The 57,671-nt window shown below is 60.2% G+C and carries 51 protein-coding genes (2 of these 51 only partly in view); 21 read left to right on the top strand and 30 right to left on the bottom strand.

Annotated elements, in window-relative coordinates; translation table 11 throughout:
* From ACFPWW_RS07220 to ACFPWW_RS07175, 10 genes are all read right to left on the bottom strand, one after another.
* A protein-coding gene (locus ACFPWW_RS07220; RefSeq protein WP_112756187.1) for a bifunctional folylpolyglutamate synthase/dihydrofolate synthase crosses the window boundary here: on the bottom strand, nt 1-1,302 show its 5' portion. 51 nt of this gene lie to the left of the window's left edge; the window shows 1,302 of its 1,353 coding nt (coding positions 1-1,302); the start codon lies at nt 1,300-1,302; the stop codon falls past the left edge of the window.
* 30 nt (nt 1,303-1,332) lie between these two features.
* Nucleotides 1,333-2,235: an acetyl-CoA carboxylase, carboxyltransferase subunit beta gene (accD, locus tag ACFPWW_RS07215; protein ID WP_112562610.1), complete on the bottom strand. Its 903-nt coding sequence runs from the start codon at nt 2,233-2,235 to the stop codon at nt 1,333-1,335.
* Between the two features lie 39 nt (nt 2,236-2,274).
* Nucleotides 2,275-3,114, bottom strand: a complete 840-nt coding sequence (gene trpA / locus ACFPWW_RS07210; RefSeq protein ID WP_112562608.1) for a tryptophan synthase subunit alpha — start codon at nt 3,112-3,114, stop codon at nt 2,275-2,277.
* A 5-nt stretch (nt 3,115-3,119) separates the two neighbouring features.
* Nucleotides 3,120-4,340 carry a tryptophan synthase subunit beta gene (trpB, locus tag ACFPWW_RS07205; protein WP_112562606.1) on the bottom strand — a complete coding sequence of 407 codons (1,221 nt, stop codon included), beginning with the start codon at nt 4,338-4,340 and terminating at the stop codon, nt 3,120-3,122.
* On the bottom strand, nt 4,337-5,011 hold the full coding sequence (locus ACFPWW_RS07200) for a phosphoribosylanthranilate isomerase (protein WP_112562604.1): 675 nt from the start codon (nt 5,009-5,011) through the stop codon (nt 4,337-4,339). Before ACFPWW_RS07200 ends, trpB begins: the two co-directional genes overlap by 4 nt.
* A 73-nt stretch (nt 5,012-5,084) precedes the next feature.
* Nucleotides 5,085-5,843 (bottom strand): M48 family metallopeptidase, encoded by a 759-nt coding sequence (locus tag ACFPWW_RS07195; protein ID WP_377311223.1) that lies wholly within the window; start codon nt 5,841-5,843, stop codon nt 5,085-5,087.
* Nucleotides 5,844-5,932: 89 nt separating this feature from the next.
* Nucleotides 5,933-6,367, bottom strand: a complete 435-nt coding sequence (locus ACFPWW_RS07190; protein WP_112562600.1) for a DUF2852 domain-containing protein — start codon at nt 6,365-6,367, stop codon at nt 5,933-5,935.
* 144 nt (nt 6,368-6,511) lie between these two features.
* Complete coding sequence (locus ACFPWW_RS07185; RefSeq protein ID WP_377311221.1) at nt 6,512-7,786, bottom strand: polyhydroxyalkanoate depolymerase; 1,275 nt, start codon at nt 7,784-7,786, stop codon at nt 6,512-6,514.
* 207 nt (nt 7,787-7,993) lie between these two features.
* Nucleotides 7,994-8,836 (bottom strand): fumarylacetoacetate hydrolase family protein, encoded by an 843-nt coding sequence (locus ACFPWW_RS07180; protein ID WP_112562596.1) that lies wholly within the window; start codon nt 8,834-8,836, stop codon nt 7,994-7,996.
* 155 nt (nt 8,837-8,991) lie between these two features.
* On the bottom strand, nt 8,992-9,945 hold the full coding sequence (locus ACFPWW_RS07175; RefSeq protein WP_377311219.1) for a glutathione S-transferase family protein: 954 nt from the start codon (nt 9,943-9,945) through the stop codon (nt 8,992-8,994).
* Between the two features lie 193 nt (nt 9,946-10,138).
* On the opposite strand from ACFPWW_RS07175, the gene ACFPWW_RS07170 reads away from it, so the two are divergent.
* The gene (locus ACFPWW_RS07170; protein WP_377311217.1) at nt 10,139-10,735 is read left to right on the top strand and encodes a nitroreductase family protein; all 597 of its coding nucleotides are present in this window, start codon (nt 10,139-10,141) and stop codon (nt 10,733-10,735) included.
* Nucleotides 10,736-10,797: 62 nt separating this feature from the next.
* Here ACFPWW_RS07170 and gyrB read toward each other — a convergent pair whose 3' ends face one another.
* The 5 genes from gyrB to ACFPWW_RS07145 form a co-directional block, all read right to left on the bottom strand.
* Nucleotides 10,798-13,233 carry a DNA topoisomerase (ATP-hydrolyzing) subunit B gene (gyrB, locus tag ACFPWW_RS07165; RefSeq protein WP_112562590.1) on the bottom strand — a complete coding sequence of 812 codons (2,436 nt, stop codon included), beginning with the start codon at nt 13,231-13,233 and terminating at the stop codon, nt 10,798-10,800.
* A gap of 133 nt (nt 13,234-13,366) precedes the next feature.
* A complete protein-coding gene (locus ACFPWW_RS07160) occupies nt 13,367-13,744 on the bottom strand; it encodes a helix-turn-helix domain-containing protein (protein ID WP_112562588.1) in 378 nt (125 codons plus the stop codon).
* Entirely contained in the window at nt 13,741-14,310 is a 570-nt protein-coding gene (locus tag ACFPWW_RS07155; protein WP_377311214.1) for a Smr/MutS family protein, read from the bottom strand. The genes ACFPWW_RS07160 and ACFPWW_RS07155 overlap by 4 nt, the downstream gene beginning before the upstream one ends.
* Nucleotides 14,310-15,425, bottom strand: coding sequence for a murein transglycosylase A (locus ACFPWW_RS07150; protein WP_377311244.1), 1,116 nt, complete (start codon nt 15,423-15,425; stop codon nt 14,310-14,312). The genes ACFPWW_RS07155 and ACFPWW_RS07150 overlap by 1 nt, the downstream gene beginning before the upstream one ends.
* Nucleotides 15,418-16,122 carry a Tim44/TimA family putative adaptor protein gene (locus ACFPWW_RS07145; RefSeq protein WP_112702769.1) on the bottom strand — a complete coding sequence of 235 codons (705 nt, stop codon included), beginning with the start codon at nt 16,120-16,122 and terminating at the stop codon, nt 15,418-15,420. The genes ACFPWW_RS07150 and ACFPWW_RS07145 overlap by 8 nt, the downstream gene beginning before the upstream one ends.
* A 126-nt stretch (nt 16,123-16,248) precedes the next feature.
* Here ACFPWW_RS07145 and ACFPWW_RS07140 point away from each other — a divergent pair, with 126 nt between their 5' ends.
* On the top strand, nt 16,249-16,764 hold the full coding sequence (locus ACFPWW_RS07140) for an FxsA family protein (RefSeq protein WP_112562580.1): 516 nt from the start codon (nt 16,249-16,251) through the stop codon (nt 16,762-16,764).
* Between the two features lie 98 nt (nt 16,765-16,862).
* A complete protein-coding gene (gene secB / locus ACFPWW_RS07135; protein WP_112562578.1) occupies nt 16,863-17,345 on the top strand; it encodes a protein-export chaperone SecB in 483 nt (160 codons plus the stop codon).
* A gap of 56 nt (nt 17,346-17,401) precedes the next feature.
* Here secB and dnaQ read toward each other — a convergent pair whose 3' ends face one another.
* From dnaQ to ACFPWW_RS07110, 5 genes are read right to left on the bottom strand one after another with little or no spacing between them, the layout of a single operon-like run.
* Entirely contained in the window at nt 17,402-18,118 is a 717-nt protein-coding gene (dnaQ, locus tag ACFPWW_RS07130) for a DNA polymerase III subunit epsilon (protein ID WP_377311210.1), read from the bottom strand.
* Nucleotides 18,111-18,722, bottom strand: a complete 612-nt coding sequence (gene coaE, locus ACFPWW_RS07125; protein WP_112702768.1) for a dephospho-CoA kinase — start codon at nt 18,720-18,722, stop codon at nt 18,111-18,113. Before coaE ends, dnaQ begins: the two co-directional genes overlap by 8 nt.
* Nucleotides 18,722-19,579: a shikimate dehydrogenase gene (locus tag ACFPWW_RS07120; RefSeq protein ID WP_377311243.1), complete on the bottom strand. Its 858-nt coding sequence runs from the start codon at nt 19,577-19,579 to the stop codon at nt 18,722-18,724. Before ACFPWW_RS07120 ends, coaE begins: the two co-directional genes overlap by 1 nt.
* Nucleotides 19,572-20,171, bottom strand: coding sequence for a Maf-like protein (locus ACFPWW_RS07115; protein ID WP_377311208.1), 600 nt, complete (start codon nt 20,169-20,171; stop codon nt 19,572-19,574). Before ACFPWW_RS07115 ends, ACFPWW_RS07120 begins: the two co-directional genes overlap by 8 nt.
* Before the next feature lie 35 nt (nt 20,172-20,206).
* Entirely contained in the window at nt 20,207-21,028 is an 822-nt protein-coding gene (locus ACFPWW_RS07110; protein WP_377311206.1) for a pyruvate, water dikinase regulatory protein, read from the bottom strand.
* 402 nt (nt 21,029-21,430) lie between these two features.
* On the opposite strand from ACFPWW_RS07110, the gene hemE reads away from it, so the two are divergent.
* From hemE to ACFPWW_RS07070, 8 genes are all read left to right on the top strand, one after another.
* Complete coding sequence (hemE, locus tag ACFPWW_RS07105; RefSeq protein ID WP_377311204.1) at nt 21,431-22,468, top strand: uroporphyrinogen decarboxylase; 1,038 nt, start codon at nt 21,431-21,433, stop codon at nt 22,466-22,468.
* The gene (gene hemJ, locus ACFPWW_RS07100; protein WP_112562564.1) at nt 22,468-23,004 is read left to right on the top strand and encodes a protoporphyrinogen oxidase HemJ; all 537 of its coding nucleotides are present in this window, start codon (nt 22,468-22,470) and stop codon (nt 23,002-23,004) included. Before hemE ends, hemJ begins: the two co-directional genes overlap by 1 nt.
* 197 nt (nt 23,005-23,201) lie before the next feature.
* Nucleotides 23,202-24,467 (top strand): transcription termination factor Rho, encoded by a 1,266-nt coding sequence (gene rho / locus ACFPWW_RS07095; RefSeq protein WP_029868909.1) that lies wholly within the window; start codon nt 23,202-23,204, stop codon nt 24,465-24,467.
* A 105-nt stretch (nt 24,468-24,572) separates the two neighbouring features.
* Entirely contained in the window at nt 24,573-25,895 is a 1,323-nt protein-coding gene (mnmE, locus tag ACFPWW_RS07090; protein ID WP_377311201.1) for a tRNA uridine-5-carboxymethylaminomethyl(34) synthesis GTPase MnmE, read from the top strand.
* 65 nt (nt 25,896-25,960) lie between these two features.
* Nucleotides 25,961-27,835 carry a tRNA uridine-5-carboxymethylaminomethyl(34) synthesis enzyme MnmG gene (gene mnmG, locus ACFPWW_RS07085; protein WP_377311199.1) on the top strand — a complete coding sequence of 625 codons (1,875 nt, stop codon included), beginning with the start codon at nt 25,961-25,963 and terminating at the stop codon, nt 27,833-27,835.
* Between the two features lie 28 nt (nt 27,836-27,863).
* Nucleotides 27,864-28,481 carry a 16S rRNA (guanine(527)-N(7))-methyltransferase RsmG gene (gene rsmG / locus ACFPWW_RS07080; protein WP_112756215.1) on the top strand — a complete coding sequence of 206 codons (618 nt, stop codon included), beginning with the start codon at nt 27,864-27,866 and terminating at the stop codon, nt 28,479-28,481.
* Nucleotides 28,482-28,500: 19 nt separating this feature from the next.
* Entirely contained in the window at nt 28,501-29,295 is a 795-nt protein-coding gene (locus ACFPWW_RS07075) for a ParA family protein (RefSeq protein ID WP_112562556.1), read from the top strand.
* Between the two features lie 33 nt (nt 29,296-29,328).
* Complete coding sequence (locus ACFPWW_RS07070; RefSeq protein ID WP_112755964.1) at nt 29,329-30,210, top strand: ParB/RepB/Spo0J family partition protein; 882 nt, start codon at nt 29,329-29,331, stop codon at nt 30,208-30,210.
* On the opposite strand, the gene holA is transcribed toward ACFPWW_RS07070, so the two are convergent.
* The 3 genes from holA to leuS are packed head-to-tail and all read right to left on the bottom strand — an operon-like array spanning nt 30,211 to nt 34,408.
* Entirely contained in the window at nt 30,211-31,254 is a 1,044-nt protein-coding gene (gene holA, locus ACFPWW_RS07065; protein ID WP_377311194.1) for a DNA polymerase III subunit delta, read from the bottom strand.
* A gap of 12 nt (nt 31,255-31,266) precedes the next feature.
* On the bottom strand, nt 31,267-31,788 hold the full coding sequence (gene lptE / locus ACFPWW_RS07060; RefSeq protein ID WP_377311191.1) for an LPS assembly lipoprotein LptE: 522 nt from the start codon (nt 31,786-31,788) through the stop codon (nt 31,267-31,269).
* A complete protein-coding gene (leuS, locus tag ACFPWW_RS07055; protein WP_377311189.1) occupies nt 31,778-34,408 on the bottom strand; it encodes a leucine--tRNA ligase in 2,631 nt (876 codons plus the stop codon). The genes lptE and leuS overlap by 11 nt, the downstream gene beginning before the upstream one ends.
* A 195-nt stretch (nt 34,409-34,603) precedes the next feature.
* On the opposite strand from leuS, the gene ACFPWW_RS07050 reads away from it, so the two are divergent.
* The gene (locus ACFPWW_RS07050; RefSeq protein WP_377311242.1) at nt 34,604-35,263 is read left to right on the top strand and encodes a YggS family pyridoxal phosphate-dependent enzyme; all 660 of its coding nucleotides are present in this window, start codon (nt 34,604-34,606) and stop codon (nt 35,261-35,263) included.
* 416 nt (nt 35,264-35,679) lie between these two features.
* Nucleotides 35,680-36,615, top strand: a complete 936-nt coding sequence (locus ACFPWW_RS07045; RefSeq protein ID WP_112562544.1) for a flagellin — start codon at nt 35,680-35,682, stop codon at nt 36,613-36,615.
* Between the two features lie 86 nt (nt 36,616-36,701).
* On the opposite strand, the gene ACFPWW_RS07040 is transcribed toward ACFPWW_RS07045, so the two are convergent.
* Nucleotides 36,702-37,403, bottom strand: a complete 702-nt coding sequence (locus ACFPWW_RS07040; RefSeq protein WP_112562542.1) for a DUF1013 domain-containing protein — start codon at nt 37,401-37,403, stop codon at nt 36,702-36,704.
* A gap of 234 nt (nt 37,404-37,637) precedes the next feature.
* On the opposite strand from ACFPWW_RS07040, the gene acs reads away from it, so the two are divergent.
* Complete coding sequence (gene acs, locus ACFPWW_RS07035; RefSeq protein WP_377311185.1) at nt 37,638-39,593, top strand: acetate--CoA ligase; 1,956 nt, start codon at nt 37,638-37,640, stop codon at nt 39,591-39,593.
* A 33-nt stretch (nt 39,594-39,626) separates the two neighbouring features.
* On the opposite strand, the gene ACFPWW_RS07030 is transcribed toward acs, so the two are convergent.
* Both ACFPWW_RS07030 and ACFPWW_RS07025 read right to left on the bottom strand, forming a co-directional pair.
* A complete protein-coding gene (locus ACFPWW_RS07030) occupies nt 39,627-39,914 on the bottom strand; it encodes a thermonuclease family protein (RefSeq protein WP_377311183.1) in 288 nt (95 codons plus the stop codon).
* Between the two features lie 149 nt (nt 39,915-40,063).
* A complete protein-coding gene (locus tag ACFPWW_RS07025; protein WP_112755972.1) occupies nt 40,064-40,288 on the bottom strand; it encodes a DUF1674 domain-containing protein in 225 nt (74 codons plus the stop codon).
* 110 nt (nt 40,289-40,398) lie between these two features.
* Here ACFPWW_RS07025 and htpX point away from each other — a divergent pair, with 110 nt between their 5' ends.
* The 4 genes from htpX to purH all read left to right on the top strand — a co-directional run bounded on the left by htpX (nt 40,399) and on the right by purH (nt 46,325).
* A complete protein-coding gene (gene htpX / locus ACFPWW_RS07020) occupies nt 40,399-41,361 on the top strand; it encodes a zinc metalloprotease HtpX (RefSeq protein ID WP_377311180.1) in 963 nt (320 codons plus the stop codon).
* On the top strand, nt 41,352-42,743 hold the full coding sequence (locus ACFPWW_RS07015) for an RsmB/NOP family class I SAM-dependent RNA methyltransferase (protein WP_377311178.1): 1,392 nt from the start codon (nt 41,352-41,354) through the stop codon (nt 42,741-42,743). Before htpX ends, ACFPWW_RS07015 begins: the two co-directional genes overlap by 10 nt.
* 102 nt (nt 42,744-42,845) lie before the next feature.
* Nucleotides 42,846-44,513, top strand: a complete 1,668-nt coding sequence (locus ACFPWW_RS07010) for a heparinase II/III family protein (protein ID WP_112702753.1) — start codon at nt 42,846-42,848, stop codon at nt 44,511-44,513.
* 195 nt (nt 44,514-44,708) lie between these two features.
* Entirely contained in the window at nt 44,709-46,325 is a 1,617-nt protein-coding gene (purH, locus tag ACFPWW_RS07005) for a bifunctional phosphoribosylaminoimidazolecarboxamide formyltransferase/IMP cyclohydrolase (protein ID WP_113500425.1), read from the top strand.
* A gap of 46 nt (nt 46,326-46,371) precedes the next feature.
* Here purH and ACFPWW_RS07000 read toward each other — a convergent pair whose 3' ends face one another.
* Both ACFPWW_RS07000 and ACFPWW_RS06995 read right to left on the bottom strand, forming a co-directional pair.
* A complete protein-coding gene (locus ACFPWW_RS07000) occupies nt 46,372-47,790 on the bottom strand; it encodes an MFS transporter (protein ID WP_377311175.1) in 1,419 nt (472 codons plus the stop codon).
* Entirely contained in the window at nt 47,787-52,565 is a 4,779-nt protein-coding gene (locus tag ACFPWW_RS06995; RefSeq protein WP_377311173.1) for an NAD-glutamate dehydrogenase, read from the bottom strand. The genes ACFPWW_RS07000 and ACFPWW_RS06995 overlap by 4 nt, the downstream gene beginning before the upstream one ends.
* Before the next feature lie 277 nt (nt 52,566-52,842).
* Between ACFPWW_RS06995 and pdxY the strand changes: the two genes are divergently transcribed.
* From pdxY to ACFPWW_RS06980, 3 genes are all read left to right on the top strand, one after another.
* A complete protein-coding gene (pdxY, locus tag ACFPWW_RS06990; protein ID WP_113413181.1) occupies nt 52,843-53,718 on the top strand; it encodes a pyridoxal kinase PdxY in 876 nt (291 codons plus the stop codon).
* 60 nt (nt 53,719-53,778) lie between these two features.
* On the top strand, nt 53,779-54,420 hold the full coding sequence (locus ACFPWW_RS06985; protein WP_112562521.1) for a carbonic anhydrase: 642 nt from the start codon (nt 53,779-53,781) through the stop codon (nt 54,418-54,420).
* 91 nt (nt 54,421-54,511) lie between these two features.
* Nucleotides 54,512-56,134 (top strand): sensor domain-containing diguanylate cyclase, encoded by a 1,623-nt coding sequence (locus ACFPWW_RS06980; protein WP_377311241.1) that lies wholly within the window; start codon nt 54,512-54,514, stop codon nt 56,132-56,134.
* Nucleotides 56,135-56,188: 54 nt separating this feature from the next.
* On the opposite strand, the gene ACFPWW_RS06975 is transcribed toward ACFPWW_RS06980, so the two are convergent.
* A complete protein-coding gene (locus ACFPWW_RS06975) occupies nt 56,189-57,010 on the bottom strand; it encodes a lytic murein transglycosylase (protein ID WP_377311170.1) in 822 nt (273 codons plus the stop codon).
* A 169-nt stretch (nt 57,011-57,179) separates the two neighbouring features.
* Nucleotides 57,180-57,671 carry the final stretch of an aspartate-semialdehyde dehydrogenase gene (locus ACFPWW_RS06970; RefSeq protein WP_112562517.1) on the bottom strand. It continues 543 nt past the right edge of the window, so only the last 492 of its 1,035 coding nucleotides appear in the window; its start codon lies off the right edge, out of view; it ends in the stop codon at nt 57,180-57,182.

Below are 57,671 nucleotides of genomic sequence, written 5' to 3'. Positions count from 1 at the left end.
TGAACCGCCAATAAGGATACGTGGCGGCGGCGCCTCCGGATCGACGGTGGAAGCGATCGCGTCCAGGGCCTCGACGACTGACGACATCGGTTCGGCCACGAGACCGGCATCGTAGGCGGCATGAGCCAGGATCACCGGATCGATTGCCGCCTCGCTGCCGAGGATCGGCACGCAATAGATCTTCTCCGCAAGATCCGCGAAGGCCTTGAAATAGCCGACCGGGTCCTTGGTGTTGATCATGCCGGATATCAGGAACAGCGGCCGGGACTGGCGCTCCTCGAAATTCGCCATGGCTTCGGCAATCACTTCGCCGGCACCCGGATTGTGGCCGCCATCGACCCAGATTTCCGACCGGGCCGGCGCGTGGTTCAGGAGCCTGCCTTTCGTGAGCTTCTGCAGACGGCCCGGCCATTCCACCGTTTCCATCGCCTTCTCCATCATCGGCTCGGTGACGGTGAAACCCGCAGCCTTGACGGCGCGAATGGCGGCGGCGGCATTGGCATATTGGTGGCGGCCGGGAAGGCGCGGCAAGGGCAGATCCGCCAGGCCGAATTCATCCTGATAGATCAGCCGGCCATATTCCTCATGGGCGATGAAATCCTGACCGAAAACGGCACTCGGGCAATGCAGCCGCTCGGCGGTCGACATCAGCACGTCGAGGGCCGCATCATATTCCTGGTGGCCGATGACGACGGAATGGCCACGCTTCATGATGCCGGCCTTTTCCGACGCGATCAGCTCCACCCGATCGCCGAGATAGGGCTGATGGTCGAGCGAAATCGGCATGATGACCGAAACGGCGGGGTCCTCGATGACGTTCGTCGCGTCGAAGCGACCACCGAGACCGACCTCGATGATTGCCGCGTCGGCCGGGTGTTCGGAAAAAAGAATGAAGGTGACGGCCGTCAGGATTTCGAAGACGGTAATCTTCTCGCCGTCATTGGCCGTGGCGACACGCCGGAGGGCGTCTGCGAAAACGGCATCGTCAACCAGGCGCCCCCGGCCGCCGGACACGCCCAGACGATAGCGTTCATGCCAGTTTACGAGGTGCGGAGACGTGTGGACGTGGGCACTGTAACCTCCTGCTTCCAGCAGCGCCCGGCAGAAGGCCGATGTCGAGCCTTTGCCGTTGGTGCCGGCGACATGAATGACGGGAGGAAGGTTGCGCTCGGGATTGCCGAGCGCTTGCAGAAGGCGCTTGATGCGGTCGAGTGACAGATCGTAGCCCTTGGGATGCAATCCCATGAGCTTTTCGATCTCCTGCGCCGCCTCACTCACCGCGATCTGGCCTCTGTCCGTCATCGGCCCGCCCTATCTTGTGAGGTCCGCCGCTCAGGCGCTCGCCGCCAGAGCAATGACCCCATTGGCATCGTTTGCGGCCGTAGCCGGCTTCTTGGTCAGGATCTTCAGGAGGCGCGCCAGCGTCTCGGGAATATCGTGACGTTTGACCACCATATCGACCACGCCGTGTTCCAGCAGGTATTCCGATGTCTGGAAGCCTTCGGGAAGCTTTTCGCGCAGCGTCTGCTCGATGACGCGCTTGCCGGCGAAGCCAATTTCGGCGCCCGGTTCGGCCAGATGGATATCACCCAGCATGGCATAGGACGCCGTAACACCGCCGGTGGTCGGGTTGGTCAGCACGACGATATAGGGCTGGCCTGCTTCCTTGAGCATATCGACGGCAACGGTGGTGCGCGGAAGCTGCATCAGCGACATGATGCCTTCCTGCATGCGGGCGCCGCCGGAAGCCGGGAACATGACGAGCGGGCACTTTTCCGCAATTGCGCGCTCGAAGGCTTTGACGATCGCCTCGCCGGCGGCCATGCCGAGCGAGCCGCCGATGAAATTGAACTCATGGACGACGGCGACGAGCTTCAGGCCCTGCACATTGCCAAGGCCGGCAAGGATCGTATCTTCCTGCTCGGTCTTGAGGCGGCTGTCGCGCAGACGGTCGATATATTTCTTGGAATCGCGGAACTTCAGCGGGTCCTGGGCGACCTTCGGCTGCGGCAGGGATTCGTATTCGCCATTGTCAAAGAGGTCGGCAAGGCGCGCCTTGGCCGGCATCTTCATGTGATAGCCGGAGGCGGGAATGACCCACTTGTTGCTCTCAAGGTCCTTGTGAAAGACCATCTCGCCCGTTTCCGGGCACTTGATCCAGAGGTTCTCCGGCACTTCGCGACGGCCCAGCATGGAATTGATCCGCGGGCGAACGTAGTTAGTGATCCAGTTCAACTCGAATACTCCTGATTGACTAGTGCCAATGTGGGGAAACTATTCGGCAGCAACAAGGCGCGCCGAACGCGTTCCTGTGGAAAGACCGCGAACCAGCGTCGCAACGGCCTGAACCGTATCGGCTGTCGCCTTTCCATCTGCCGTCAGGCTGGTTGCCACCTGATTGACGATTGCCGTGCCCACAACCACGCCATCGGCCGAGCCGCCGATGACCTTTGCATGTTCCGCCGTCTTGACGCCGAAACCGACGCAGACGGGCAGATCGGTATGATCCTTGATGCGCTTGACCGCACCCGAAATCAGCGACGGATCGGGCAGCGCCGAGCCGGTGATGCCGTTCATCGAGACATAGTAGACGAAGCCCGACGTGTTCTTCAGAACCGCCGGCAAGCGCTTTTCATCCGTCGTCGGCGTGGCCAGACGGATGAAATTGATGCCCTTCTTCAGCGCCGGGATGCAGAGTTCGTCATCCATTTCCGGCGGCAGGTCGACGATGATCAGCCCGTCGATGCCGGAGGCCAGCGCGTCGTCGAGAAATTTCTCGACACCGTAAATGTAGATCGGGTTGTAATAGCCCATCATGACGATCGGCGTCGTATCGTTGGTCTTGCGGAAGTCGGCAGCAAGCTGCAGCGTCTTTTTCAGAGTCTGGCCGCCCTTGAGCGCGCGCTGGCCGGCGAGCTGAATCGCCGGACCATCGGCCATCGGATCGGAAAAGGGCATGCCGAGCTCAATGACGTCGGAGCCTGCCTCCGGCAGCGCCTTCATGATGCCGAGCGAAGTTTCGTAGTCCGGGTCGCCGCCCATGAAATAGGTTACGAGCGCCGGGCGGCCTTCCGCCTTCAGATCGGCGAAGCGTTTATCCATACGTGCGGTCATTTTCTTTACTCACCCATTCCCAGGATCTTGCCGACGGTGAAGATATCCTTGTCGCCGCGGCCGGAGAGGTTCATCAGGATGATCTCGTCCTTGCCCATCTTGGGCGCGCGCTTGATGACTTCGGCAAGCGCATGCGAAGGCTCAAGCGCCGGGATGATGCCTTCGAGGCGCGTCAGCGTCTGGAAGGCTTCGAGCGCCTCATGATCCATGATCGGGACATATTCGGCGCGGCCGATATCGTTGAGCCACGAATGTTCGGGGCCGATGCCGGGATAGTCGAGGCCGGCCGAAATCGAATGGCCTTCCTTGATCTGCCCGTCATCGTCCTGCAGCAGGTAGGTGCGGTTGCCATGCAGCACGCCCGGCGAGCCGGCCGTGATCGAGGCGCAATGTTCATCGCCCTGCAGGCCCTTGCCGCCGGCTTCGACGCCGACGATCTTGACGTCCTTGTCGTCGAGGAAGGGATGGAAGATGCCGATCGCATTCGAACCGCCGCCGACGGCAGCGATGACGAGATCCGGCAGACGGCCTTCGGCTTCAAGGATCTGCTCTCTGGCTTCGGTGCCGATGACGGCCTGGAAGTCGCGGACCATTTCCGGATAGGGATGCGGGCCGGCGGCCGTACCGATCAGGTAGTAGGTGCTCTCGACATTGGTGACCCAGTCACGCAGCGCCTCGTTCATGGCATCCTTCAGCGTGCCGCTGCCGGCCGTAACGGGTTTCACCTCGGCACCCAGCAGCTTCATGCGGAAAACGTTCGGCGCCTGGCGTTCGACATCGGTGGCGCCCATGTAAACGACGCAGGGCAGGCCGAAGCGCGCAGCGACGGTGGCGGAAGCCACGCCATGCTGCCCGGCACCGGTTTCGGCGATGATGCGGGTCTTGCCCATGCGCTTGGCGAGCAGGATCTGGCCGATGCAATTGTTGATCTTGTGCGAGCCGGTATGGTTCAGCTCTTCGCGCTTGAAATAGATCTTGGCGCCGCCAAGATGCTGGGTCAGGCGCTCGGCGTAATAGAGCGGGCTCGGGCGGCCGATATAGTGGGCGCCGAGATGCTTGAGTTCCGCCTGGAATTCCGGATCGTTCTTCGCCTTGTTCCACTCATCCTGCAGGTCGAGGATCAGAGGCATCAGGGTTTCGGCCACGAAGCGGCCCCCGTAAATGCCGAAGCGGCCGTCTTCGTCCGGGCCGGCGCGGAAGGAATTCGGTTTAGGCGTCTCGTTCAATTTACACTCCCTGTGGTCGTTTCAGGCATACATGCCTGTTCAACCGCATCGAAAAACTCATCGATCATGTCCAGGCTCTTCACGCCCGGCGCACTCTCGACGCCCGAGGCGGTATCGACGCCCGGCGCCTTGGTCATCGCCAGCGCCTGCCCGACATTGGCCTTGTTGAGCCCGCCTGACAGCATGTAGTCCACATTGCCGTCAAGCCAGGTCAGCAGGCCCCAATCAAAGGAAACGCCGTTGCCGCCCGGCAGTTCGGATCCTTTCGGCGGCTTGGCATCGAAAAGAAAGCGATCGGCAATACCGATATAGGCTTCGACCCGTTTCAGGTCGTCGGCCGTGCGCACCGACAATGCCTTGATGACAGGGATGCCGTACATCGCCTTGATGGTCAGCACGCGCTCCGGGCTCTCGCTGCCGTGCAGCTGCAGCATGTCGGGGCGCAAGAGCGCGACGATTTCATCGAGGTCGTCATTGCTCGGGTCGACCACGACGGCCACGATCTTCGCCTTGCCGCGCGCCGGCTCGGCCAGCTTGCCGGCAATATCGGGCTCGACGTAACGCGGGCTTTTCTGGAAAAAATTGAAGCCGATATGCGTCGCTCCGCGCTTCAATGCGCGCTCGACAGTTTCAGGCGTCTTCAAACCACAGATCTTGATATCCGGTCTCATGGCAGCGAAGTGACACGAAACGGGAAAAGAGTCGAGCCAATTTGCAATACTGGCCGCATTTAACGCGGAACGCTCACTCGAAGTCTATGGCGTGCAATTGGCTGCCATGGCGCTTCAGCCACGACTTCGCCTCTTCCATATGCGGGCAGAGCCTCTTGCAGAGCGCCCAGAAGTGCGGACCGTGGTTCATTTCCTTCAGATGCGCCACTTCATGAGCGGCGAGATAATCGATCACCGAAGGCGGCGCCATGACGATGCGCCAGGAGAAGCTCAGGTTCCCCTCCGAGGAGCAGGAGCCCCAGCGGCTGCGGGTATCCTTCATCGAAATGGAGCGGATCGGCGCCTTGATGGAGCCCGCATGCAGGCGCGACAGCCTCTCAAGGTCGGCGCGCGCCTCTTTCTTCAGGAAGGTGGCGATGCGCCGGCCGATATGTTCCGGCATGCCGCTGACGCGAAGCACCGCTTTGCCGTCCACAACGACGGCCTCGGTCAGCCCGCGCAGGCTGCCGGTGTGCTCGATGCGATGCCTGACGCCGCGAAAGAGGATCTCTCCGCCGTCACGCAGGCCGGTATCGGTCGAGAATTTCGCAAGCTTGGTCAAAAGCCAGCCCTGATGCCGATCGAGGAAGGCATTGACCTCGCGGGCGGCAAGCCCTTTCGGCACCGTCATTTTCAAAGCGCGTCCGCCGGGCTCGATACGCAGCGTGATCCGCGTTGCCCGGTCATGCTGCTTGATCGTCAAGGGCATCGGACGGCCGGCAACATCCAGCGTCCGCTTTTCGGGCGGCGACGGTTTCTTCGTCGTGCGGCGGATCTTCGGAAGCGGAAACATGGGAGTTTTCTATACAATTCGACGCGAATCCGGGCAAAGAAAAACCGGCATCGGAAGCGATGCCGGCCGTAGATTTTCTGTGATCGCGTTTACGGCGTCTGGTACTCGGCGACCGGACCATTGTCGTCGCGTCTGCCGTTCTTGCGTTCGCGCATGAAGCGGTCGAATTCTTCCTGATCCTTGGCGCGACGAAGCTCGCGCAGGTAGGAATCGAATTCTTCCCGCATTTCATCGAGCTTGCGGCGCTCTTCCTCGATGCGATCGAGCTCGGCCTTGCGCCAATCGTCGAAGGCAACGTTGCCCGTCGAGAAATGCGAGCGGTGACGGCCATGCGAACGACGGCAGCCTGCAAAGAAGCCGTCCGTTGCCTGGTTGACGTCACGCTTGAAGCCACGCAGCCGCTCGCCGAAGATGATATAGGCAAGCATGGCCAGCCCCAGAGGCCAGAAAACCATGAAGCCGAGGATCATCAAGGCAACGGTAGCCGGAGTCCAATCCGGGCGAAGCAATGCTGACTGGTTCATCGTGCGGTATCCTCGCGTTCAGCACCCGACACGATGCCGAGTGCTGAAAAACCAGATGGTTACCGCTGAACCGGCCTTCAAGACGATTTCAGGTTAAATCGGACAAGGTCTTGAATCGATAGCATTAAATCAGCATTCTCTAACTCACGCCGATTTACCGCCCTTGATGACGCGCTGGACCGGCGGCTTCTTGGCGCGGGAATGCTGGCGCGTGAAGGAGACGATACGCGGCGCGATCTCCCGGCGGAAGCGCGAGCCGTTGAAGACGCCGTAGTGGCCGACATCCGGCTGCAGATAGTGCATGCGCATCTCGTCGGGAATATTCACGCAGACGGTCTGCGCGGCCTGCGTCTGGCCGACACCTGAAATGTCGTCGTTTTCGCCTTCGACCGTCAGCAATGCAATCTTGCGGATCGCGGAAGGGTCGACGCGCTTGCCGCGATGCATCAATTCGCCTTTCGGGAGCGCGTGTTTCATGAAGACCTGCTCGACGGTCTGGAGATAGAATTCCGCGGTCAGGTCCATGACGGCGAGATATTCGTCGTAGAAATCGCGGTGCTTTTCCGGCTCGCCGTCGTTTTTCACCAGATGCATGAAAAACTCCTTGTGAGCGATCAGGTGCCGGTCGAGGTTCATCGACATGAAGCCGGAAAGCTGCAGGAAGCCCGGGTAGACAGGGCGCATGAAGCCCGGCTGCGGCCAGGGCACGTTCATGATGACGTTATCGGCAAACCATTCGAGCGGCCGTTCCTTGGCGAGCTTGTTGACGGCCGTCGGATTGATGCGCGTATCGATCGGACCGCCCATCAGCGTCATGGACGACGGCGCAAGCGGATCCCGGGCCTCTTCCATAATGGCGGCAGCGGCCAGAACCGGGACCGAGGGCTGACAGACGGCCACGACATGTGTGTCATGACCGAGGAAGTGCAGCATCTCGATGACGTAGTCGATGTAGTCGGAAAGGTCGAAAGTCCCTTCCGTCATCGGCACCATGCGTGCATCCATCCAGTCGGTAATGTAGATATCGGCGCTCGGCAGCAATGCCTCGACGGTGCCGCGCAGCAGGGTCGCATAGTGGCCGGACATGGGCGCCACGATGAGGATGCGCGGGTCGCCGCTATGGCCGTCCGGAACATCGCGGGAGAAGTGCAGCAGGCTGCAGAAGGAGCGCGCCCAGACCACTTCCTCGCGAACCGCGACCTTCTTGCCGTCGACGACGGTTTCCTTGAGCCCGAATTCCGGCTTGCCGTAACGGCGCGTGGTGCGCTCGAACATTTCGAGGCTGGCCGAAATGGTGCGTCCCATCGGGGTCTGCGAGAAGGGGTTCAGCGGATTGGCATAGGCAAAACGCATAATATCGGCTGCAGCGCGGAAAGGAGCCAGGGCTGCATGGTTCAATTCATAAAGCTGGTAAAACATGGAGGGCGCCACCTTTCTCTATCCGGCAAAGACGACGCCAATTGAAGGGCGCCGGACTCTTTCCGTTAACGCTGGCACATCAACGTAGGCTAACAGGTTTTTGTTGCACAGCAACATAACATTACAGCCTGAAAGAATAATGCCGGAAAATTGATCTCCGGCATCATCTTGGCGCACAAAGTTTAAGCTTCTCGGCAAGAAAAGCCGTTAACGGTCCGCTACGAAGAGCTGCTTCTGGGTACCGAGGCCTTCAATGCCGAGCTCGACCACATCGCCATCCTTCAGATAGCGCGGCGGCTTCATGCCCATGCCGACGCCCGGAGGCGTGCCGGTCGAGATGACGTCACCCGGCTGCAGGGACATGAACTGGCTGAGGTAGGAAACAACGAAGGCAACGCCATAGACCATGGTCTTGGTGGAGCCGTTCTGCATCGTCTGGCCGTTGACCTTGAGCCACATGCCAAGGTTCTGCGGATCGGCGACCTCGTCTTTCGTGACCAGCCAGGGGCCGATCGGGCCGAACGTGTCGCAGGACTTGCCCTTGGTCCACTGGCCGGCACGCTCCGTCTGGAAGGCACGCTCGGAAACGTCGTTGGACACGCAGTAGCCGGCAACGTAGTCCAGCGCTTCAGCCTCGGTCACATATTTGGCGGTCTTGCCGATGACGACGCCGAGTTCGACTTCCCAATCGGTCTTTTCGGAGCCGCGCGGGATCTGAACATTGTCGTTCGGACCGACGATTGCCGAGGTTGCCTTCATGAAGATGACCGGCTCGGGCGGTACGGTCGCACCGGTCTCAGCCGCGTGGTCGGAATAGTTGAGGCCGATGCAGATGAATTTGCCGGTGCCGGCAACGCAGGCGCCGATACGGCCGGGCGCCAGTTCCGGCAGGCTCTTCGGATCGAGGGCGGCGATCTTTGCCAGACCTGCAGGCGTGATCGCCTCGCCGCCGATATCGGCGACATGGGCGGAAAGATCGCGGATCTTGCCATCGGCATCGAGCAGGGCCGGCTTTTCCCGGCCCGCGTCTCCAACGCGCATCAGCTTCATGAATATCCTCCTCAATGGAAAGCGGGTGCGCCACCTATGAACGAATTATTCATCGGTGTCATTATGCCTTTCCGCCGAAGCGGTACGCCGCGACCCGGAATTTCCGCTTTTTTCGGAATCGTGAAAACCGTCCATCGCTTCGACTTCACGCAGTTTCAGAAAATCTCGGCCAGCTGCGGGCCAACCGGGACGATCCGCGTCGGGTTGAGGCTCTCGATCGAATAGTAGCCGCGCTTGATGTGATCGAAATTCACAGTCTCGGCGATGCCGGGCCAATCCAGCATCCGACGGCAGAATGCCTTGAGATTGGCATAGTCGGACAGGCGCCGCAGATTGCATTTGAACAGGCCGTGATAGGCGACGTCGAAACGCACCAGCGTAACAAACAGGCGGATATCGGCTTCCGTCGGATGGTCGTCAAACAGGAATTTGCGCCCTTCAAGCAGCGGCTCGATCCAGTCGAGGCATGAAAAGACCTCCGCAAAGGCCTCTTCGTAGGCAATCTGCGTCGTCGCAAACCCGGTGCGATAGACACCGTTGTTGAGCGAGGGGTAGATGCGTTCGTTGAAGGCATCGATGTCACCCCTGTGAGCGGCCGGATAGAGATCGACGTCGCTGCCGGCGAGATCGCCAAAGCCGCTGTTCAGCATACGCAGGATATCGGAGGATTCGTTGTTGACGATCGTCGCACGCTTCCTGTCCCACAGGACGGGGACCGTTGCCCGCCCCGTGAACTGCGGGTCCGCCTTTGTGTAGATCTCGTGCATGTAGGTGGCGCCGTTCACCTCATCGGCGGTCGCGCCGGGATAATCGCCGAAACGCCATCCCTGTTTGCTCAGCGCCGGTTCCACAATCGAAACCGAGATGACCTCTTCGAGACCTTTGAGCTTGCGGCCGATCAGCGTGCGTGACGCCCAGGGACAGATATAGGCGACATAGAGATGATAGCGTCCTGGCTCCGCGGCAAAACCGCCCTCACCGCTCGGACCTGCGCTGCCATCGGGCGTCACCCAGTTTCGAAAGCTTGATATCTGGCGGACGAAACCACCCTTCTCATCCTTCGCCTGGACCGGCTGCCAGTCCTCGGCCCATTTCCCATTCACCAGCACGCTGTATCTCCTGATCGGTCGGATCCGGCCCTGCTTTACCGGGAGTCTGGCGCGCGCGTAAGGCCCGTTTCTGGAAACAGATTGTGCACCGGCTGCGACCAAACTGCGCTTGCCAAGCTGGCGAGCGCGGAAATATCACTTAAGTGACCTTCGCAATGGAACCCCCATCCATAGCCAACCTCCGGAAGCCAGCATGACGAAAAGCAATAGCCGCGAATCCGAATACCCGATCGATCCGATGTTCCTCGACCGCTGGTCGCCGCGCGCCTTCACCGGCGAGATTATCGAAGAAGCCCAGCTGCTTACGCTGCTCGATGCCGCACACTGGGCACCGTCCTCGGCAAACATGCAGCCGTGGCGGTTCCTCTACGCCTTGAAGGGTTCCGGGCATTGGGACGAATTCGTGAGCCTTCTCAACGAATCCAACCAGGAATGGGCAAAGAACGCCTCGGCACTGATCTTCGTCGTTTCGCGCAGCTTCAACGGAGCCCGCGAAGAAGGGCGGGCGAGCTACACGCACTCTTTCGATGCCGGCACGGCCTGGGGCCATCTCGCCATCCAGGCGCGCATTTCCGGCTTCTATGCCCATGGCATGGGCGGCATCAAGCATGATGAAATCAAGGAAAAGCTCAACGTGCCCGACGGCTATCGTGTCGAGGCCGGTATTGCCGTCGGCCGCATTGCCGACAAGAGCACGCTTTCCGAACGCAACCGGGGGCGTGAATTCCCGAGCCAGCGCAAGCCGCTTTCGGACGTCGTCTTCAACGGCCATTTCGTTGGCAAGGATTGACCATGCGCAAAAAGCCCCGCAAGCCTGACGGCTGCGGGGCCTTGTCGTGTCAGGGATATCGATCAGATATCGAGGTTTGCAACGCTCAGGGCGTTATCCTGGATGAATTCGCGCCGCGGCTCGACTTCGTCACCCATCAGGCGGGCAAAGAGGCCGTCGGCATCGGTCGCATCGCTGACCTTGACCTGCAGCAGCGAGCGGACGTTCGGGTCGAGCGTCGTTTCCCAAAGCTGTTCGGCGTTCATTTCGCCGAGACCCTTGTAGCGCTGCATGGTCAAGCCCTTGCGGCCGCTGGCAAAAATTGCATCGAGCAGGGCGCGCGGGCCGGAAATCTCGGCATCGCCATCGCGTCGGCTGAGCGTCGGCGGTGTCTGATAGATTTCCTTCAGGCGCGGCGTCAGCTGGTCGATCAGGCGGGCGTCCTGCGAACCGATCAGCGCCATATCGAGCACGATGACTTCCTTGACCCCGCGAACCATGCGCTCCAGACGAATGCCGCCTTCGCTGGTAAGGCTGCCCTGCCAACCGCGCTCGGTTTCCTCGGCGATAATATCGAGGCGCTTGGCGACTTCGCTCGCCAGTTCCTGGGCACGGGTCGCGTCGCTGACAAGTTCGGCGTTGAGCGCGCCGGCAATCGCCGCCTGTTCGACGACCGCGCGATTGTAGCGGGAATGAAGGTTGTCGAGCAGCGCTCGCAATCGCAGGGCATCGTGAATGACTTCATTCAGATCCTGCCCGACACGGACTTCGCCGCTCGCAAGCTTCAGAGCCGCATCTTCCAGACCCTGGCCGATCAGATAGTCTTCCAGCGCCTTTTCGTTCTTGACGTATTGCACCGACTTGCCGCGCGAAACCTTATAGAGCGGCGGCTGGGCGATATAGAGATGGCCGCGCTCGATCAGTTCCGGCATCTGGCGGAAGAAGAAGGTGAGCAGCAGAGTGCGGATGTGGGCGCCGTCGACGTCGGCGTCCGTCATGATGATGATCTTGTGATAGCGCAGCTTTTCGGCGTTGAACTCGTCCTTGCCGATGCCGGTGCCGAGCGCGGTGATCAGCGTGCCGATTTCCTGGCTCGACAGCATCTTGTCGAAGCGGGCGCGCTCGACGTTCAGGATCTTGCCGCGCAAGGGCAGGATCGCCTGGTTTTCACGCGAGCGCCCCTGCTTTGCCGAACCGCCTGCCGAGTCGCCCTCGACCAGGAAGACTTCGGATTTGGCGGGATCGCGCTCGGAGCAGTCGGCAAGCTTGCCAGGCAGCGAAGCGATATCGAGCGCGCCCTTGCGGCGCGTCAGTTCGCGGGCCTTGCGGGCCGCTTCGCGGGCAGCGGCGGCTTCCACGACCTTGCCGACGAGAACCTTGGCTTCGCCGGGATGTTCCTCGAGCCAGGTGCTGAGCGCTTCGTTGACCAGGCTTTCGACGACCGGGCGCACTTCCGAGGAAACGAGCTTGTCCTTGGTCTGCGAGGAGAACTTCGGATCCGGCACCTTGACCGAGAGCACGGCTGTCAGGCCTTCGCGGCAGTCGTCCCCCGTCAGCGTCACCTTTTCCTTCTTGGTGATGCCGGATGTATCAGCATAAGAGGTGATCTGGCGCGTCAGAGCCGCGCGGAAGCCGGCCATATGGGTGCCGCCGTCGCGCTGGGGGATGTTGTTGGTAAAGCAGAGCACGTTTTCGTGGTAACTGTCGTTCCACCACATGGCCACTTCGACGGTGATGCCGTCCTTCTCGCCACGGATCGCAACGGGTTTTTCGACGAGCGGCTTCTTGGCCCGATCGAGATAGGAGACGAAGGCTTCGAGGCCGCCGTCATAGACCATCTCTTCCTGTTTGATATCGGAGTGGCGCTTATCCGTCAGCAGAATACGAACGCCCGAATTGAGGAAAGCAAGCTCGCGCAGGCGGTGCTCCAGCGTGCCGTAGTCGAACTCCGTCATGGTAAAGGTTTCGGAACTCGGCATGAAGCTGACTTCCGTACCGGTTTCGGTGCCGGCTTCGCCCGTTACCTTCAGGGGCGCATCTGCAACACCATGGGTGAAGCTCATCTCATGCACCTTGCCCTGGCGGCGGATCTTCAGTTTCAGCCAGACCGAGAGCGCGTTGACGACGGAAACGCCGACCCCGTGCAGGCCGCCGGAAACCTTGTAGGAATTCTGGTCGAACTTACCGCCGGCATGGAGCTGGGTCATGATGACTTCGGCTGCCGACACGCCTTCGCCGCTATGGATATCGGTCGGGATGCCGCGGCCGTTGTCGGTCACGGTCACGGAGCCGTCAGGATTGAGCGTGACGGTGACGATGTCGGCGTGGCCGGCCAGCGCCTCGTCGATCGCGTTATCGACGACCTCGTAGACCATGTGATGAAGGCCCGAACCGTCGTCGGTATCGCCGATATACATGCCGGGGCGCTTGCGCACGGCATCGAGGCCCTTCAGGACCTTGATGGAGTCTGCGCCATATTCGGTGTTTACGCCGTTTTCCGTCGCGGGTGCATCGGTCATTCTGTCGAGATTTTCCCTGTTGTAGTCAGCAACGGCGCGCCTTACGAATCACCGGCCTTTTCAATGTCGAATATAGGTTTTTTGCAGCGACTTCCCAATGGCAAGACCCTAAAACAAGGCATAAATCAGGGGATTATGACGCTTTTCCGTCCCCTTTGCCGCCATTTTCAAGAAGCGCGGATAACCGGGCGATATCGCCGCTGTCAAGACTGCGGATTCGCTTGGCCAGACGATTGGCAAATTCGGTATATTCGGGCGGGAGACCCGCCGTGTCGATCACCACGCGCGGATCGGAAGAACCGGCAACGAGGAAGAGTTCTTCGGCCTCGTCCCAGATGATGTTGAAGTAGCCGGCGATGCGCTGCAGCAGATCGAAGCTCGGCACGCCGCGCTTTCCGTGCTCGAGCGCAGAGAGGTAGGCGGGCGAGACATTGAGGGCAGCAGCCATCTGCTTCTGGGTCACGCCCTTGCGGGCGCGCAGCTTGCGGACCGCTTCTGCAAACGGGGTCACGGCTTTTCCCCGCTGCGCCGGGCAAGGCGGATATAGAGCGCGCCCTCGCCGCCGTGATGCTGGGCCGCCGGCTCGTAGGACGAAATCAGAAAGCGAAATTCCGGCTTGGAAAACCAGAGCGGCACGGCCCGTTTCAAGGCGCCCTCGCTGCCCATCGAACTGCCCTTGCCGGTAATGACGAGGACGTGGCGCATGCCGCGCTCATGCGCGCGGATGAGGAAATCGAGCAGGAAGGAATGGGCTTCGCTCTGGACCATGCCGTGAAGATCGATGCGCGCTTCCAGTGCCAGTTTGCCCTTGGCGATCTTGCGCTTGACGGGCCGCTCCAGCGGATGGTGGATGCCCGAGGGCTGTCTTGCGGGCGGCTGCGCGGCTTGCTGCTGCGGAAGCGGCTGAGCCGTCTTCTGCATTTCCGCCTTTTCCTGATCGGCTTGCGCTTCGGCCTGCGCCAGGAAAGCATCGAGCGCAGTCAACTCGTCCGCCTTGCCGGGCATGGGCCTCGTACTGCGGGCCACCCTCCCCCAGAGGATCCTTTCGTCTGCGCTGAGCTTGCGGTCCTTCGCCATCACAGGAACCTTGCTGCCGCGGCATTGGGGATGAGAATTACGAAATCGGCATCGTTGCGCACTGTTCCCGCCAGCTCGCCCGCCGCATCGCCCGAACCGGTGAAAATGTCGCCGCGCGCGGGACCGACAATGGCGGAGCCCGTGTCGAGCGCCAGCATCAGCCGCCGGAAAGGCGTGCCGCCATCGAGATGGGTCAGGGTCTCGGAACGGATGAAGAAGGGAAAGCCGAAAGTATGGATCAGCCGGTCGACGGCGAGCGAACGGCCTGCGAGCAACGGCACCTTTGCAGCGGCGATCGGCCCGGAATCTGGATCGTCCACCGGTGCTTCCCGGAAGAATATATAGGATCGGTTATGCCAGAGGACTTCGTCGACCCGGTCCGGATGAGCGGCAAGCCAGGCGCGGATCGACTGCATGGAGATGTTGGTACGATCGATGTCGCCACGGTCGATCAGCAGCTTCCCGATTGCCGAAAAGGGATGGCCGGCTTTTGCCGCGTAGGTGATGCGCCCGATCCTGCCATCCGGGTAGCGTAGACGGGCAGCGCCCTGCACATGGACGAAGAAAAGATCGACTTTCGACTTCGCCCAGGCAATCTCCAGGCCACGGCCGTCAAGATAGCCCTGATCGATGTCGCGACGATCCGGATAGGCGTCGACCAGGCCGTCACGCAAGCGCCCGAACATGTAAGAGCCATCGAGATCCGGCGGACGAGTTTGATCGTCAAGGTCGACGAGATCCTCCGGGCGCCGGTAGACCGGAAAACGGAAGGTCTCATCCCGTCTTTCCGAAACTTCGATCTCAGGTTCGTAGAAGGCAGTGACAAAACCGCCGGCGCCATCGGCCGGGACAATCCGGAACGGCCGGCAGTGCTTCTCAAAAAAGGCGCGCGCCTGCCTCCCCGAAGCCGGGCGAAAGCTCGCTGCCTGCTCCAGCAATGGAAGGAGATCGGCCGAACTCAACCCCAGCGAACCGGTACGGTAAGGTTTGATTTCAGTGATGTGCCGGCGGCAGTTGGCCATGACTTCAAAAAGGCCGGAGGGATCGTCATCCCCCCAGCCTTCCAACGCGTCGAAACTGACTGCCTGAAGGGCGAAGCCGGCTGCGTCACTCATGTTCCGATTCGGTCGCGACGAGTTTCCAGTTGGGGTCGCGCGAGCGCGTATCGCGAGCGAAAGTCCAGAGATCGTTGACTTCGGCGACATTCTCGGCGTCGCCGTCAATCAGCGCGTCGCTCTTGTCGTAGGTAGCAGAGATCAGCTGGCTGATGATGCGCACGGTGATCTGTGCCTCGCTGCCTTTGGTTTCGGCATGAGTGATCTCGGCCTTGTCGATGCCCACGAAAGTGGACTTCATCTTCTCGCCCTTGTTTTCGCGCTCGGTGATCGCCGCGTCGAAACCGTCATAGACTTCCCGGGAAAGAAGGTTCTTCAGCGTCTTGCGATCGCCGTCGGCAAAGGCCATGACGATCATCTCGTAAGCCATGCGGGCGCCGTTCAGGAATTCTTTCGGGTCGAAGGAGGCATCGGCCCTGTTGAGCGCGCGCAGGGACTCGTTCAGCGGCGTGCCGGCCGGCGCAAGCGCGTCAATGGCGGAGAAGCGGTCTTCCTCTTCCCCGTTCGCGTCGCGTCGCGGCAGGGTTACGACCTTGCCGGCATCGGCGGTGTCGTTCTGCACGGCATCCCGTGGCGTATAGAGATCACGCGGCGGCTTCTCATTTCCCGTGCGACGTCCAAGAACGGATCGAAGCTGAAAGAAAATCAGCACCGCCGCCACTAGGAAAAATAGTGTGATGAAGTCGTTTGAACTCATATCCCGCCGTTCGCTGTTAACATCCCTGATTTCTACCCCCATATAGTCCGGCTATACGAATGATTCAAATCATGGCTGGTATCTTCACCGGTGCCAAGAGGAGCCCGAGCTGCTCGGGATAGAGAGATGCGTTTTTCCATGCTGCCGGTTTTCGTGCTGCTTCTGCCGCTTGCCGAAATTGCCGGCTTCGTCATTGTCGGCCGCGCAATCGGGCTTGCCGCGACGCTGGCGCTTGTCGTGCTCGGCTTTGTCGTCGGCTGCTTCCTGCTGCGCCGGCAAGGTATCGGCATCCTGCGCCGCATGTCTGCCGAAGGGCGCAGCGGTACCATGCCCGGACGGGAACTGCTCAATCCGGCAATGACGGTCATCGCTTCGCTGCTCTTCATCATTCCCGGCTTTCTCTCGGATATACTGGCGATCCTGCTGCTGATCCCGCAGGTTCGCAACCTGCTCTGGCGGTCGATCGCAAAGCGTTTCGTCGTCGTCGGCACCGGCGGGGGCTTCTCGGCTTCCTCCCGTTCGGATTTTCGCGGCCGGACAGGCAAGCCGGACGATTCAAAGGTGGTCGATCTCGATGAAGAGGACTATCATCGTCAGCCGAACGGAAAGTCGCCCTGGTCCGGCAAACAGATCGAAGACTGACGCGGCATCGAATTAACCGCGCCGGACGCCCAGGGTTGTAAGCCTATCCCCGAAATGTTAGATGGCGGCACCATTCAATGCCCCTCGAGGAAAAGCCCATGGCAGACGATAACAGCAGCAACGGCGCAGCGAGCCCGACCCTTTCGATCCTTGCCCAGTACGTCAAGGATCTTTCCTTCGAAAACCCGGGCGCACCGCGCTCGCTTCAGGCCCGCGACAAGGCACCGGCGATCAACATCAATGTGAACGTCAATGCCAATCCGCTGTCCGATACGGATTTCGATGTCGTGCTTTCGCTGATCGCCGAAGCCAAGGATGGAGACAAGACGGTCTTCCATACCGAGCTCGTCTATGGCGGCGTCTTCCGTGTCGCCGGCTTCCCGCAGGAGCACATGCTGCCGGTTCTCTTCATCGAGTGCCCGCGCATGCTCTTCCCGTTTGCCCGCCAGATCATTGCCGATGTCACGCGCAATGGCGGCTTCCCGCCGCTGATGATCGACCCGATCGATTTCGCACAGATGTTCGCGCAGCGCGTTGCCGAAGAGCAGGCTCGTTCCAAGGTTCAGGCCGTTCCGAACTAAGCCGGTTTCGCAGGCCCCTAGGTTCAGATGCCCGGCTTGTCCGGGCATTTTCATTTTCAGTCGAGCCGATCGTATTTCGACCAGACCGCTTTCTGGCCAAGCTTGGCGATCAGGGCGTCATGGGCTTCGGCTTCCGCTTCGCTCAAACGCGGCGCCAGCGGCCGCGGTCTCTCCATAACGGCGGCGACCACGATTTCTTCCACCTCGGCATCGGTCTTGTTCTGGCTCGCGGACCCGGAAACGCCGAGCCCGAGTGCTGCCTGGCGACCGCCGATCATCTCGATATAGACTTCGGCGAGCAGTTCGGAATCGAGCAGAGCGCCGTGTTTGGTGCGGTGAGAATTGTCGATGCCATAGCGGCGGCAAAGCGCATCGAGCGAGTTCGGACCCATCGGATGTTTGCGGCGGGCAAGAGAGAGCGTGTCGACGACGCGATCCGGCAGGATCGGCGGCAGACCGAGCCTGGCAAGCTCGGCATTCACAAAGCCCATATCGAATGTGGCGTTATGGGCGATCCATTTGCCGTCACCGAAAAATTCGAGGATCTCTTCGACGAGATCGGCAAAGGGCGGTTTGTCCTTCAGAAACTCATCGGTGATACCGTGAACGGCGAGCGCATCCGGATGAACTTTCTGATCGCCCGGATTGATAAAAAGGTGGAGCGTCCTTCCGGTCGGGAAATGATTGAACAGCTCGATGCCGCCGATTTCGATGATGCGATCCGTGCGGTTGTCGAGGCCGGTGGTTTCCGTATCGAAAATGATCTCACGCATGCGGGACGTCTTCCTTCGTTATCCGCCTCTTCAGGTCGGCGATGATGTCTGCCACCTGTTTTCTCGCCGCCTCGATGCTGTGGCCGCTGTCCACGATATAGTCGGCCCGACGACGTTTTTCCGTGTCCGGCGTCTGGCGGGAGAGAATCATATTGAATTTTTCTTCCGTCATGTTCGGGCGCGCAAGCACCCTTTGCCGCTGAACCTGTGGATCGGCGCTGACGACGACTATGACATCCACCCTTTGTTCGGCCCCGGTTTCGAACAGCAGGGGGATATCGAGCACAACCATATCCGCGCCCGCCTCTTTCTGCCGGGCCAGGAATTCACTCTCCCGTTTGCGCACCAGGGGATGAACGATCTGTTCAAGCCGCTTGAAGCCGGCCGGGTCGCGGGCGAGCTGCCGGCCAAGCTCCTGACGGTCGATGGCGCCGTTCTTCATCGTGCCTGGGAAAGCTGCATCGACCAGAGGTGCCGCCTCGCCGGCATAGAGGTCATGCACGACAGCATCCGAATCGTTGACCGCGACACCGGCTTCGGCAAAGAGCTTCGCCGTCGTCGACTTGCCCATGCCGATGGAGCCGGTGAGACCGATCTTCAGCATCAGTGTTTTTCCATGTCCGCAATGATCAGCGTGCGCAGCCTTTCATCGACGGCAGGCCGCCTGCCGAACCATTTTTCAAAGCCGGGGACCGCCTGATGCAGTAGCATGCCGAGGCCGTCGACGATGGCAAAACCCTGTTCTTCCGCCTGGGCGAGGATCGGTGTTTTCAATGGCACATAGACGATATCCGTGACCACCGCATCCGAAAGCAGCGGTGAGAAATCGATGGCGGGTGCGGCCTCTCCGTCCATGCCGAGGGAGGTCGTGTTGATGAACAGTCCGGCCCCGGCCATTACTTCGGCGAGTGCGGCGGTCGGATGGGCATGAACCTTCGGGCCAAAGCGGTCGGCCAGTTCACGCGCGCGCTCGACTGTGCGGTTGACGACGTGGATTTCCTTGAGGCCGCGATCGCGGACCGCCTGGATGACGGCGCGACTTGCGCCACCAGCGCCAAAGATGACAGCCCGGTCGTGGCGATCCCATCCGGGATGGCGTTCATCCAGATTGGCGGTGAAACCGCGACCGTCCGTGTTGGTGGCGAAAAGTTTCCCATCCTCCAGCCACAGCGTATTCGATGCGCCGAGTTCCTGCGAAAGCTCGTCCGGTCTGTCGGCGAGTTTGAACGCCAATTCCTTATGCGGGATCGTGACATTACCGCCGACGAAACCGGCGCTGCCGTTTCTTAGCGAGCCGATGAAATCTGCAAAGTCTTCCGGAGCAACTTGGTGTGCCCGGTAGCTGCCGGGCAGATCCAGCGTCTCCAACCAATAGCCGTGGATCAGCGGCGAGCGCGAATGCCTGACGGGAAAGCCCGTGACAAACGCCTTCGGCCCGTGTGTTTCACGTGAATCATCCATCGATCGCATCCAGTTCCCGGAGTTTGGCAAGGAGAGGCAGCATCGGCAGACCGAGGATCGTGAAATAGTCGCCATCGATCTTGTCGAACAGTTGAATTCCCTCTCCCTCAAGCTGGTAGGCGCCGACGCTCGCCAGAGCCTTCGATCCGACGCGCTTCAGGTGACGCGCGATAAAATCATCGGTCAGCGGGCGCATCGACAGTTGCGCATGTGCGACATGCCGCCACAGGACTTCACCGTTCCTGACAATGGCGATCGCGCTGTTCAGGCGGTGCGTCCTGCCTTCAAGCATGTGCAGGTGATCGGCCGCATCGGCCATATCCCTCGGCTTGTGAAAGACCTGGGAGCCGAGCGACATCGTCTGGTCCGAGCCGATGACGAGCGCGCCAGGGAATCGGCGGCTGACCTCATCTGCCTTGGCCTCGGCAAGAACGAGCGCCACCTGATCGGGCGTTGCACCTGATTTTTCCAAGGGAGCCTCAATTGCGCGTTCATCAATGTGGGCGGCATGGGCTTCGAAAGCCAGGCCGGCATTCTCCATCAGCGTCCGGCGGAACGGGCTTGACGATGCGAGAACGAGCTTTGGTGTCATCCGATGTCCTCGGGAGCGATTCAGTTGTTCAGCGCTTAACGCAGCTTCGGGCGCAGGGCAACGATTGCCGCGGCCGTTTCCTCGATCGAGCGCCGGGTGACGTCGATCATCGGCCAGTTATGGCGGGCGCAGAGAGAGCGCGCATATTTCAGCTCCTCCGAAATTGCGGCACGGTCGGTATAGTGTTCGCGGTCGAAGCCGGGCGTCGTTCCGAGCAGGCGATTTTCACGGACCTGAGAAATCCGGTCCGTGGTGGCGATAAGGCAGACAATCAGCGGTCTGGTTGCCGTTGCCAACGTTTCAGGCAGAGGCACGCCATAGACGATCGGGATATTCGCGGTCTTGATGCCTCGGTTTGCGAGATAAATGCTGGTCGGCGTCTTCGAGGTGCGGCTGATGCCGACGATTACCACGTCAGCCTCATTATAATCCTCCGGCATCTGGCCGTCGTCATGATCCATGGTGAAGTTCAGCGCCTCGATACGGGCGAAGTAGCCGGCATTCATCACATGCTGAGCGCCGACTCGTCTTCTGGAGGGGGCGCCAAGATAGATCTGGAACGCACCGATAACCGGTTCCAGAACATTGACCGAGGCGACGCCCATTTCGGCGCAGCGTTCGTCGATGATGCCGGCAAGCTCGGGATCGACGATCGTGTAGAGAACGATGCCGGGTTCAGCGTCGATCGCCTGGAGGACCGGCATCAGCTGCTTGCGGTTTCGGATCAGCGGATAGACGTGTTCGATCGGTTGGGCCGATTTGAATTGGGCCGAAGCGGCGCGACCGGCGGAGATCAGGGTCTCCCCCGTTGAGTCAGAAATCAGATGCAGATGAAAGAAGTTCGTTCTGTTCTCCACGCTATTTTCCGCTGCCTGTTGAAAAGACTGGACAGCGAAGAGCTAATGGCCGCGCCGGGATCGAGGCAAGGGAAAACATGCCGCCTTATCCACATCTCGAACTTTCGAAGGTCGTCTCCAAGCGGGCTGTGGATGATGGGGACCGTGATCGTGCTTCCTATTATCATGCACAGCTTATCCACAGCAAGGGCGTCAGCATGAGTGCATGGAAGTTCATGGAATCGCTTCCGGATTCGGATTTTCCATCATTTTTGGCTCGAACAGACGAATTTCTGTTCCCGGTGAGACGGCGTGCGTGACAAATCGCGCTGCCGGTGGATGGATTTTAATCCTTGATAGAAACCGACTCTAAGAAATAGAAACCTTTTAAAATATCTTTGGATTTTTATAGGGAAGAAGCGCTTGAGCGAAACGCGCCGGAAAATCATGCGGGTTCTCGATGGTGAGACCCTGACGCCCCCTCCTCTCTGGCTTATGAGGCAGGCAGGCCGTTATCTGCCCGAGTACAGAGAAACGCGCGCAAAGGCAGGTAGTTTCCTCGATCTCTGTTATTCGCCGGATCATGCCGTGGAGGTGACGCTTCAGCCGATACGGCGCTACGGCTTTGATGCCGCCATCCTGTTTTCCGATATCCTGGTCATCCCTGACGCGATGAAGCGTAACGTGCGTTTTAGCGAGGGGCATGGCCCGGAGATGGATCCGATCGATGAGACCGGCATTGCCGGGCTCGATGGAGAAGGTGTCGTCGATTATCTGCAGCCTGTCCTGGAAACGGTGAAGCGGCTGCGCAAGGAGCTTCCTGCTGAGACGACGCTGCTGGGCTTCTGTGGAGCGCCTTGGACGGTTGCGACCTATATGATCGCCGGACACGGTACGCCGGACCAAGCGCCCGCCCGCCTCTTCGCCTATCGGCATGCGCGCGCTTTCGAGCATCTGCTGATGCTGCTTGCGGATGTCTCGGCCGATTATCTCGTAGCGCAGATCGATGCGGGTGCCGACGCCGTGCAGATTTTCGATTCCTGGGCCGGCGTTCTCGGTGAGAAGGAATTTGAGGCTTTTGCGATTCGTCCGGTGGCGCGCATGATCGCTTCGATCAGGGCACGGCGGCCGCAGGCGCGAATCATCGCCTTTGCCAAAGGCGCTGGCTATATGCTCAAGACTTACCGGCAGAAGACCGGGGCAGATGCGATCGGGCTCGACTGGTCTGTGCCGCTCGCCTTTGCGGCCGAGCTGCAGAAGGACGGACCGGTTCAGGGTAATCTCGATCCGATGCGTGTCGTGGCCGGTGGCCGTTCACTGGAGGAAGGCATCGACGACATTCTTCAAGTGCTCGGAAACGGACCGTTGATCTTCAATCTCGGTCACGGCATCACGCCGCAGGCCGATCCGGAGAATGTTCGCCTTCTCGTCGAGCGCGTGCGCGGTGCGGGGGTCGTATAATGGAAAAGCAGACGGACGAAAGGCCGGGCGTCTACGCCCGGCGGCGCGCGCATTTTGCGCTGATCTTCTTTGCGCTTCTCGGCATCGGGCTTTTCGTCTGGAATCCCGACAATCTCTATCTCTGGATCAAGGCGCTTCACATCATCGCCGTGATCTCGTGGATGGCCGGCCTGTTCTATATGCCGCGGCTTTTCATCTACCACACGGATGCGGAGCCGGGCTCGGTTCAATCTGAAACCTTCAAAGTGATGGAGCGCCGACTGCTGAGGATCATCATGAATCCGGCGATGATGCTGACGTGGATTCTCGGTCTTTATCTCGCCTGGTCGGTCTATGGTTTCCAGGGCGGCTGGCTGCACGCCAAGATCGCGCTCGTGGTTCTTCTGACCGTCGTCCATGTCTTTTTCAGCAGGGCCGTGAGGGCGTTTGAGCGCGACGAAAACCGGCGCTCCGCGCGCTATTGGCGCTTCATGAACGAGGCTCCGACGGTGCTGATGATCCTCATCGTCATCCTTGTCGTGGTGAAGCCTTTCTGATGCGGGAGGCGACTGAGGTTAAATTTCAGTCATTTTAAGCAGCCCCCTTGCGGGCCGGGTTCCGACTCGCTATTTTCCGCGCATCTCATCTTCGTGGCATGTGTGTAGAGTTCAGTCGCCTGCGAGCCCCTTTCGCAGTACCGAATACGACCCAACATCGCCTTTCCCCTTCTAAAATAACGAGTATTGGTCACTTCATGGCTGAAATGAAGCTTCAGGAACTTAAGAGTAAATCCCCGACGGATCTTCTGGCTTTTGCCGAATCGCTCGAGGTCGAGAATGCGAGCACGATGCGCAAGCAGGAGCTCATGTTCGCAATCCTCAAGGTTCTTGCCAGTCAGGATATCGAAATCATCGGCGAGGGTGTCGTTGAAGTCCTCCAGGATGGTTTCGGGTTTCTGCGTTCCGCAAATGCCAACTATCTGCCCGGTCCGGACGATATCTACATCTCTCCCTCCCAGATCCGCCGCTTCTCGCTGAAGACGGGTGACACGGTCGAGGGTCCGATCCGCGGCCCGAAGGAAGGCGAACGTTATTTCGCCCTGCTCAAGGTCAACACGATCAATTTCGACGATCCGGAAAAGATCCGTCACAAGGTCCATTTCGACAACCTGACGCCGCTTTATCCCAACGAGCGTTTCAAGATGGAGCTGGATGTTCCGACATCGAAGGATCTGTCGCCGCGCGTCATCGATCTCGTGGCGCCGCTCGGCAAGGGCCAGCGCGGTCTGATCGTTGCCCCGCCGCGAACAGGTAAGACGGTTCTCCTGCAGAATATCGCGCATTCCATCACCGCAAACCATCCGGAATGCTATCTGATCGTTCTGCTCATCGACGAACGTCCGGAAGAAGTCACGGATATGCAGCGCTCGGTCCGCGGCGAAGTCATTTCCTCGACATTCGACGAGCCTGCGGTTCGCCACGTCCAGGTCGCCGAGATGGTGATCGAAAAGGCAAAGCGGCTCGTGGAGCACGGTCGTGACGTCGTCATCCTGCTCGATTCCATCACCCGCCTCGGACGCGCCTACAATACCGTTGTTCCTTCCTCCGGCAAGGTTCTGACCGGCGGTGTCGATGCGAACGCGCTTCAGCGTCCGAAGCGCTTCTTCGGTGCTGCCCGCAACATTGAAGAGGGTGGCTCGCTGACCATCATCGCGACTGCACTTATCGATACCGGCAGCCGCATGGACGAAGTCATCTTCGAAGAGTTCAAGGGTACCGGCAACTCGGAAATCGTTCTCGACCGCAAGGTTGCTGACAAGCGCATCTTCCCGGCCATGGATATCCTGAAGTCGGGTACGCGTAAGGAAGACCTTCTCGTTCCGCGTCAGGACCTGCAGAAGATCTTTGTTCTGCGCCGTATCCTTGCGCCGATGGGCACGACGGACGCGATCGAATTCCTCATCGACAAGCTGAAGCAGACGAAGAATAATGGCGACTTCTTCGACTCGATGAATACCTGATCTTTAGCCGGATTCGACAAGCAGAGGCTGGCGAGTCGTTTGCGCGACTGCCAGCCTTTTCTGTTTTAAATTGATTCGGAAACGAACCGGCAGGCCGAGGACTGTATGGAGATGTGGAACGACACCATATTCGCGCTTTCGAGTGGCGCCCCACCCTCAGGCGTGTCCGTTGTTCGCGTCAGCGGTCCGCAGACGCGTCTCATCCTGGAGACCTTGATCGGCAATTGCCCTTCCCCGCGGACCGCCGCTTACCGAACGATTCGGACTCGGAACGGTCTGCCGATCGATGCCGGGCTGGTTCTCTTCTTTCCCGGTCCTGCTTCTTTCACCGGTGAGGATTGCGCGGAGTTTCAGATCCATGGTTCAAGGGCCGTCGTATCTATCCTCTCGAAGGAGTTGGCGACCTTTCCGCAGACGCGGCTTGCGATGGAAGGGGAGTTCAGCCGTCGCGCCTTCGAAAACGGTAAGCTCGACCTCGTCGAGATTGAGGGATTGGCCGATCTGATCGCAGCGGAGACGGAAATGCAACGCCGCCTGGCGCTTGAGCAGAGCTCGGGCGGCCTGTCACGGCTATATGATTCGTGGGCGGAACGAATCACTCGCTCTCGTGCGTTGATCGAGGCGGAACTCGACTTTCCGGACGAAGACGACGTCCCGGGTTCCGTTTCCGATCAAATCTGGGCATCGTTGGGAGCGCTTCGGCTGGAGATAGAGGAACATCTGTCGCATGCCGAAATGGGTGAGATCGTTCGCGACGGTTTTAAGATTGTCATTGCCGGAGCGCCCAATGTCGGCAAGTCCAGTTTGATGAACTGGTTCGCACAGAGGGATGTAGCGATCGTCACGGAGATCGCCGGCACAACACGTGACGTGCTTCATGTCGATATCAACTTGAATGGCTATCTCGTCAGGCTTTACGACACAGCCGGCCTGCGCGATACAGCTGATATCGTGGAGCAGGAGGGCATCAGGCGGGCGCAAGTCGCTCTGAATAACGCGGATCTCGTGCTCTTTCTTGTCGATATGGGGTCTCCCTCGCCGATCGATCCCGCTGACTTGGAACGGGCTCCGTCGCGTGTTATTGTCGGGACGAAGCTGGACCTGTATTCGGCGGTCGATTGCTATGACCTGCAGATCTCCACGATGACGGGCGAAGGTCTTTCGGAACTTCGGGACTTGGTTTCTTCCCATATCGAACAAAGGTTTGGAGGCTTGTCGCTATCCGTGCCGACGCGCGAGCGACATAGGGACACGCTCTCGAAATGTGTCAATGCTCTCTCGGCGGCGATTGAGCAGGAAGGGCAAAGCCTGGAGATCAGGGCGGAATCTTTGCGGCTCGCGGGTGAACATTTGGGGCGTATCACCGGGAGAGTTGACGTTGAAGACCTGTTGGGCGTCATCTTTTCGGAGTTTTGTATCGGAAAATGATTCACGTGGAACAGCGGGCAGACGCCGTCGGAGAGTTTCACGTGAAACCTTTTGTGGAGTAGCGCATGAGCGCCAAGAGTTATGATGTGATCGTGATCGGCGGCGGCCACGCCGGATCGGAAGCGGCTGCGGCTGCGGCCCGAATGGGTGCGAAGACAGCCCTGATTACCCATCGACGCGATACGATTGGGGTCATGTCGTGCAACCCAGCAATCGGTGGATTGGGCAAGGGCCATCTCGTTCGAGAGATCGACGCAATGGACGGCCTCATGGGCCGCATTGCGGATGCCGCAGGCATCCAGTTCCGCATGTTGAACAAGAAGAAAGGTGCAGCGGTGCGTGGCCCACGCACGCAGGCGGACCGTAAACTCTACCGCCTCGCGATGCTGGATGCCATTGAGGCCATCGAAAATCTTGATGTGATTGAAGGCGACGCATTCGATCTGGACATCAGTGATAATCGAGTCGCTGGCGTAACAATGAAGGATGGCAGAACTATCCGGAGCCCGGCTGTCGTTATTACGACCGGTACGTTCCTGCGTGGCCTTATTCATATCGGAACTGACAAGACCCCGGCGGGCCGAACCGGAGAACCGCCATCGATGGGATTGTCGATGACCTTCCTTCGATTGGGATTGAAGCTGGGCCGTCTCAAGACCGGAACCCCGGCGCGTTTGAATGGGAAAACGATCGATTGGGCGTCTGTCGGACGCCAGGCTGCTGATGACGAATTGATTCCGTTTTCCTTCATGACGGATCGGATCACGAATCCGCAGGTCGAATGCGGGGTGACACGGACCACCGAGGCGACACATCGGATCATCGTCGACAATCTGCAGAAGTCGGCAATGTATTCGGGGCAGATCGAAGGTGTCGGGCCGCGATATTGCCCCTCTATTGAGGACAAGCTGGTCAAATTCGGTGAACGCGACGGCCATCAGGTCTTCCTGGAGCCTGAAGGGCTCGACGACGACACGGTCTATCCGAACGGAATTTCGACCTCGCTGCCGGCCGATGTGCAGGACGCATTCATCAGGACGATCCCTGGTCTGGAGCGGGTGGAAATTTTGCATCCCGGCTACGCGATCGAATATGACCATATCGATCCGCGGGAGCTCTCAGCGACGTTGGAGGTCAAGAAACTTCCCGGGCTTTTCCTTGCCGGACAGATCAATGGAACGACGGGTTATGAGGAAGCTGGCGCGCAGGGCCTGGCTGCAGGCCTCAACGCCGCATTGTCGAGCGGCAATTCGAAGCCCTTCCTATTCAGCCGCACGAATTCGTATATTGGCGTCATGATCGATGACCTGACGTCTCATGGCGTCACGGAACCATACCGGATGTTCACGTCGCGCGCGGAGTATCGATTGAGCCTTCGCGCTGATAATGCGGATGCGAGGCTGACACCGGAGGCAACCGAACTTGGCTGCGTATCCACCGAACGTCGCGCTCGTTTTGCGGCATATCGAGAAGAGTTGGACAGCGGTCGTGCGATGCTTCAAGCGCTCTCCATCACGCCGAGCGAGGCTCGCAAGGCGGGGCTGAACCTCAACCTGGACGGTCAACGTCGGACGGCTTATGAACTGCTGTCCTATCCGGAATTCACGCTTACGGATCTGGAACAGGTGTGGGGAGAGTTGCGATCGTTTTCGAAGAAGGTGGGTGAGGCCTTGGAAATCGAAGCAGGCTACTCGGTCTATATGGACCGTCAAGCGGCCGCTATCGAGACGCAGCGGCGAGATGAAGCCCGCTCTATTCCGGGAGACTTCGACTACGATGCCCTATCGGGACTCTCGAACGAGCTGAAGAACAAATTGAACACGCAAAGGCCCGCCAACATTGCCCAGGCTCTGAAAGTCGAGGGTATGACACCGGCCGCGATTTCCCTCTTGCTCGTGCATTTAAGGCGAGTCGATCGCGTTCATGAGCGAGTGGCGTAGTGCCTGCAAGGTTTGAGAGTCTTCCAGAATGGAATTGAACGGATTGCGTGTTTCACGTGAAACACAGGAACGGCTGCAGCTTTTTGCCGGGCTGTTTACGAAATGGGCCAAGGCCATCAACCTTGTCGCACCCTCAACAATGGACGATATGTGGAGCCGGCATATTGCCGACAGTGCACAGCTATTCCAGATCGCCCCTCGCCCCCAGACCTGGATTGATCTCGGAAGCGGCGGGGGTTTCCCCGGGGTGATTACCGCCATTTTTCTGGCCGAGCAGCAGCAAGGCTGGGTTCATCTGGTCGAGAGCAACAATAAGAAAGCCGCGTTTCTGCGAACCGCCTTGCGCGAAACCGGTGCACGGGGAGAGGTGCATGCTGTCAGAATTGAAGATGCGCCAAAGCTTGTTCCGGCTTGCGATGCCATCTCCGCCCGTGCGCTCGCTGATCTTGATCGGCTGATGGAATACGCGGCGCCCTGGATGGCTGGCAAGGAGAATAATCGCGCATATTTTCATAAAGGCCGGGATTACCAACAGGAAATCCAGAAAGCACGTGGCCGCTGGGCCTTTGATCTGCTAGAACACAATAGCGCCGTTGAGCGGGATTCTGTCATCCTCGAAATATCGAAACTCCGGCGCCTGGTTTAACAAAGCGGATATTGCGGCAATGGCTGGCGAACGTAATCGGATTATCACCATCGCAAATCAAAAGGGTGGCGTCGGCAAGACCACCACTGCAATCAATTTAGCAACGGCCCTCGCCGCCATCGGTGAGCGAGTGCTGATCGTGGACTTGGACCCGCAGGGCAATGCAAGCACTGGTTTGGGAATCGATCGCCGCAATCGCAAGCTTTCCTCCTATGATCTGATGGTCGGCGAAGCCGGCGTCGCGGAAACCGCGTTGGAGACGGCCGTTCCCAATCTCTTTATCGTTCCGTCAACAATGGACCTTCTCGGCGTCGAGATGGAGATCTCGCAGCAGAGCGATCGCGTTTTCAAACTCAAAAAAGCTTTGTCGTCATCCGATGCGCTTGCTTTTTCTTATATTCTTCTCGATTGCCCGCCCTCTTTCAATCTCCTGACGATGAATGCGATGGCGGCCGCCCATTCGGTGCTTGTGCCGCTGCAGTGCGAGTTCTTCGCGCTCGAAGGCCTGAGCCAGCTGCTGGAAACCGTCAATCAGGTTCGGCGAACGGTCAACCCGCAACTCGACATTCAGGGTATCGTGCTGACGATGTTCGACGCCCGTAACAATCTGGCGCAACAGGTCGTCAATGACGTGCGGACGCATCTCGGCGAGAAGGTCTATCACACGCTTATCCCGCGGAACGTGCGCGTTTCGGAAGCGCCTTCCTACGGCAAGCCGGCAATTCTCTACGATCTCAAGTGCGCCGGCAGCCAGGCCTATCTTCAGCTGGCATCGGAAGTCATTCAGCGGGAGCGACAGAGGCTGGCCGCCTAACAGAGTGCATGGCAGAGTAAGCGAGTTTTGAACATGAACGACGATACATCGAAAAGACGGCTTGGCCGCGGCCTCGCAGCCCTTATCGGCGAAATGGATCAGCCTGTTCCGGCAGAAGCGGAGCGACCGACCGTCAGTGCTGATCGGATGATCCCTATCGAGTTCGTCACTCGCAACCCTCGCAACCCTCGCCGCTTCTTTGACGATGCCGAGCTTCACGACCTTGCCAGTTCCATCCGCCAGCACGGTATCGTGCAGCCGATCGTCGTCAGAACGCTTGCGCGGGATCGCTATGAAATCATAGCCGGCGAAAGACGCTGGCGGGCGGCCCAGCTTGCAGGCTTGATCGAAATCCCTGTGATCATTCGGGATGTGGACGACAAGACAGCGTTGGAAATTGCGATTGTTGAAAACGTTCAACGCTCCGATCTCAACGCGCTTGAAGAGGCGCTTGGTTACGAGCAGCTCATTGCCGAATATGGATATACGCAAAACGATCTTGGCGAGATCATCGGCAAGAGCCGCAGTCATGTCGCCAATTCCTTGCGCCTTTTGAAGCTGCCGGAGCCGGTCCGCGACATGTTGGCGGCTGGGAGCCTTTCCGCGGGCCATGCGCGTGCGCTGGTTTCGACTTCAGATCCGGCAGCACTCGCACGCACGATCGTCGCCAAGGGCATGTCGGTGCGTGACGCGGAGAAGCTTGCACAGAACGACATCAAGGCCCAGTCCGAGCCGCAGGCGCCCGTTCAAAAGAACCAGAAGGATTCCGACACGCTGGCCCTGGAGCGCACGTTGTCGGATACGCTCGGGCTCGATGTGTCCATCAATCACAAGGCCAGCGGCGGCCAGATCCGCATCTCCTACAAATCGCTGGAGCAGCTTGAGGAAGTCTGCAGGCTTCTGGAACGCCGCTGATCAGGCTTGAGGGCGCCTTGCCGATTGCAGGGTCGTGGAAAGCAGAGTTTGCATGGCGATGCTATCTTCCAGGATCTGACGCTGTCTCGTCTGCAGGACGGCCGCCTGCAGACGTTTTGTTTCGCGAGAGATCGCGTCCGCGCTCCAGCTCTTTAAAGCTTGTTCCATAATCGGTTTCCGGCGGAAATGCAGGTGCCTGCCCAGCGTCTGCATGACCTGCGCAGGCGGCAATCTCTTCTCATCCATCTCCGCCCGCATCGTGTCGAGAAGCTGGAACTGGCGAAGGCAAGCCTGGAGAACGAGAAAAACCGAGGTCTTGGAACTGGTGATCTTCTGCATCGCATGCAGGAAACTGTTGCTGTTGCCGCTCAGGATCGCGTCAACGGCGTCATCGACCGAGATGGCGCTGGCGTCGCCGATTATTTCGGTAACGTGATGATCGTCAATCGTTCCCATGCCACGGCAATAAAGCGCCAGTTTGCGAATTTCGTTCCTTGAGGCAATTCTGTCGCCGCCGATCAATGCGACAAGCGCCTGCCTTGCGGCCGGCGTTATGCCGAGGCCTTCGGCGGAAAGTTCATTGTCGATCAACGCGTTCAGCGCGCGGCCATCGTCGGCATAACAGGGGATGGCAACGGCCGCACGAGCAGCCTCGACTGTCTTGCGCAAGGCGGATCCCTTTTTGAGGTCGCCTGCTTCGATAATGATGCTTGCTGCCTCAAGAGCAGCACCCGACAGGAATGCAATAGCGTCGACGAGATATTTCTCGTTGGCAGCGCCGCGTATCCAGATCAGCTTTTCGCCGCCGAAGAGGCCGATGGACTGAGCTTCATCGACAAGCCGGCCCGGCTCTTTCTGCAGGTCGCCGACATCAAGCTTGGTAACGGAGAACGGATCGTTCTGATCGATGCCGGTCTTTCCGGCGATCATCGCGGCGCGCTCGGAGACGAGCCCGCGGTCAGGGCCATAGATCAGATAGATGCGATAGAGGCGTGCCGATTTCTGCAGAAACCCTTCGAACTCATGGGATTTGATTTCCGCCACGCCACCGCTCCCTTAGCGGCTGAGCGCGGCGGCGATATCTGCTCCCACGAACTCGGCTGCCTGGTTGGCGGCGCGATTTTCGGCATCGCGGATGGCACGCAGCTTTGCAAATTCCTGATCGGGAAAGTCGACGAGGGCCGTCGCTTCGCGTCTGCCCGCCTTGATTACCTGGTTATCCTTCGTGGTGCGCAGGGTGTAGCTGACGGAAACCGTCGCACGGCCTGCGCGAGAGGTATCGGAGGATTGAACGAGCAGGGTATCGGCAATGACCGATGAAACCTGCATGTCAACCATGTAATCGGGCTTCACGGGTTCACCGGCGCCACGTGACGCCAGGAAGATCAGGTGGTTGCGAACTTCCTGTCCGACACGCGTGCTGGCTTCGGAAAAGCCGACGGAGCCGAGCTTCTCGTTGACGCCGGTGCTCTCGGAATAGAGCGGCCGAACCTGGCAGGCGGAAAGCAATGCCGCAGAGACAAGGATTGTGACGATGCCGGCGCGTCGCGCAAGCTTGCGGGCGAAATCAGACGACAATGTTTACGATCCTCTGCGAAACCACGATGATTTTTTTCGGTGCCTGACCGTTCAATGCATTCTTCACCGCGTCCAATTCCAGCACGGCTTCGGTGACGGCATTCTGATCTGCGTCGCGCGAAATTGTCAATTCGGCGCGCTTCTTGCCGTTGATCTGCACCGGCAGAATCACCTCATTCTCCACGACCAGCGATTCGTCATAATCCGGCCATGGTGTATGGGCGATCAGGTCCTTGTTGCCAAGCGTCATCCAGCATTCCTCGGCCAGGTGCGGCGTCATGGGCGCAACGAGCTGGATGAGGATCTCGGCGGCATTTCGGATGGCAGCCCGGTAGGTCGCATCGCCCTCGCCGGCCGCGACCTTCGTCAGCGGTCCCGCCAGCGCATTGACCAGTTCGTAGATGCGGGCGACGGCCTTGTTGAACCAGAGCCTGTCGTAGTCGTTCTGGACGGCCTTCAGCGTTTTGTGGGCAAGCTGCGAGATCGCCAGTGCTTCACCTTCCTTCGCGGGCCTGGGCTCTACGGCCGACAGTGCCTCCGCAGCCTCCGAGATCAGGCGCCAGAGGCGCTGCGTGAAGCGGTGAGCGCCTTCGACACCGGCCTCGGACCAGATAACGTCGCGCTCCGGCGGGGAGTCGGAGAGAACGAAGAAGCGGGCAGTATCGGCGCCGTAGGAGGCAATGATATCGTCGGGATCGACGACGTTCTTCTTCGACTTCGACATCTTTTCAATCGAGCCGATGGTGATCTGTTCGCCACCTTCCAGCAGATAGGCGCTGCGTTTGCCGTCGATCTCCTCGATGCGGATATCGGCAGGGGAAATCCATTCGCGGTGCGTGCCGGCGCCGCGGCTATAGGTTTCGTGGACCACCATGCCCTGTGTGAAGAGGCCCTTGAAGGGTTCCTTGACGTCCACATGGCCGGTCTCCCGCATCGCGCGGGTGAAGAAGCGCGAATAGAGCAGGTGCAGGATCGCATGCTCGATACCGCCGATATACTGATCGACCGGCAGCCAGCGGTTGGCGGCAGCCGGGTCGGTCGGCTGCTTCTCCCAGGGCGCCGTAAAGCGGGTGAAATACCAGCTCGAATCGACGAAAGTGTCCATCGTATCGGTTTCGCGTCGTGCATCCTTGCCGCATTGCGGGCAGGAGACGTGCCGCCAGGTCGGGTGACGGTCCAGCGGATTGCCGGGCTGATCAAAAGTCACGTCCTGCGGCAGCTTGACCGGCAGGTCCTTCTTCGGAACCGGCACAACGCCGCAATCATCGCAGTGGATGACAGGGATCGGGCAGCCCCAGTAGCGCTGACGGGAAATGCCCCAGTCGCGCAGGCGGAAATTGACCTTGCGTTCGCCCTGCGGCGCGTTGCCAAGCAGGGTCGAAGACAGCTTGTCGGCAACGGCCTGGAAGGCTTCGTCCGTCGTCTTGCCATCCAGGAAGCGTGAATTGATCATCACGCCGTCACCGTCATAGGCGGTATCGCCGATGGTAAAGCTGGCAGCATCACCATCCTTCGGCATGACAACCGGCACGACAGGCAGTCCATATTTGCGGGCGAAATCCAGGTCTCGCTGGTCGCCGGAGGGGCAGCCGAAGATGGCGCCTGTGCCATAGTCCATCAGCACGAAATTCGCGACATAGACCGGCAGCTCCCAGGACGGATCGAGCGGGTGCTTCACGCGGATGCCCGTATCCATGCCCTTCTTTTCCGCCGTCTCGAGCGCGGCAAGAGAGGTGCCGGCGCGGCGGCATTCCTCGCAGAAGGCCTCGATTTCGGGGTTCCTGCCGGCAATCTCCTTGGCGAGCGGATGATCGGCGGCAATTGCCAGGAAGGAGGCGCCGAACAGCGTATCGGGACGGGTCGTGTAGACCACGACTTCGGTTTCGCCGGCAGGGGCGGTTTCCGGGACGATTTCCCAGCGAACCGTCAGGCCCTCGGAGCGGCCGATCCAGTTCTTCTGCATCAGGCGGACTTTTTCCGGCCACTGGTCGAGCGTATCGAGCGCGTCCAGCAGGTCCTGGCTGAAATCGGTGATCTTGAAGAACCACTGTGTCAGTTCGCGCTGTTCCACCAGCGCGCCGGACCGCCAGCCGCGACCGTCGATGACCTGTTCATTGGCGAGAACGGTGTTGTCGACCGGATCCCAGTTCACCTTGGACTGCTTGCGGTAGACGAGGCCCTTCTCCAGGAAGTCGAGGAAGAGATGCTGCTGCTGCTGGTAATATTCGACATCGCAGGTCGCGAATTCACGCGACCAGTCCAGCGACAGGCCCATGGCCTTCAGCTGTGCCTTCATCGAGGCGATATTCTGATAGGTCCAGGATGCGGGATGCACGCCGCGCTCCATCGCCGCATTTTCCGCCGGCATGCCGAAGGCGTCCCAACCCATCGGATGAAGGACGTTATAGCCGCGCGCGCGCTTGTAACGCGCCACCACGTCGCCCATGGCGTAGTTGCGGACGTGACCCATGTGAATGCGGCCCGACGGATAGGGGAACATCTCTAGGACGTAATATTTCTCGCGCGGATCGGAGTTGTCGGTCTCGAAGACCTTTTCCTCGTTCCATTTCTGCTGCCAGCGGGGCTCGGCATCGCGCGGATTGTAACGTTCGGTAGCCATGTATCAGAATTTCCGGAAAATCAGGGGAGGTTGGTCGAGACCTTCACCATGAAACCAACCGAGCGTCAAGTTTTGCCGGCGCTTCACGCGTTCGATCTTGGCTTTGAGCGATTTCGCAGAGAGAAGTCTTGGCAAGGCCGCGCCTGCCCGGTAGTGCATTGCCGGTGGATTTATGCCTGTTATCGGGACAGAACGATGGAACTTCAAGAGCGGTTGAAAGAAGTATGGTCCAGAATTGCCGCGGCAGCGCGGGATGCAGGCCGCGCAGAGCCGGCAGTGCAGCTTGTGGCTGTCTCGAAGACGTTCGAGGCCGATACCATTCGCCTGGCGATCGATGCTGGCCAGCGCATCTTTGGAGAAAACCGCGTTCAGGAAAGCCAGGGGAAGTGGCCGGGGCTGAAGGCGGAAACGCCCGGCATCGAGCTTCACCTCATCGGCCCGCTGCAATCCAACAAGGCTGCCGAAGCGGTCGCGCTCTTTGACGTGATCGAAACTGTCGATCGTGAGAAGATCGCGCGTGCCCTCGCCGAAGAAATGAAGCGGCAGTCTAAGGTGGTGCGTCTCTATGTGCAGGTCAATACCGGCCTGGAACCACAGAAGGCGGGCATTGCCCCTGACGATACAGCTGCTTTCGTCAGGTTCTGTCGCGATGAGCTCGGTCTTGCCATTGAAGGGTTGATGTGCATTCCGCCGGCGGATGAAAACCCCGGCCCGCATTTCGCGCTGCTCGCCAAACTCGCGGAAAAATGCGCCGTCAAGAAACTGTCCATGGGCATGTCCGGCGATTACGAGACGGCCATCGCGTTCGGTGCCACTAGCGTACGCGTCGGCTCGGCGATCTTCGGAGCGCGTTAACAAACGCGCCCAAAGCACCCTTCCGAATCAGAGGATTGCTCATGATTCGCGGAGCCGTCGCCTGGCCGTTGTTTGGAAAGCGATAATATTCATTAATACGAAAAAAAGTTTAAGCGGGCGCTTTCATTCGCAATCGGAGCGCGCGCAGGTTCTGCGGTATCTCTCTAACCTATTAAAATAATTATATAATCCTCATTGCATCCAATTGTTGCCTCACCGGCTGCCGGGCGCTGCCGCAAGCCCTAACGAGAGCTTAAATTAAATTTTCCGCAAGGCTAATTGAGGAATTATTAACTATGTCGGGCGCAACCATTCGTTAACGGCAATGACCCGGCTCGTTCGGGTTTTGCATGAAGCGTCGCCGTTACCGGACTTGTCCGGATGACCCCTTTCACTTCGATTGCGGAAAACGGAACATGACAAGCATCATCACCAACAACGCTGCCATGGCAGCGCTGCAGACCCTGCGCGCCGTAAATGACAGCCTCAAGGACACGCAGGGCCGTGTCTCCTCGGGATATCGCATCGACAAGGCCGCCGACAACGCGGCTTACTGGTCGATCGCAACCACCATGCGTTCGGACAACAAGGCCCTCTCGGCCGTTTCCGATGCTCTCGGCCTTGGCGCTGCAAAGGTCGATACCGCCTACACGGCTATGGACAACGCCATCGACGTCGTCACGGAAATCAAGGCGAAGATTGTTGCCGCCACGGAAAAGGGCGTCGACAAGACCAAGATCCAGGAAGAAATCGACCAGCTGCAGGAGCAGCTGGTGAGCATTGCCCAGTCGGCCTCCTTCTCCGGCGAAAACTGGGTTGCCGGCGCTTCGGGCACGAAGAGCGTCGTTTCCTCCTTCGTCCGTGACGGCTCCAACGCCGTTTCGGTCAAGATGACGGACTATGTTCTCGATGCCGGCACGCTCGGCAACGTGCTGTTCGGCATGAATACCAACGGGACGATCCAGACGACGAGCGGCATCATCGGTACCGCATTCAACGGCACCTATGGCAATGTCTCCATCGTCATGCCGTCGATCTATGCGCTCGATCTCACCAATTTCACGCAGGGCCAGCTCGATGCGGCGCTCTCCGGCGTGGAACTCGTGCTGCAGGCCATGACGAATGCGGGCTCGCAGCTCGGTTCGATTTCGACCAGAATTCAGCTGCAGGAAAACTTCGTCAGCGCGCTCAGCGATTCCATCGACTCCGGTATCGGCCGCCTCGTCGATGCCGATATGGAAGAAGAATCCTCCAAGCTCTCTGCGCTCCAGACGCAGCAGCAGCTTGCCATCCAGTCTCTGTCGATCGCCAATTCCTCGGCGCAGAACATTCTCACGCTCTTCCGCAGCTGACGGCTGCTCAGGAGAAGGGCCACAAAAAACCCCGCCAATGGCGACCGAGCATTGGCGGGGTTTATTCGTTTCAGGAGATGACGATCTCAGAACTGATCGTCTTCATCCTCATCCTTCGGCGTCGAGCGCAGCGAACTCAGCTTGCGGAAGACGGCATCGGCGTCGATTTCCTTTTCTTCCTCACGCTCGTAGCTCGGCGTCAGGCGCTCGGTTTCCTGGGCGGACTGCAGGGTCGCGCCAAGCTCGGCAGCGGTCGGCAGCGGACGGCCCTTGGATGCCTTTTCCACTTCCATATCAAGGTCGATCTGGCTGCAGAGGCCGAGCGTGACCGGATCCATGGGCGTCAGGTTCGCGGAGTTCCAGTGGGTGCGCTCGCGGATCTGTTCGATCGTCGACTTGGTGGTGCCGACGAGGCGCGAGATCTGGGCGTCCTTCAGTTCGGGATGGTTGCGAACCAGCCAGAGAATGGCGTTCGGACGATCCTGGCGCTTGGAAACCGGCGTATAGCGCGGGCCGCGGCGCTTGGATTCCGGCACGCGGACCTTCGGCTCGGAAAGTTTCAGCTTGTAGTTCGGATTGCCTTCCGCACGGGCGATCTCATCGCGGGAAAGCTGTCCGGTGGCGATCGGGTCCAGACCCTTGATGCCCTGCGCGGCTTCGCCGTCGGCAATCGCCTTGACTTCGAGCGGATGCAGTTTGCAGAACTGGGCGATCTGGTCGAAAGACAGGGCTGTATTGTCGACGAGCCAGATGGCAGTCGCCTTCGGCATGAGCAGTTGTTGAGCCATGGATATAGTCCTTCTGTCGTCCGCGCCGGTGTCGCGGTCCGTGGATTGTCACCACAATGTCCGGGAAATATGGCGCTATATAATCGCACTGTCGCAGAATTGCAATTCTTCAGAAATGAAATGACCTTTGTCTAATTGCCGTCATTTGACGACCTGATATGAATTGCGCAATTCGAGTCCGGTCGCTGCTTCGAAACCGGCGGCTGTTGCATAGCCTTGTGAGGAGGAGTTTCGATGTCGGAGAAGATCTATCCGGTTTCCAAACCGGTGAAGACCCGTGCGCTGATCGATCAGGCCAAGTACGAGCAATGGTACGAGGAAAGCATTGAAAACCCTGACAAGTTCTGGGGCAAACACGGCAAGCGCATCGACTGGTTCAAGCCCTATACAAAGGTCAAGAATACGTCCTTTACCGGCAAGGTCTCGATCAAGTGGTTCGAAGACGGCCAGACCAATGTTTCCCATAATTGCATCGATCGTCACCTGAAGACGAACGGCAACCAGACGGCCATCATCTTCGAAGGCGACAACCCCTATATCGACAAGAAGGTCACCTATAACGAACTCTACGAACATGTCTGCCGCATGGCGAACGTGCTGAAGAAGCACGGCGTCAAGAAAGGCGACCGCGTCACCATCTACATGCCGATGATCCCGGAAGCGGCCTATGCGATGCTCGCCTGCGCCCGCATCGGCGCGGTCCATTCCGTCGTCTTCGGCGGCTTCTCGCCGGAAGCGCTGGCCGGTCGTATCGTCGACTGCGAATCCACCTTCGTCATCACCTGCGACGAGGGTATCCGCGGCGGCAAACCGGTGCCGCTGAAAGACAATACGGATACCGCCATCCATATTGCGGCCCGTCAGTATGTGGCGGTCAACAAGGTGCTCGTCGTGCGTCGTACCGGCGGCAAGACGGGCTGGGCGCCGGGTCGCGACCTCTGGTACCATCAGGAGATCGCCAAGGTGAAGCCGGAATGCCCGCCGGTGAAGATGAAGGCGGAAGACCCGCTTTTCATCCTCTACACTTCGGGCTCCACGGGCAAGCCGAAGGGCGTGCTGCATACGACGGGCGGATATCTCGTCTACGCGGCGATGACGCACGAATATGTCTTCGACTACCATCCCGGCGATATCTACTGGTGCACGGCCGATGTCGGCTGGGTCACAGGCCATTCCTATATCGTCTATGGGCCGCTTGCCAACTGCGCCACGACGCTGATGTTCGAAGGCGTGCCGAACTTCCCGGATCAGGGCCGTTTCTGGGAAATCATCGACAAGCACAAGGTCAATATCTTCTACACGGCGCCGACGGCCATCCGCTCGCTCATGGGTGCCGGCGACCATTTCGTGACGCGCTCGTCCCGCGAGAGCCTGCGCCTGCTCGGCACGGTCGGCGAGCCGATCAATCCGGAAGCCTGGGAATGGTATTACAATGTCGTCGGCGACAAGCGCTGCCCCGTCATCGATACCTGGTGGCAGACGGAAACCGGCGGCCATATGATCACGCCGCTGCCGGGCGCGACCGACCTCAAGCCGGGTTCGGCCACCAGGCCCTTCTTCGGCGTCAAGCCGCAGCTTGTCGACAATGAGGGCAAGGTGCTGGAAGGTGCCGCCGACGGCAATCTCTGCATCACCGATAGCTGGCCGGGCCAGATGCGGACGGTTTATGGCGACCATGAGCGCTTCATCCAGACCTATTTCTCGACATACAAGGGCAAGTATTTCACGGGCGACGGCTGCCGCCGCGATGAAGACGGCTATTACTGGATCACGGGGCGTGTCGATGACGTTCTGAACGTTTCCGGCCACCGCCTCGGCACCGCGGAAGTCGAATCCGCCCTCGTCTCGCACAATCTCGTCTCGGAAGCCGCCGTCGTCGGTTATCCGCACCCGATCAAGGGGCAGGGAATTTATTGCTATGTGACGCTGATGGCGGGCAATGAGGGTACGGATGAACTGCGCCAGCAGCTTGTCAAACACGTGCGTTCCGAAATCGGCCCGATTGCTGCGCCCGACAAGATCCAGTTTGCGCCCGGCCTGCCGAAGACGCGATCCGGCAAGATCATGCGCCGCATCCTGCGCAAGATTGCCGAGGACGATTTCGGCTCGCTCGGCGATACTTCGACGCTTGCCGATCCGGCTGTCGTCGAGGATCTGATCGCCAACCGACAGAACAAGGCTACGGCCTAAATCGACAAAGGCCGTTCCGTTATCGGGGCGGCCTTATTCTCCGGCGCAGGAAACCGGCGGCTTGCGGCCGCCATCATAGGCACGAACCAGCCCGTCGCCGAGCAGGTCGCGCGCGGGATCGCGCCCATCGGAAAGCCTGACATTGGCGAGGATGCGTCCGAAATATTTGTCGCCGCTGATGTCGGTCAGCCTGATACTGGGAATACCTGCGATCATCCGCTCCAGCGCCTGGCGCGCCTCAGCCGCCGCCTTTCTGATCTCAGGGCACCGCGAATGGATTTCGGGTGCGTCAATGCCGCGAATGCGGACGTAGACTTCCATCGTCTGCTGCGGGGGCCGAAACCGGCCCGGCAATCTCGTCCCGCGCCGCGAAAGCCGGCACGGTGCCAAGAAACAGCAGGAGAATCGAAGCACTCTGAACATGAAAGGAATAAATTCCTTTCTTTTTTAAAGTCAATAGGAATATTTACTTAGAAATCGATGGCGCGACCATTGATCTCATAGTCGCCGAAGCGCGAAGGCTCCGCCCCGCCCCGCCCGCCGATCTCGGTCGGCAGTTCGGCAGGCTTTGCATTCCTCCGGCGTTCCTCGGCCTCGGCGAGTGCGCGCCTGGCGGCGGGAGAAAGCATCTTGCGTGGCGGCTCCGTGCCCTCCGGCACGGGAGTTTCCACGTTGTCGTTATCGGCCGTCTGCATGCTGCACTCCCGCCTGGAAATATTGAAAATGGCTGGCGAATAACCAAATTATAATGCGCCGGCGCCAGGATTTAAAGCATCGCGCCGCAATCGGGAGATGGAGACCTCTGATGAACCTCATGCGTACTGCCATGTTGCTTGCCTTCATGACGGCGCTTTTCATGTTTGTCGGCTTTTTGGTCGGCGGCCGCGGCGGCATGATGATCGCCTTTCTCATCGCTGCCGGCATGAACTTCTTCTCCTATTGGAATGCCGACCGGATGGTGCTGTCGGCCTACCGCGCGCAGGAGGTCGATGAGCGCAACGCCCCGGAATTCTACCGGATCGTGCGTGATCTCGCCCGCAATGCCGGTTTGCCGATGCCGAAGGTCTATCTCTACGACAGCCCGCAGCCGAATGCCTTTGCCACCGGCCGCAACCCGGAAAACGCCGCCGTTGCCGCTTCGACCGGCCTGCTGGCGGCGCTTTCGCCACAAGAAGTCGCAGGCGTGATGGCGCATGAACTCGCGCATGTCCAGAACCGCGACACGCTGACGATGACGATCACCGCCACGCTTGCCGGTGCAATTTCCATGCTCGGCAATTTTGCCTTCTTCTTCGGCGGCAATCGCGAGAACAACAACAATCCGCTCGGCTTCGTCGGCGTGCTTGTCGCGATGATCGTGGCGCCGCTTGCCGCGATGCTGGTGCAGATGGCGATCAGCCGCACCCGCGAATATTCGGCCGACAGGCGGGGTGCCGAAATCTGCGGCAATCCCCTGTGGCTCGCCTCGGCGCTCGGCAAGATCGCCCGCGGCGCGGCGCATGTGCCGAACTATGATGCGGAGCGCAATCCGGCCACTGCGCATATGTTCATCATCAATCCGCTCTCCGGCGAGCGCATGGACAACCTGTTTTCGACGCATCCGGACACCGAAAACCGTATTGCGGCCCTTGAGGAAATGGCACGCGGCGGCTTCGACGTCTCGACGCCGCCGGTTCGGGCTGCTAATCCGACGCGCAAATCGCGCTCGGTTCCCAATACCGGTTTCGGCCGCGGTGACTCGCAACCGCCGAAGGGTCCGTGGTCTTGAATTCAGACGGCAAGAAGAAGCCAGCTCGCAAACATAAACCTTCTGCAGAACGCTCTGCGCCGGCGCCGGTAAAACCCGGCCTGCCGGCGCGTGCCGCTGCCGCAAAGATCCTCGCTGCCGTCGTAGACAAGAAACTGCCGCTCGACGGTGCATTGGACCACGAGCATGGTAATCCGGCCTACAAGGCGCTTGGGGAAAGCGATCGTGCGCTGGTGCGCGCCATACTCCACGCCACGCTCAGACATCTGCCGCGCATCGATGCCGCCATTGCCTCGCTGCTCGAGACGCCGTTGCCGGATGGTGCTCGTGCATTGCATCATGTGCTGGCCGTCGGCGCTGCGCAGATTCTCTATCTCGATGTTCCCGACCACTCCGCCGTTGACCTTGCGGTCGAACAGGCCAATCAGGATCCTCGCAACCGGCGCTTCGCCAAGCTCGTGAATGCTGTCCTGCGTCGTCTTGGTCGGGAGAAGGAACCGATCCTTGCCGAGATTGCCGGCATTCCGCCGATGCCGGCATGGTTTATCGAGCGGCTTGCAAGGGCCTACGGGAAGGAGAAGGCATTTGCCATTTCCGAATCCCAGTTCGAGCCGGCAGCGATCGACCTTACCGTCAAATCCGATGCCGCAGGCTGGTCGAGCCGACTGAACGGCATCGTGCTTCCGACAGGAGGTGTGCGGCTCTCCGCTTTTGAGGGCAGCATTCCCTCGCTGGATGGATTTGAAGAGGGAGAATGGTGGGTTCAGGATGCGGCCGCGAGTATCCCGGCAAAGCTCTTTGGTGATCTCGCCGGCAAACGTGTTGCAGATCTCTGTGCTGCGCCCGGCGGCAAGACCGCGCAACTCATCCTTGCCGGCGGCAGGGTGACGGCGATCGATCAGTCCGAAAACCGGTTGCGGCGTCTGCGTTCCAATCTGGAGCGGCTCGGCCTCGAAGCCGAGACAATCGCAGTGGATCTTACGAAATTCGAGCCATCCGAACGCTTCGATGCGATCCTGCTCGACGCTCCCTGCTCGTCGACAGGCACGACGCGCCGGCATCCCGATGTGCTTTGGACGAAGGGTCCGGAGGATATTGCCAAGCTGGCGGCTCTGCAGGAACGTCTTCTGCGCTATGCGATCACCCTATTGAAGCCCGGCGGCGTGCTCGTCTTTTCCAATTGCTCGCTTGATCCGCAGGAGGGTGAAGAGGTCGTTGCCCGCGTTCTCGAAGATGTGAAGAACATCGAGCGGGTACCGATCGATGCCGCGAAATGGCCGGGCATGGAGCAGGCCATTACACCGGCGGGCGAATTCCGCACACTTCCTACAATGCTGGATATGCCCGACGGTTTCGCCTCGGGCCTCGATGGCTTCTACGCGGCGGTGCTCAGACGCGCCTGAATGCCATTATATTCTAATTTCATCACAAAATAATACATCGCGGCTGATGAAATCGGTTGGGATTCATCTATTCTTAACCACGAGGGTCAATAGACATTTAATATGCAGTCCGGTCGGCGTCTTGCGAGCATGTATGTTCGGGAAGCTTGGCGGCGCGGTACGCGCCGTGCCGCACTTCTGCGTCTGCGCTTCTTTCGGCATGCAATTCCGGTTCCCGAACGGCTGATCGTCGCGCCGACGGATCTAAGAGGCATCGATTCCCACGTTGCCGATGAGATCATCGACGGCCGGTTTCCGCTCGCCGGGCGGATGCTGGAAACCGGTGGAAAGTCCCCCTTCACGCTCAGTCTTCCGTCGCGCGCCTTCGCGATCCGGCTCCACAGTTTCGGCTGGCTTCGGCATATGCGGGCCAACAAGAGCGAGCGCGGCTCGGCCGTCGCCCGCGTGATCGTCGATAGCTGGCTCTCGATCCACGGGAGCCGTATCGAGGGCATCGCCTGGGAGACGGACGTCGTCTCGCAGCGTGTCATTGCCTGGCTGTCGCATTCTCCTGTCGTGCTGCAGAATGCCGATCGCGGTTTCTATCGCCGTTTCATGAAGTCGCTCGCCTTTCATATCGGCTATCTGCGCCGCATGGCGCCTTATGCGACCGGCGAGGTCCGATTCCGGCTCCGCATCGCGCTGGCCATGGCCTCTGTCGCCATGCCGGTGCGCGCTTCGACACTGCGGCGGGCAGCCCAGGCGCTCGACCGCGAGTTCGACAGCCAGATTCTGCCGGACGGAGGCCATATCTCCCGCAATCCGCGCATCGGGCTCGAGCTGCTTCTCGACCTGCTGCCGCTGCGCCAAACCTACGTCAATCTCGGCCATGACCTGCCGCAGAAGCTGATTTCCGGTATCGACCGCATGTACCCTGCCCTGCGCTTCTTTCGCCATCAGGATGGAGATCTGGCGCTCTTCAACGGCGCGACATCGACGCTGGCGGACGAATTGATGTCCGTATTGCGCTACGACGAGACGGCGGGCCAGCCGTTCAAGGCGCTGCCGCATTCGCGCTATCAGCGGCTTGCGGCCGGCAAGACGGTGATCATTGCCGATACCGGCCCCCCCTCGCCCAGCTGCTTCGGAACAGCCCATGCAGGCAGTCTTTCCTTCGAAATGTCCTCCGGCCGCTACCGCTTCATCGTCAATTCCGGATCGCCGAAATTCGCAGGCCAACGCTATGTCCAGATGGCCCGCACTACGGCTGCCCATTCCACGGTGGTGGTAAACGATACGTCCTCCAGCCGGTTTTCCACCTCGCCGTTTCTGGCGCACATGATGACCGAGCCCGTGGAAACGGTTGCTGCCGAGCGGGTGGAGACCGAAGACGGCCGCGAGGGGATCAAGGCGAGGCATGACGGCTATCTCGACACTTTCGGCGTCATCCATGAGCGGGAGCTGACGCTGAACGCGGCCGGCTCGATCGTGACCGGCATGGATCGTTTCGTGACGGATGACCGGTATCACAGCGAAGGCCCGCTGCGGGCGGTTGCCCGCTTCCACATCCATCCCGCCATCGTGCCACGGCAGAACGACACGGAATCCGTGCTGCTGACAGCGCCGGACGGCGAAAGCTGGCTGTTTTCTTCTCCCGGCAACGAAGTGCTGATCGCGGAGGATATTTTCTTTGCCGACAGCGCCGGCATCAGCAGCTCGGACCAGATCGAGATAGATTTCAATCTGGCGGAGAAACCCGAAATTCGCTGGTTTCTGTCACGCAAGGGATAGAGCATTTCCGTCTTCCTTGAATCGCGGCAAGGCTCCGAGTTTCATTCTCACGCAGTTCCAAACGCAAAACCGCGGCACACTTTTGCTGTAATTGCCCCGGCGGCTGTTTGCGTCGGCTCCAAGCTGTGCTAACGCGGCCTCATCAGAACGTCCCTTGCCCGGATGTCTCCCGCCAAGCCCGAACGGAGAAGGTTCATGGCCGTTATTTCCAAGAAAATCCCCGCCCCCGACAAGGTCGAGATCAAGACCGCGCTGCTGTCCGTTTTCGACAAGACCGGTATTATCGAACTTGCCCGCGCGCTTTCGGCGCGCGGCGTGCGACTGCTGTCAACCGGCGGTACCTACAAGGCGATCGCGGCCGAAGGACTTGCCGTCACCGACGTTTCGGAGGTGACGCAGTTTCCGGAGATCATGGACGGCCGCGTAAAGACCCTGCATCCCAAGGTGCATGGCGGCCTGCTGGCGATCCGCGACGATGCCGAACATCAGGAGGCCATGAAGGCGCACGGCATCGACGCTATCGACCTGCTGGTCGTCAACCTCTATCCCTTCGAGGACGTGCGGGCGGCCGGCGGCGACTATCCGACGACGGTCGAGAATATCGATATCGGCGGCCCCGCAATGATCCGCGCTTCGGCCAAGAACCATGCCTATGTCACCGTCATCACCGACCCGGCCGATTACGCTGAGCTTGCCGAGCAGCTTTCGGCCGATGCCGGCAAGACGGCCTATGCCTTCCGTCAACGTATGGCAGCCAAGGCCTATGCCCGCACCGCCGCTTATGATGCCGCCATTTCCAACTGGTTTGCCGAAGCCCTTTCCATCGATACGCCGCGCCACCGCACGATTGGCGGCGTCTTGAAGGAAGAGATGCGCTACGGTGAAAATCCGCACCAGAAGGCTGCCTTCTATGTGACGGGTGAAAAGCGTCCGGGTGTCTCGACAGCGGTCCTTTTGCAGGGAAAGCAGCTCTCCTACAACAATATCAACGATACCGACGCGGCCTATGAGCTGGTCGCCGAGTTCCTGCCGGAGAAATCGCCGGCCTGCGCCATCATCAAGCACGCCAATCCCTGCGGTGTCGCAACCGGCCCGACACTTCTGGAAGCCTACAAGCGGGCGCTCGCCTGCGATTCCGTTTCGGCTTTCGGCGGCATCATCGCCCTGAACCAGACGCTGGATGCAGAAACGGCCGAAGAGATCATCAAGCTCTTCACCGAGGTTATCATCGCGCCTGACGTCACCGAAGAAGCCAAGGCGGTCGTTGCCCGCAAGCCGAACCTGCGCCTGCTCTCGGCAGGCGGCCTGCCGGATGCGCGTGCGGCCGGCATAACCGCCAAGACGGTTTCCGGCGGCCTGCTCGTCCAGAGCCGCGATAACGGCATGGTCGAGGATCTGGAGCTCAAGGTCGTCACCAAGCGGGCGCCGACGGCCCAGGAGCTCGAAGACATGAAGTTCGCCTTCAAGGTCGGCAAGCACGTCAAATCGAATGCCGTCGTTTATGCCAAGGACGGCCAGACAGCCGGTATCGGCGCCGGCCAGATGAGCCGCGTCGATTCCGCCCGCATCGCGGCGCTGAAGGCCGAGGAAGCGGCCAAGGCGCTTGGTCTTGCCGTCCCGATGACGCATGGTTCGGCAGTCGCCTCCGAGGCCTTCCTGCCCTTCGCCGACGGCCTTCTGTCCATGATCGCCGCCGGCGCGACCGCAGTCATCCAGCCGGGCGGCTCGATGCGGGATCAGGAAGTCATCGACGCGGCAAACGAGCACAATGTCGCGATGGTCTTTACCGGCATGCGTCACTTCCGCCACTGAGGCGGGACAATCGCTCTATTCCCCGGCTTCCGCGGCCGGGGCATGATCAGCTGCGATCCGCCGGATAGGGCGTGCGGATCAGCAACACCAGGCCTCCGGCCAGGAAGAGGATCAGCGTCGACATGCCGAGATGCGCCGATCCGGTCAAATAGGTCACGATCGAAAACAAAAGCGTTGCCATGAAGCTCGTGGCGCGGCCGGATAGCGCATAGATGCCGAAGTAACGGCCGGCCTCCTCAAGGCTGACACTGCGCGCCAGATAGGAACGTGACGAGGCCTGTACCGGGCCGAAAGCCAGACCGATCAGCAGGCCATAGAGGATATAGGCCTTTTCCGCCATCGTGCCGAAAAGGCCGCCGCTGTCGATATTCGAAAGCGGCATCAGCCCGAAGAATGTGTAGCCGGGGCCGGTGGAAATGATGCCGATCGTCGCCAGCAGCAGCAGGGTCAGGCTGATAATGACGGTTGCCTTCGAACCTATCCCCTTGTCGACGCGGCCGGCAATCAGGCAGCCGAGGATTGCGACGACATTGAGGATGATCCCGTAAATGCCGATCTCGATCGTCGCCCAGCCGAACATGCCCGCCGCGAAGGCGCCGCCAAGGATCAGCAGGCCGTTGACGCCGTCCTGATAGATCATGCGGGCGATGAGGAAGGTCAGGATGCCGCGGCGCGCCTTCAGTTCACCGAGCGTATTGCGCAATTCCCTGAGACCGAAGCGTACCGCAAAGCCGAAAGGCAGCCCCTTGCGGGCATCCGGCGTGAAGAAGAACATCGGCAGGATGAAGATCAGGTACCAGACGGCCGAAATCGGACCGGTGACGCGCGCATCCTCGCCCGTGTGAGGATCGAGACCGAACAGCGGATCGAGGCCCAGAATGGTCTTGCCGCTTTCCGGGCTGCCGGCCAATAGCGCGACGACGGCAATCAGCACGATCATGCCGCCAAGATAGCCGAGCCCCCAGGCAGTGTTGGAAAGCTTGCCGACCTCATCCTTGCCGACGAGGCGCGGCATCATGGAATCGTTGAATACGATCGAAAACTCCGCCGAGATCGAGGCAAGAATCATGAAGATGACAGGGTAGACAACCGGCGAACCCGGGGCTGCGAACCAGAGGCAGCAGAGGCTGACGATCTTGACGGCCGCGAAGAAGGCGATCCAGGGTTTGCGCGCGCCTGACTGGTCGGCAATGGAGCCCAGAACGGGAGACAGGATGGCGATGATGACCGAGGAGATGGTCGCCATGTTGCTCCACGTCGTCTGCGCGGCGACCGGATCGGCCGTCAGCCGCGAGACGAAGTAGGGGCCGAAAATAAACGTCGTGACCACGGTGAAGAAAGGCTGGGCTGCCCAATCGAAGAGCATCCAGCCCCATATGCCCTTCTCCGTGGCTTTCGGCGGCTGCGTTCCTGTCCAGTCTATGCGATTCAAGCGTCCGCTCCTTTTTGGGGCGGACTGTCTCATCTCGCCCGGTCGCGCGCAAGATCGGTGAGGATGCCTGCGGCAACTGTGATGCGTGCGAGGTTCGGATCGGCGCCGTCGCTGAGGCTAGCGAGCTCCTCGACGATGCGGTTGATGCGCACCCTGTCCTGCGCATGCCAAGCCTGGACCGGCTGCCTTTCCTTGCCGTGATCGGAAAGGGCGGAGATCACGATATCGCGACGGGCGCTGGCGATCTGATCGATACTGCGGGCAAGGGCGAGGTTTTCGTAGTGGTCGGAGGTGACGATGCGGTTGCCGGCGGCAAGCAGCCGGCCGACGCGGAAGGTCTGGGTAACGGCAAAGTAGTTCTCCGCCGCACGCGGCAGCGCCTCTCCGGTGCGGGCAGCGATCTGCATGATTTCAGGCACGAGAGCGAAGGTCGGCAGTGCCGCGATCTCGGCGGCGAGTTTCTCCGGCAGACCGGCCTGCTGGTACTCCTGCTGGCGCGTGGCAACGTCGGATCCCGCCTGATCGGCGAAGGAGGGCCTGAGTTTTTTCAGTGTTGCCTGAAGCCGGCTAATAATTTCGGCCATATCGCCCTTGGTCATGCCGGTTTTGAGCAACAGGCGTGTCAGCACGGTGAAGCTGCTGCCGATTTCTTCGTAGATGCGGTTCTGAACCTCGCCGGAAACCTTGTTGTCCAGAGCATCCGTTTCGCCCCACAGCCGGTTGAGATCGAAGCCGTCGCGGGCAACGATGGCAGCGCGCACGACTTCCGGAGCAGAGGCTGCGGTCGCGTCCATCATGCTGACGACGAAGCCCGGTCCGCCGCGATTGATCGCCTCGTTTGCGAGCACCGTCGCGACGATTTCCCGTTTCAGCCGGTGGCTGTCGATGTCGGAGGCGTTGGACTTCTGCATCTTCGCCGGGAAGTAATTGAAGAGCGTGTCGACGAAATAGGGATCGTCGGGCAGTTCGCTGGCGATCAATGCGTCGAAGAGGACGATCTTGGCGTAGGAGAGCAATACGCCGATCTCGGGGCGCGTCAGCGGCCGGCCGGCCGTATAACGTTCGGACAGGGCGGCATCGTCGGGAAGGGTCTCGACCTTGCGGTTGAGCTGTCCGGCCGCTTCCAGCACGCTCATGAAACGGCCGAGTTCCAGACCGTTCGCCGTTCCCTTGCGGGCCGTCAGCGAGATCGCCAGGGATTGCAGGTAGTTGTTGCGCAGCACGAGCGAAGCCACCTCGTCGGTCATGCTGCCGAGAAGCTGGTCGCGCTTGGCGCGGCTGAGCCGCTGTTCGTGCATGGCGTTCGCCAGCGCAATCTTGATATTGACCTCGACGTCGGACGTATTGACGCCGGCCGAGTTGTCGATGGCGTCGGAGTTGCTGCGCCCGCCCTTCAGCCCGTAGGCAATGCGGCCCTTCTGCGTGACGCCGAGATTGGCGCCCTCGCCGATCACCTTGGCGCGCACTTCGTCGGCCGTGATGCGGATCGGATCGTTGGCGCGATCGCCGACGTCCGTATCGGTTTCCGATGCGGCTTTCACGTAAGTGCCGATGCCGCCGAACCAGAGCAGGTCGACGGGGCTCTTCAAGATCGCCGTCATGATCTCGAACGGGGTGGCGACCGCCTTGTCGATTCCGATCGCGGCGACGGCCTCCGGCGTCAGCGTGACCGATTTTGCCGAGCGCGAAATGATCATGGCGCCCTTCGAGAGCACGGACTTGTCGAAGTCCTGCCAGCTCGAGCGCGGCAGGTTGAACAGGCGCTGACGCTCGGCAAGCGTCCTTTCCATATCCGGATCGGGATCGATGAAGATGTCGCGGTGGTCGAAGGCGGCCAGAAGCCGGATTTTCGGCGACAACAGCATGCCGTTGCCGAAGACGTCGCCGGACATGTCGCCCACGCCTGCCACCGTAAAGGGCGTCGTCTGGATATCGATGTCCATTTCGCGGAAATGGCGCTTTACGGTCTCCCAGGCGCCGCGCGCGGTGATGCCCATCTTCTTGTGGTCGTAGCCGGCCGAGCCGCCCGACGCAAAGGCGTCGTCCAGCCAGAAGCCGGCTTCCTGGGCGAGCGCATTGGCGGTGTCGGAGAAGGTTGCCGTGCCCTTGTCGGCGGCGACGACGAAATAGGGGTCATCGCCATCGAGACGAACCGTATTGTCCGGCGGGACGATATCGGCGCCGGAAATGTTGTCGGTAATGGACAGCAGCGTGCGAATATAGGTCTTGTAGGCTTCCCGGCCCGCATTGAAGACCTCCTCGCGGCTGCCGCCGACCGGCAGCTTCTTGGGATAGAAACCGCCTTTCGCGCCGACAGGCACGATGACGGCATTCTTGACCTGCTGCGCCTTGACGAGCCCCAGAACTTCGGTGCGGTAGTCCTCGGCACGGTCCGACCAGCGCAGGCCGCCGCGGGCGACGCGGCCGAAACGCAGATGGACACCTTCGACCTCCACGCCATAGACGAAGATTTCACGGAAAGGCTTCGGTTCCGGCAGGCCATCCGCCAGATGCGGGTCGAGCTTGAAGGCGAGCATGGCCTTCGGCGTTCCGTCGGCATTGCGCTGGAAATAATTGGTGCGCAGCGTCGCATCGACGATGTTGACGTAGCGGCGCAGGATACGGTCGTCATCCAGGCTCGGCACGTCGGCAAGCTTGGCCTCGATTGCCTCGTGCAGTTCGGCGAGCTTCCTGATCCGCACCTTTTCCGTAAGCTTGGTATCGAGCGTGTCGTGGAACAGGCGGAAGATCGAGGCCGCGATGACGGGATATTTGTCGAGCGTCGTGGCGATATAATCCTGCGAATAGGCGATGCCGGTCTGGCGCAGATAACGCGCATAGGCACGCAGCACATTCACCTCGCGGGCGGAGAGGCCAGCCGACAGGATCAGCCGGTTGAAGCTGTCATTGTCGATCGTGTCGCTGAAAGCGGCGACAAAGGCTTCTTCGAGCGGTGCGCCGAAACGTGCGAGGTCAATGTCCGCACCACTGCGGGCCTCGAGTTCCATATCGTGCAGCACGACCATGTTGATGGCGCCGTCGGCGGCCGGAACTTCGATATCGAAGGTCCGTTCGCTCAGGACGTTGAAGCCGAGGTTTTCGAGGAGAGGCACGCGGCGCGACAGCGGCAGCTGCTCGCCGGAATGGAAGATCTTCAGCGACAGGATGCGGCCGCGTTCATCGTCCTGGCGATAGTAGAATTCGATGCGGATCGGCTCGCCGGCGGCACATGCGGCAATGTCGGGCAGATCGCCGACTGCTTCATCCGGCGTGAAGGCTTCCTGGAAAGCGTTGCTGACGCCGAGCTTCGGCGCCTTGGGGCCGGCAAGCATCTCGAAGCGGCTGTCCCAGCGCGCGGTGATCTGACGGATCGTTCCCTCGAGCTTGGCCTGCTGGATACGCGGTGTCTTGCCGCCGGAGCGGCCGATGATGAAGTGCACACGCGCCACGCCGCCTTCCGGAAAGGCCGGATAATAGGCGGAAACGCGGCCGTCATAGACCGTCTTCAGATAGGCGCCGATGCGCTCCCGCACGGTCGAGTCATATTCCTCACGCGGCACGAAGACGATGACGGAGACGAAACGGTCGAAATGATCGATGCGCGGCAGCACGCGCACGCGCGGCCGGTCGGTGAGGTCGTTGATCTGCTCGGCAAAGGCGGCGAGCAGCGGCGTGTCGATCTGGAAGAGGTCGTCGCGCGGATAGGATTCCAGCGTATTGTCGAGCATGCGCCCCGAGTGGCTCATCGGGTCGAAGCCGAAATGCTCCTTCACCTTTTCGATCTTGGACCGCAGCAGGGGAATTTCACTGGCAGAGGAAGTGTAGGCGGTCGATGTGAACAGGCCGACGATGCGCAGTTCGCCGGTCACATTGCCCTGCGCATCGAAGCGCTTGACGCCGACATAATCCATGTAGGCACGGCGATGGACGATCGATTTCACATTGGCCTTGGTGACGATCAGAAAGTCCGGGCCATCGAGGAAGGCCAGGATTTCCGGCGTCGTCGTCACCGCGTCCTTGCCGGTGCGCAGAACAAGAACCTCGGGATTGGCAAGAATGCCGAGACCCGTTCCCTTGTCGCGCTCCACCTTCGCATCCGGTCCCTTGCCGGAATAGACGTAGTCGCGCATGCCGAGGAAGGTGAAGTTCTCGTCACGCAGCCAGGTGAGAAACGCGACCGCCTCGTCGCGGTCGGCCTTCTTGCGGCTGGCATTGTAGTTCGAAAGCTCCGCAATCACTTCATCGACGCGCGCAAGCATCGGCTTCCAGTCGGAAACGGCAAGCTCCACCTGCTCAAGCACTGCCTTGATCCGCTTGATCAGGTCGGCGGCCTGAGAGGGGCTTAGCGGCGAAATGTGAAGCTGGATGTGGCTGACCCGCTTTGCCGGGTCGCTCGGCACATCGGCGGAATAGAGTTCCGGAGCCTTGCCGTCTTCCAGGATCAGGATCGGGTGGACCGCCATGAAGATGTCGCGATAGGTGCTGGTCACCTCGCCCATGACGGATTCGTAGAGGAAGGGCTTGTTGTGATCCGTCACCGAGAGGATGGAGACGGCAACGCCATCGGGTGTGACATCGGCAACAGTGTCGATGCTGACACGCGGCGTCTTACCGTTCCAGGCGGCAAGCTCGGATGCCGAGTGTACGGCGGAAAGCGCAAGCATTTCCGGGGTGTAGAGTTCAAGATCGTCGCCGCTTGCCCGGCCGAAGAGAATTTCGGGGTCGAGATGGGGTTCGCCGGTCGCGGCGGCGATCTTGCGCGCGCTCTCGATCTGCTTTTCCCGTTTCGGATTGTTTCTGGTAGCCATGAATCATCCCCCCGATTGTTCTGATGTGGGCAAGTTAGCAGAAGGTTCTTCGAAAGAATCTTTAAAAGAGGGCTTGGAAAAGCAGTTTTCGTGCTTTTTTTGGCCATGTTGGCGAGAGATTTCGAAAGTTTTTTGGCCGTCTGGCGCCGTTGCGAGAGGAGGTCTCCTTATCCGGCTTTTGTGTCCCGCCGCACATTTCCACGCTCGCGTGAAGAATGGTTGACAGCGGCTCGTCAAAAAGATCATCAACGGCGGTCGAAATTCGGATTCGGATGCCATGTCGGAAAACGCAGCAGGGGCAGTTATCGTCATTTCCAGCCATGTGGTGCGCGGATCGGTCGGAAACCGCGCTGCGGTCTTCGCGCTGGAAACGCTCGGCCATCAGGTCTGGGCACTGCCGACGATCGTGCTGCCCTGGCACCCCGGCCACGGTCGCTCGACACGGCTCACCTTTGCCGAAACCGATTTCGAGGCGGCGATCGACGATCTCATCCGCGCGCCGTGGATCGGCGAGGTCAAGGCCGTGCTGTCGGGCTATTTCGGCAATGCCGCGCAGGCCCGTTCCGTCGCGAAACTCGTTGCGTCCCTGCGCGAGAGGAATCCGGAACTGCTCTATGTCTGCGATCCGGTGATGGGCGATCTCGGCGGCCTCTACGTGCCGGAAGCGACAGCCGAGGCAATCCGCGACCATCTGATACCGCTTGCTTCGCTTGCGACACCCAACCGCTACGAACTCGCGTGGCTGTCGGGCGCGGCGCTCGACGACAACAATGCGGTCATGGAGGCCGCGCTTTCGCTCGGCCCCTCGCGCATGCTCGTCACATCGGCGGTGCCGATGATGGCGGGCGGTACCGGCAATCTCTATCTTTCCGGAAAACATGCGCTGCTTGCCGAGCATCGCCTTGTCGAGAACCCGCCGAACGGCCTCGGTGATCTGCTTGCCGCCCTTTTCCTGTCCCGCCTGCTCTCGGGCATGGAGGACGAAAAGGCGCTGCAGCTGGCGACCGCCAGCGTGTTCGAAGTGCTGGCGCGCGCCGTCAAGCGCGGCAGCAACGAGCTGATGCTGGCAAGCGATGCCTCCAGTCTTTCGACACCGATGGCGATGGTGCAGATGCGCCACCTCGTCCATCCCGCTCAACGGCGGAAAAAATAGGTTTCGTGCTTTTGCAGTGCAGCAGTTGATCTTGGGTCCGTCGCGCGCTAATCCAATGGCATGTTGAGCTTTCCCAACTCCCTGCTGGACGGTTATCGCAATTTCATGAGCGGGCGCTATGCCGATGCCCGCGACCGGTATCGGCAGCTTGCCGAAAACGGGCAGAACCCGACGACGCTCGTTATTGCCTGTTCCGACTCGCGCGCGGCTCCCGAGCTGATCTTCGATGCCGGGCCGGGTGAACTCTTCGTCATCCGCAACGTCGCCAATATGGTGCCGCCCTATGAGCCGGACGGTCATTTCCATTCCACGTCGGCGGCGCTCGAATTTGCCGTGCAGGCCTTGAAGGTCGAGAATATCGTGGTCATGGGCCACGGCCGCTGCGGCGGCATCCGCGCCGCGCTCGATCCCAATGCCGAGCCTTTGTCGCCTGGCGACTTCATCGGCCGCTGGATGTCGCTCGTGCGACCCGCCGCCGAACAGATCGGCAGCAACGACGTGATGACGCCGGCCGAACGGCAGACCGCGCTCGAACGTGTCTCCATCCGCAACTCGATCAACAATCTCAGGACTTTTCCCGACATCAAGGCATTCGAGGAAGAGGGGAAGCTGCGGCTTCACGGCGCCTGGTTCGATATCTCGACCGGTGAGCTCTGGGTGATGGATTCCGAGACACTGGATTTTATCCGTCCCGAAATCTAGGGATAGACCGCTTTATCAGTTTTTTAGGATATTCCACTACGCTCGCCAGCAGGCAGTATATGCGCGTGGATCAATCATGAATTTCGAAGCGGTGAAATTCAAGAATATCAGAAGGGCAGTGCTGGCCGCCATTCTGCTGCCGTTCGTTTTCATGATTGCCGAGGGAGTGGTGTTGATCCGCTCCTCGCTCACGCAGTACCGCGCGCTCGAAAATGACCATCTCTTTGCCGATGTTCTTGCCCGCGGAGGGTCGATTGCCGCCAATCAGATTCTGGCGGAACTCGTCGCCACGCGAACCTACATCAACAATCCCGACGAGACGACCAGGGCTGCGATGCTGGAAAGGCGCAGCGCTCTCGACATGGAACGCGCGCATTTCAACGCCAGTCTTCCAGCCGCCGAAGCGCTGGATGTCGGCCTGCGGTCGCAGCTTTCCAACCTCCGCCTCGCCTATAGCCGCATCATCGCCGCACGCTCGGCGGTGGATCAGGGTTATTACGGCAGGGGCGGCAACCCCGTTCATATCTACGGACAGGCCGGATTGAAGCAGCTTGGGCTCGTCGAGTCGCTGTCGCTGCGCATCCACGATCCCGTGTTGATGCGCAAATCCAGCGAGCTGATGAGCATCCTGCTCAGCTATTACGGCGAGCGGCTGATCGGCAATCTCGGCCAGCGCTATCTCGACCGGACCGATTTTTCCGCCATGTCGCACGAGCAGCTCGTTCAGGGCCAGATGATGCTCGGCAACGGTATGGATCGGCTACGCTTCCATTCCTCTTCGCCGGTCGTGCGGGACATTCTTGCCTACAGGGCGCAGGCCGACGAAGTCTGGGCCGATACTTTCACACAGGCCATGGTTTCCGGGGCGCTGCGGCCGGATAAGGCGATCCGGGACAAATGGATCGGCATCCAGAACGCGCGTCTGGGCTTTCTGCGGCAGAAGATCGATTCCGTCACCACCGATATTCATGTGACTGGGGAGGCGTTGTCGATGCGCTCGCATGTTCACATGACGATCGTGCTCGCGCTGTCGTGCGGCCTGGTCCTGCTCGTTGCCCTTATTGCGGCGCTTGCGGTGCGGGGCATCCGTCTCGTCGCTCGCGTCACTGAAGAGCGTGAACTGCTCATCAAGGAGTTGCGCAATGCTGCCCAGACCGATCTTCTGACGGGTCTTTACAACAGGCGTGGCTTCGAGGCTGCCGCTTTGGCGCTTCTGATGCAGGCCAAGTATGGGTCACGCTGGATTTCGGTCGTGCTGTTCGATCTCGATCACTTCAAGAAAATCAACGACATGCACGGCCATGACGCCGGCGATATCGTGCTGAAACGCGTCGCCGGCATCGCACGCGAGACCTTCCGTTCCTTCGACCTGCTGGTGCGCCACGGCGGCGAGGAGTTCATGGCGCTGCTGCCGGATTCGACGCCTGAAGATGCAGCCGTCGTTGCCGAACGTGTCCGGTCGGCCATCGAAGCGGCGGAAATCGAACTGCCGGGTGGCGAGATTCTGCGCGTAACGGCGAGTTTCGGCTGCGCGGGACGTGCGAATGCGGCCAGCAATCGCAATTTCGAAGATCTGGTAAAGCGCGCCGATCTTGCGCTCTATGCAGCCAAGGCCTCCGGGCGCAATTGCGTCGTCGCCGGACCGGTCGTTCCTGCTGCAGGCCAGGAAGAGCGGCGCAGGATGGCCGCTGGATCCCACGAATCCCGCCTGTGAAAAAAACGCCGCATTCGCATGCGGCGCTCCAATCACGTCCTATCGTACGTCTTTTCAGCCGCCGTCGATCTGCTGACCGATATAGGCGATTGCCTCCTGGTAGACCGTTGCGGCATTCCAGCCCTGGATGGCGACGAAGTTCGGCTCGCCCGGCTGGTAGCCGGCGCCGGCGCGCCAGCCGTGACCCTTGAGGAAATTGGCCGTCGAAGCCAGCGCATCGGCGCGGGAGCCGACCATATCGACGCGTCCGTCACCATCGCCGTCGGCGCCGAAGCGCACGACGTTGCGCGGCAGGAACTGGGTCTGGCCGATTTCGCCGTGGGCGGCACCTCGGGCCTGCGGGCTGAGATAGCCCTCCGAAACGAGCTGCAAGGCTGCGTAAAGCTGGTCGGTGAAATATTCCGAGCGGCGGCAGTCATAGGCGAGGGTAGAGACTGCGGACAGCGTATGCTGGTTGCCCATATAGCTGCCAAAGCCGGTTTCCATGCCCCAGATGGCGATCAGCGGGCCGGCCGGAACACCGAAGCGGCGCTCGATCGAGGCGAAGAGAGCCTGGTTGGCGGCCTTCATCGAGCGGCCACGGGAAATGACGGCGGCACCGCCGCGCTTCTTCATGAAAGCGTCGAAGGACAGCTTGAAGCTCTTCTGGCCGCGGTCGGCCGAAATTGTCGGCTTGTTGTAGCTGACATTGGCGAAGGCACGGGTGAGAACCGACTGGCTCACGCCATTGGCCGCCGCCGTCTGCTTGAAATCGGCGACCCAGGCTTCGAACCCGGCACTGGTATTGCCGCATTGGGCACCCTGCGCGAACGCCGGTACCGCGTGGAGGACGCCCATTGCCGTGGCGGCCGCCAGAAAGAATTTTGTCATGCGCATGGAGAAACCCCGCTCTCGATCTGCATAGCTTTTAAGCCAGGCAAGAGAATGCCAGCCGTCGGCGATTTTGTCACGATCACCTTTTAGCGAGCGCTTATACGGCAGTATTTGCCCGAAAAAGCCCCGCTCGTCGAGCAGGGCTTTAGCATATTATGGTTTACAAATGGTATCACGCTGCCTGCTTGCGCGGCTTGACGAGGCCGCGGTTGATGAGCAGCTCGGCGATCTGGATGGCGTTGAGGGCCGCACCCTTGCGCAGGTTGTCGGAGACGACCCACAGGTTGAGGCCGTTCTCGACCGTTGCGTCCTCGCGGATGCGCGAGATGTAGGTCGCGTCCTCGCCGGCAGATTCATAAGGCGTGATGTAGCCGCCGTTCTCGTGCTTGTCGATGACGAGGCAGCCCGGTGCTTCGCGCAGGATATCGCGGGCCTGATCGGCGGTGATCTCGTTTTCGAATTCGATATTGACCGATTCCGAATGGCCGATGAAGACGGGAACGCGGACCGCGGTGCAGGTCACCTTGATCTTCGGATCCAGCATCTTTTTCGTCTCGGCGAGAACCTTCCATTCTTCCTTCGTGTAGCCGTCTTCCATGAAGACGTCGATATGCGGAATGACGTTGAAGGCGATGCGCTTGGTGAACTTCTTGTTCTCGATCGG

Source organism: Rhizobium sp. GCM10022189 (assembly GCF_042656325.1).
GTDB lineage: Bacteria > Pseudomonadota > Alphaproteobacteria > Rhizobiales > Rhizobiaceae > Rhizobium.
The sequence above is the reverse complement of the archived record's forward strand: the minus strand, read 5'-3'. Positions and strand labels throughout refer to the sequence as shown.

Coding starts and splice junctions, on each gene's coding strand:
- trpA (WP_112562608.1), bottom strand. CDS start 3,114: ATGACCGCACGTATGGATAAACGCTTCGCCGATCTGAAGGCGGAAGGC.
- ACFPWW_RS07200 (WP_112562604.1), bottom strand. CDS start 5,011: ATGAGACCGGATATCAAGATCTGTGGTTTGAAGACGCCTGAAACTGTC.
- ACFPWW_RS07195 (WP_377311223.1), bottom strand. CDS start 5,843: ATGTTTCCGCTTCCGAAGATCCGCCGCACGACGAAGAAACCGTCGCCG.
- ACFPWW_RS07190 (WP_112562600.1), bottom strand. CDS start 6,367: ATGAACCAGTCAGCATTGCTTCGCCCGGATTGGACTCCGGCTACCGTT.
- ACFPWW_RS07185 (WP_377311221.1), bottom strand. CDS start 7,786: ATGTTTTACCAGCTTTATGAATTGAACCATGCAGCCCTGGCTCCTTTC.
- ACFPWW_RS07180 (WP_112562596.1), bottom strand. CDS start 8,836: ATGAAGCTGATGCGCGTTGGAGACGCGGGCCGGGAAAAGCCGGCCCTG.
- ACFPWW_RS07170 (WP_377311217.1), top strand. CDS start 10,139: ATGACGAAAAGCAATAGCCGCGAATCCGAATACCCGATCGATCCGATG.
- gyrB (WP_112562590.1), bottom strand. CDS start 13,233: ATGACCGATGCACCCGCGACGGAAAACGGCGTAAACACCGAATATGGC.
- ACFPWW_RS07155 (WP_377311214.1), bottom strand. CDS start 14,310: ATGGCGAAGGACCGCAAGCTCAGCGCAGACGAAAGGATCCTCTGGGGG.
- ACFPWW_RS07150 (WP_377311244.1), bottom strand. CDS start 15,425: ATGAGTGACGCAGCCGGCTTCGCCCTTCAGGCAGTCAGTTTCGACGCG.
- ACFPWW_RS07145 (WP_112702769.1), bottom strand. CDS start 16,122: ATGAGTTCAAACGACTTCATCACACTATTTTTCCTAGTGGCGGCGGTG.
- ACFPWW_RS07140 (WP_112562580.1), top strand. CDS start 16,249: ATGCGTTTTTCCATGCTGCCGGTTTTCGTGCTGCTTCTGCCGCTTGCC.
- secB (WP_112562578.1), top strand. CDS start 16,863: ATGGCAGACGATAACAGCAGCAACGGCGCAGCGAGCCCGACCCTTTCG.
- dnaQ (WP_377311210.1), bottom strand. CDS start 18,118: ATGCGTGAGATCATTTTCGATACGGAAACCACCGGCCTCGACAACCGC.
- coaE (WP_112702768.1), bottom strand. CDS start 18,722: ATGCTGAAGATCGGTCTCACCGGCTCCATCGGCATGGGCAAGTCGACG.
- ACFPWW_RS07120 (WP_377311243.1), bottom strand. CDS start 19,579: ATGGATGATTCACGTGAAACACACGGGCCGAAGGCGTTTGTCACGGGC.
- ACFPWW_RS07115 (WP_377311208.1), bottom strand. CDS start 20,171: ATGACACCAAAGCTCGTTCTCGCATCGTCAAGCCCGTTCCGCCGGACG.
- hemJ (WP_112562564.1), top strand. CDS start 22,468: ATGGAAAAGCAGACGGACGAAAGGCCGGGCGTCTACGCCCGGCGGCGC.
- rho (WP_029868909.1), top strand. CDS start 23,202: ATGGCTGAAATGAAGCTTCAGGAACTTAAGAGTAAATCCCCGACGGAT.
- mnmE (WP_377311201.1), top strand. CDS start 24,573: ATGGAGATGTGGAACGACACCATATTCGCGCTTTCGAGTGGCGCCCCA.
- mnmG (WP_377311199.1), top strand. CDS start 25,961: ATGAGCGCCAAGAGTTATGATGTGATCGTGATCGGCGGCGGCCACGCC.
- rsmG (WP_112756215.1), top strand. CDS start 27,864: ATGGAATTGAACGGATTGCGTGTTTCACGTGAAACACAGGAACGGCTG.
- ACFPWW_RS07075 (WP_112562556.1), top strand. CDS start 28,501: ATGGCTGGCGAACGTAATCGGATTATCACCATCGCAAATCAAAAGGGT.
- ACFPWW_RS07070 (WP_112755964.1), top strand. CDS start 29,329: ATGAACGACGATACATCGAAAAGACGGCTTGGCCGCGGCCTCGCAGCC.
- leuS (WP_377311189.1), bottom strand. CDS start 34,408: ATGGCTACCGAACGTTACAATCCGCGCGATGCCGAGCCCCGCTGGCAG.
- ACFPWW_RS07050 (WP_377311242.1), top strand. CDS start 34,604: ATGGAACTTCAAGAGCGGTTGAAAGAAGTATGGTCCAGAATTGCCGCG.
- ACFPWW_RS07045 (WP_112562544.1), top strand. CDS start 35,680: ATGACAAGCATCATCACCAACAACGCTGCCATGGCAGCGCTGCAGACC.
- ACFPWW_RS07040 (WP_112562542.1), bottom strand. CDS start 37,403: ATGGCTCAACAACTGCTCATGCCGAAGGCGACTGCCATCTGGCTCGTC.
- acs (WP_377311185.1), top strand. CDS start 37,638: ATGTCGGAGAAGATCTATCCGGTTTCCAAACCGGTGAAGACCCGTGCG.
- ACFPWW_RS07030 (WP_377311183.1), bottom strand. CDS start 39,914: ATGGAAGTCTACGTCCGCATTCGCGGCATTGACGCACCCGAAATCCAT.
- ACFPWW_RS07025 (WP_112755972.1), bottom strand. CDS start 40,288: ATGCAGACGGCCGATAACGACAACGTGGAAACTCCCGTGCCGGAGGGC.
- htpX (WP_377311180.1), top strand. CDS start 40,399: ATGAACCTCATGCGTACTGCCATGTTGCTTGCCTTCATGACGGCGCTT.
- ACFPWW_RS07010 (WP_112702753.1), top strand. CDS start 42,846: ATGCAGTCCGGTCGGCGTCTTGCGAGCATGTATGTTCGGGAAGCTTGG.
- purH (WP_113500425.1), top strand. CDS start 44,709: ATGGCCGTTATTTCCAAGAAAATCCCCGCCCCCGACAAGGTCGAGATC.
- ACFPWW_RS07000 (WP_377311175.1), bottom strand. CDS start 47,790: ATGAGACAGTCCGCCCCAAAAAGGAGCGGACGCTTGAATCGCATAGAC.
- ACFPWW_RS06995 (WP_377311173.1), bottom strand. CDS start 52,565: ATGGCTACCAGAAACAATCCGAAACGGGAAAAGCAGATCGAGAGCGCG.
- pdxY (WP_113413181.1), top strand. CDS start 52,843: ATGTCGGAAAACGCAGCAGGGGCAGTTATCGTCATTTCCAGCCATGTG.
- ACFPWW_RS06985 (WP_112562521.1), top strand. CDS start 53,779: ATGTTGAGCTTTCCCAACTCCCTGCTGGACGGTTATCGCAATTTCATG.
- ACFPWW_RS06975 (WP_377311170.1), bottom strand. CDS start 57,010: ATGCGCATGACAAAATTCTTTCTGGCGGCCGCCACGGCAATGGGCGTC.